The sequence below is a fragment of the Mesorhizobium sp. L103C119B0 genome (genome assembly GCF_000502235.1).
Lineage (GTDB): Bacteria > Pseudomonadota > Alphaproteobacteria > Rhizobiales > Rhizobiaceae > Mesorhizobium.
Map to the genome: position 1 here is coordinate 229059 of NZ_AYXE01000014.1, position 48076 is coordinate 277134.

Genomic DNA, 48076 nt, shown 5'->3' on the forward strand with positions numbered 1-48076 from the left:
CTTGTGCTGACCGGCACCGAGGTCAAGTCGTTGCGCCAGGGTCAGGCCAACATCCAGGACAGCTACGCCTCGGTCGAGGGCGGCGAGATCTGGCTGATCAACTCCTATCTGCCGGAATATCTGCAGGCCAACCGCTTCAACCACGAGCCCAGGCGGCGCCGCAAGCTGCTGCTCAACAAGCGCGAGATGGCAAAACTGGCGCAGAGCATCGACCGCGAAGGCATGACGCTGGTGCCGCTGAAAATCTACTTCAACGACCAGGGCCGTGCCAAGCTGCTGCTCGCCGTCGGCCGCGGCAAGAAACTGCACGACAAGCGCGAGAGCGAAAAGCAGCGCGACTGGTCGCGCGAAAAGGGCCGGCTCATGAAGGAACGGGGCTAAGAACCTCGAGCCACAGCCCCAGAAAAGCCACATCGGCTTTCAAGTTTCCAGCGACATACGATGGGGAAAGGCTTGAAGAACCGGATCATTCTCTGGGGTGCGGCCAGTCTGGTCTTCGCCGGCATCGTCGCCGCAGGTGGCATCTTCTATTTCCGGACGTTCTCGCCGGATCGTGACAGCTATCCGGTCAGGGGTATCGACGTTTCCCATCATCAGGGTGAGATCGACTGGCGGCGCGTTGCCGCCGATGACGTCGCCTTCGCCGTCATCAAGGCGACCGAGGGCGGCAACCATGTCGACGATGCCTTCGCCAAGAATCTGCGCGAGGCGCGCGCGGCCGGCCTCGCCGTCGGCGCCTATCACTTCTTCACCTTCTGCCGGCCGGGCGCCGACCAGGCGAAAAATTTCATCGCGGTGGTGCCGCACGACCAGCCGCTGCTGCCACCGGTCGTCGACATCGAATTCGGCGGCAACTGCCCGCAACGCCCGTCGCCGGAACAGCTGAGCGCGGAACTCCAGGCCTTCCTCGGACCGGTTGAAGCTGCGTTCGGCAAGCCGGCGATCATCTACCTGACCGACGAGGCTGAGGACGCCTATGCCGGACAGATGGCTGTGCGGCAGCGCTGGCTGCGCTCGCTGGCGTTCAAGCCGAGCGAGGACGGCTGGATTTACTGGCAGTACCACAATATGGGCCGTGTCGACGGGATCGAGGGCGATGTCGATCTCAACGTCCTGCAGGGTGGGCAGCAAACGCTGGCCGAGCTATTTGCTGCGCCCGCATCGCTCTCTTCGCAAAAGCCTCCATCGCCTTGAACGAATCATCTGGCCTTGAGTTTGGCATCCGCAGTCTTACGCAGGCTTGGGAACAGGCCTGGAAAGAGCCGAAAAAGCCATCCCCGCGGCCATGATCAGTACGGCGGCGAACTGGGCGCCGGTCGGCGTCTCGCCGAGCACCGTCATCGCGATCAGCACGGTTGCGATCGGCACGCATGGCATGAACAGCGATGCCGCCTGCGACCCCAGCTGCCGGACGATATAGGTGTACAGGAACATGGCGGCCGCACCTGCCAAAAACCCTTGAATGACGATCTGGCTGGCAATCTCGGCCACTGATGCCGCGCGGAGGCCGCTTGGGGCAAAGAAATAGAGCAACGGCAGCGGCACGCATGACAGCAGCACCACCGTTGCGGTCGCCGCAACCGGATCGACGCGCCAGCGCCGCACGAGAACGGCATAGGCGGCAAACATCGCGCCGGATCCGACGAACAGAAGATCGCCGAAGAGGACATCCTTCATGCCGCCGCCAGTGCGCACGGGTGCAATGAACAGGATCAGCCCGGCGATGATGGCTGCGACGCCGATGGTTCGCTGGCGCGAGGTTTTCTCCCTCGTGGCGATGCGCGACAGCACGAATGAGAAGAACACGATCGAGGCAGGGCAAAGTGCGGCACCATGCGCTGCCGGCGCATAGGTCAGTCCCCAATTGATGATGATAGGGTAGGGCAGTCCGGCCAGTGCCGCCAGCGTCAAGGCACGCCTCCAGCCCAATGCCTTGCCAGTCGCCCGGCCGTTTCTCCAGGCGACCAGCAGCATGACCATGCCGGCGCCGGCAAAGCGCAACGTTGCCAAATCGGTCGCGGTCAGATGTTCCCGCAGGCTGAAGCGGGCGGCGACGAACTGCACGGCGTAGATGCCGATCATGGCCAGGCCAGCAAGGATTGCCGGCTTCGTGTTTCGGTCCTCTGTCACGTGCATTCTTGTCCCGCTCGATCCTGCCAGCGGAAGGGTACTTCCTCCAGACGGCTTTCGTTGAAAACGCAGCCTATTGTCGAAAATGGTGCGTCAAAATATGCTGTTTTCGCAATATGGAAGTGAAAGTCACGCGATATGGGCGCTGCAAACGTGAATCATGAATCCGATCAGCTTGATGCCATCGACCGCAGCCTGCTTCGGTTGCTGCAGGAGGATGGGCGTCGCACCACGCTTGATCTCGCCGCCCGCGTCGGCCTGTCGCCGACCGGCACCAGCCAGCGCGTGAAGCGTCTTTTCCGTGACGGTTTCATCACTGCAGTGAGAGCCGTCCTCAATCCGCAAAAGATCGGCCGTGGCACGCTTGTCTTCATCGAAGTCAGGCTCGACCAGGCGGCGCCGCATGTTTTCGACCGTTTTGCCGAAGCGGTGGCGAAAGCTCCAGAAGTGCTGGAATGCCATATGGTCGTCGGCGGCTTCGACTATCTGGTGAAGGCGCGCATTTCGGAAATGGCTGCATACCAGGATTTTTTGAAGCGCGTGATCCTGCCGTTGCCGGGTGTCAGGGAAACGCACACCTATGCGTCGATATCGGACGTGAAGCCGGACGCGCTGCTGCCGGTGTGAGACGGGGGCCTGAGATCAGGCGGCCTGAGAAACCTCCGGCGCCAGCGTCACATTGGCATCGCCCCAGACTTTCAGGGCGGTGATCACCGGCTCCAGGCTTCGGCCGCGCGGCGTCAGGCTGTATTCCACCTTCGGCGGCACCTGCGCATAGACCTTGCGGGAGATGAGCCCGTCCGTCTCCATCTCGCGAAGCTGGTTGGTCAGCATGCGCTGTGTACAGTTTGGAATGCGCCGGCGGATCTCGTTGAAACGCATTGTGCCTTCCAACAGATGGTAGAGCACCACGCCTTTCCACTTTCCGTCGATATAGCGCAGCGTGCCCTCAACGGTGCAGCCGGGGCTGCAATCGAATCGCTCATGGCGAATGCGCGGCATGACGGTATCCTTTTCGACACTATGTGCTTTATATGCGCATTCTTGCGCTTTGCGAACATAAACCGCATCTCTGCCCTACACAACGCTCAACAGCAATTGCGGAGAAACCAGAATGCGCGCCGTCGGCTATCAAATCCCAGCCCCCATCACCGATGAGGCGTCCCTCGTCGATATCGACCTTCCCAAGCCGGAGCCGAAAGGCCGTCAATTGCTGGTCGAGGTGAAGGCGGTCTCGGTCAATCCGGTCGACACCAAGATTCGCAAAAGCGCTAAACCCGAAGCCGGAAGCTGGCGGGTGCTTGGTTGGGACGCTGCCGGCCGCGTCGTCTCCACGGGTTCGGACGCCAGCCTGTTCAAGGCCGGAGACGACGTCTTCCGGTGCGCTGGCACCGCAAGGCACCAATGCCGAGTTCCACCTTGTCGACGAGCGCCTTGTTGGCCGCAAGCCGAGCGCGCTCCACTATGCCGAGGCGGCGGCGCTGCCGCTGACGGCGATCACCGCCTCCGAGGCGCTGTTCGACCGCCTTGACGTGAAGAAGCCTGTCGCGGGCGCCACAAACGCCATCCTGATCATCGGCGGCGCCGGCGGCGTCGGCTCGATCGCGGTCCAGCTTGCGCGCCAGCTTACCGATATGACCGTGATTGCGACCGCATCGCGGCCCGAAACCCGCGACTGGGTGCTCGGCCTTGGCGCCCATCATGTCGTCGATCATTCCAGGCCGCTCGCCGCCCAGGTTGCAGCGCTCGGCATCGGCGCGCCGGCCTTTGTGTTCTCGACCACCAACACCGACAAACACCTGGCTGAGATCGTCGAACTGATCGCGCCGCAGGGCCGTTTCGGGTTGATCGACGATCCTCAGACACTCGATATCAATCCGTTCAAGCGCAAGAGCGTCTCGGTCCACTGGGAGCTGATGTTCACCCGCTCGCTGTATGAAACGCCTGATATGGCCGCGCAGGGCGAGCATCTCAACGAACTGGCGCGGCTTGTCGACGCCGGCATCATCCGCACCACGCTGGGCGAAACGTTGGGCACTATCAACGCCGCCAATCTGAAGCGCGCCCATGCGCTGATCGAGACCGGCAAGGCCAAGGGCAAGATCGTGCTGGAGGGGTTCTGAAAGGCGCGGCTATTTTTTCAGGAATTCCGCGATGTCGCTGAATACCCTAACGAACATCGCTTCCGTCAGCACACCGGTGTTGGTGTTATAGCGCGAGCAGTGGTAGCTGGAAAACAGCGTGACGCCGCCGGCCGGCAACTGACCGCCGTGCTTGAACGGATAGGCGGCGACACGCCCGCCCAGTGCCCGGACCGTCGACTGGTGCGCAATCGAACCGAGCGCCAGCACGGCGCGCAATTTTGGAAAGCGTGCAATCGTCGGCACCAGGAAGCTGCGGCAAGTGGCGATCTCGGCGCCGACCGGCTTGTTCTCCGGCGGCACGCAGCGCACCGCATTGGTGATCGCGGTGCCGACCAGCTGCAACCCGTCATCCGGCCGCGCCTTGAACTCGCCGCGGGCAAGACCGTGAGCGATCATCGTTGAGTAGAGCAGGTCGCCGGCATAGTCGCCGGTGAACGGTCGCCCGGTGCGGTTGGCGCCGCGCAGGCCGGGCGCCAGCCCGACGATCAGCAGCTCGACGGCGTCCTCGCCATCAGGCGGCAGGAAAGTCGGCACCGGCGCATTGAACCACGACGGCTCGCGCTGCCGCCAGTCTGCGATGAAATCATGCAGGCGCGGGCAGAGCGGGCAGTCGCGGTCGGGTTCGGGAGCGGCGTCCAAGGCCGCCGCCGTCAATAGTCTTCCTCTTCGACTTCGGCCGGCTCGGGCCTGCGCACCGGCCGTTCGGAGGGATCGCGGCCGACCTCGTTCTTCAGCGAGGTCAAATCGATGAAATGGTCGGCCTGGCGGCGCAGATCGTCCGAGATCATCGGTGGTTGCGAGGCCATGGTGGAGACGATCGAGACCTTGCGGCCGCGCCGCTGCAGCGCTTCGACCAGTGTGCGGAAGTCGCCGTCGCCGGAGAAGATGACATAGTGGTCGACAACATCGGCAAGTTCGAGCGCATCGACGGTCAGTTCGATGTCCATATTGCCCTTGATCTTGCGGCGGCCGGTCGAGTCGGTGAACTCCTTGGCCGGCTTGGTCACCACCTTGAAGCCATTATAGTCGAGCCAGTCGATCAGGGGACGGATCGAAGAGTATTCCTGATCCTCGACCAGAGCGGTGTAGTAATAGGCCCGCAGCAAATAGCCGCGCTTCTGGAAGCTGGACAGCAGTTTGCGGTAGTCTATGTCGAAGCCGAGTGCGCGCGAGGTGGCGTAGAGATTGGCGCCGTCTATGAAAAGAGCGATTTTTTCACGGGGGTCGAACATGGCAATATTCCTTTTTCGAAATAGGTGGCGGACTAATCGAAATGGGTCGTTTATATTATATCGCTCGGCTCGTAAATAAACCGGCTGACCTTTCGTCAACCGAGATAGCGCCAGTTTTACGGCAATCCAAGGGTGCCGGGGCGCACTGCAAGCAATTGTGATAGGAGCCGTGTCGTCGCCCGGTAGGCGGGCTTCGCCGGCAAGGCATTCAGCGGCGCCAGAAGCTGGCATTCGCCAGCCCATGGGGCCACAGAGCCATAATGCTTGTATTTTGGCGGCGTTCGGGTTATGGACCGCGCCTGTTTTCCATCAAATCCAGGCATGAAAGGGGCAATCAATGGCCCGCGTAACCGTTGAAGACTGCATCGACAAGGTCGACAACCGCTTCGAGCTCGTGCTGCTTGCCGGCCATCGCGCCCGCCAGATCAGCCAGGGCGCGCCGATCACCGTGCCGCGCGACAACGACAAGAACCCGGTCGTGGCGCTGCGCGAGATCGCCGACGAGACGCTGTCGCCCGACGACCTCAAGGAAGATCTGATCCACTCGCTGCAGAAGCATGTCGAGGTTGACGAGCCCGAGGCCGATGGCGAGGCGATCGCCGACCAGACCGGCAACGCAGTTGCAGCTACCGATGCCGACGACGCCGAAGAAAACGTCACCTTCGATCGCATGACCGAGGAAGACCTTTTGGCCGGCATCGAGGGCCTGGTTCCCCCGGAAAAGAGCGACGACTACTAATCGCTGCCCTGGACCTGCCGGGAATATGGTTCCGGCACTTCCGTCCCGTGAGTTTCGTGGCTATCTATGAGATGCGCCGTACATCAGTGCGGCGCATCAATCATTTCAGCACCGTGAGAACCCGCCCATGATGCGTCAGTATGAGCTTGTCGAGCGCGTTGCGCGCTACAAGCCTGACGTCAACGAGGCGTTGCTCAACAAGGCCTATGTCTACGCCATGCAGAAGCATGGCCACCAGAAGCGCGCTTCCGGCGATCCCTATTTCTCGCATCCGCTCGAAGTCGCCGCCATCCTCACCGAAATGCACATGGACGAGGCGACGATCGCCGTCGCCTTGCTGCATGACACGATCGAGGACACCACCGCGACGCGGGCCGAGATCGACGATCTGTTCGGCCCCGAAATGGGCAAGCTGGTCGAAGGCCTGACCAAGCTGAAGAAGCTCGATCTCGTCTCCAAGAAGGCCGAGCAGGCGGAAAACCTGCGCAAGCTGTTGCTGGCCATCTCGGAGGATGTCCGCGTTCTGCTGGTCAAGCTCGCCGACCGTCTGCACAACATGCGCACCCTCGACCACATGCCCGAGGCCAAGCGCCTGCGCATCGCCGAGGAGACGATGGACATCTATGCGCCGCTCGCCGGGCGCATGGGCATGCAAGGCATGCGCGAGGAACTGGAAGAGATCGCCTTCCGCTTCATCAATCCGGAAGCCTATCGCGCCGTCACCGCGCGGCTTGCCGAGATATTCGAGCGCAACAAGGGCGTGCTGACCGACATCGAAAAGGCGCTGTCGGCGCTGTTCGAAAAGCATGCCATCAACGCCGGCGTGAAGAGCCGGCAGAAGAAGCCTTGGTCGGTGTTCCGCAAAATGGAGGCCAAGGCGCTGTCCTTCGAGCAGCTCTCAGACATCTTCGGCTTCCGCGTCGTCGTCGACAGCGTCGAAGACTGTTACCGCGCGCTCGGCGCCATTCACACCACATGGTCGATGGTACCTGGCCGCTTCAAGGATTACATCTCGACGCCCAAGCAGAACGACTACCGTTCGATCCACACCACCATTGTCGGCCCATCGCGCCAGCGCGTCGAACTGCAGATCCGCACCCGCGAGATGAACAAGATCGCCGAATATGGCGTCGCCGCCCATTCGATCTACAAGGACACCGGCGGCAAGACGAACGGTGCCGCCCATGCGATCTCGAAGGAGACCAACGCCTATGCCTGGCTGCGGCGCACCATCGAGCAACTGGCAGAAGGCGACAACCCGGAAGACTTCCTCGAAAATACCAAGCTGGAGCTGTTCCAGGACCAGGTATTCTGCTTCACGCCGAAAGGCATGCTGATCGCGCTGCCGCGCGGCGCCACGCCCATCGACTTCGCCTATGCCGTGCACACCGATGTCGGCGATACCTGCGTCGGTGCCAAGGTCAACGGCCGCATCATGCCGCTGATGACGGAACTGAAGAACGGCGACGAGGTTGAGATCATCCGCTCCAAGGCGCAAGTGCCGCCAGCGGCCTGGGAGTCGGTGGTGGTCACCGGCAAGGCGCGTTCAGCCATCCGCCGCGCCACCAAGAACGCCATTCGCAAGCAATATTCAGGTCTTGGTGCCCGCATTCTCGAGCGCGCCTTCGAGCGCGCCGGCAAGACCTTCACCAAGGAAAGCCTGAAGCCGGTGCTGCACCGGCTGGCGCGCAAGGACATCGAAGATGTGCTGGCCTCGGTCGGGCGCGGCGAACTTGCCTCGACTGACGTCATGAAGGCGGTCTTCCCAGACTACAAGGACGAGCGCGTCACCGTCAGCGCCCCCAAGCAGCGCGAGGAGGGCTGGTCGAAGATCCGCAACGCCGCCGGCATGCTGTTCCAGATGCCCGGCACCCGAGCCGCGCGCAAGGACAAGGACCAGCCGCGCGATGGCGCGGTGCCGATCCGCGGCGTGCGCGGCGACCTGCCGGTGCGTTTCGCGCCGGAAGGGGCCGTGCCTGGCGACCGCATCGTCGGCATCGTCCAGCCGGGCACCGGCATCACCATCTATCCCATCCAGTCGCCGGCGCTGCAGGCCTTCGACGACCAGCCGGAGCGCTGGATCGACGTGCGCTGGGACATTGACGAGCAGACCAAGGAGCGCTTTCCGGCGCGCGTCTCGGTCACCGCCATCAACGCGCCGGGCTCGCTCGCCGACATCGCCCAGGTCGTTGCCTCCAACGACGCCAACATTCATACGCTGTCGATGGTGCGCACCGCGCCCGACTTCACCGAAATGCTGATCGATCTCGAAGTCTGGGATCTGAAGCACCTCAACCGGCTGCTGTCGCAGCTCAAGGATAATTCGAGCGTCAGCGATGCGCGGCGTGTGAATGGGTGAATAGTGAATAGTGAATAGTGAATAGTGAAAGAAGGCGTTCTCACTACCATTCACCATTCACCATTCACCATTCACCATGGACATGGGGCGAGTTATGAATACCGATGAAGTTCTGGGCATTTTCCGCGAGGCAGGCGCTGTTCTGGAGGGACATTTCATCCTGACGTCGGGTCTGCGCAGCCCGGTCTTCCTGCAGAAGGCGCGCGTCTTCATGCATGCCGACAAGACCGAGCGGCTTTGCAAGGCGCTGGCCGAAAAGATCCGCAAGGCGGTGCCGGGCAAGATCGACTACGTCGTCGGCCCGGCGATCGGCGGCCTGATCCCGGCCTATGAGACGTCGCGCCATCTCGGTGTGCCAGCAATCTGGGTGGAGCGCGAAGGCGGCGAGTTCAGGCTGCGCCGCTTCGAGATCGCGCCGGGATCGCGCGTCGTCATCGTCGAGGACATCGTCACCACTGGTCTCTCGATCCGCGAAACCATCGACTGCCTGCGCGCGATTGGCGCCGAGGTGGTGGCGGCGGCCTGCATCATCGACCGCTCGGCCGGCAAGACCAATGTCGGCGTGCCGCTGATCGCGCTTGCCGAATACGAGGTCCCGGCTTATCCCGCCGACCGCCTGCCGCCGGAACTTGCCGCCATTCCCGCCGTTAAGCCAGGAAGCCGCAACATCTAGGGGACATCACCATGATCGCCGGCATCGATCATTTCGTGCTGACGGTCCGCTCTGCGGAGGACAGCTGCGCCTTCTACCAGCGGGTGCTTGGCCTCAAGCGCCTCGACGAGCCGAACCGGCCGACGGCGTTGCTGTTCGGATCGCAGAAGATCAATCTGCATCAGGTGGGCCGCACCTTTGAGCCCAAGGCCAAGGTGCCGATGCCTGGGTCCGGCGATTTCTGCCTGGTCGCCGCAAGGCCGCTTGCCGAGATTTGCGCCCGTCTGGAAGCCAATGGCGTTGCCATCGAAGTCGGTCCGGTCGAGCGCACCGGCGCCCGCGGTAAGATGATCTCGGTCTATTTCCGCGATCCGGACAGCAATTTGGTCGAAGTCAGCGAATATCGGGAATAGTCTATCCGCCTCGGCGCCGTCTCGCGCGGGCCTTGCCGTCGTCGGGGAGCTTTCATCGATATTGTCCTCAGTTTCGCCCCAATGGCGCTCTTGTTACCCGCCTGCGGCAGACCATCGCGGCGGCGTTTCATTGTTCCGCCGCAAGGCAGTCGCTATATCAAAGTCGTTGTTGCCTTTCTGCGCCCTCGAAGCGCAAGATGGAGCGACCGCGCCCGGCCAGGGTGGTTGCAATTTGGGCGTGATGAACCGGGAACTGGAACAGAGTGCTTTTTCGACGCCGAAAGCCTGATGGCATTCTGGAGCGGGTGCGTACCTATCTGTGGCCGCGCCGCTCGTTTTCGCGCTCGTTGCAATATTTCTCCAAGCGCATCCTGCGGCTGAAGGCGACACCGCATGCAGTCGCGGCCGGCGTCGCGGCCGGCGTTTTCGCCTCCTTCTTTCCGCTCGGCTTCCATTTCGCCGTCGCCGCCGTGCTCTGCTGGGTGGTCGCCGGCAATCTGGTGGCCGCCGCCCTCGGCGCGGTATTCTTCGGCAATCCGCTGACTTTCCCGCTGCTGTGGGGAGCGTCCTGGGAAGTCGGCAAGCTGATCCTGCATGAGCGCCTGCCCAAGAACGGACCGCCTGCGCATCTTGGTGAGATGATGCACACGCTGTCGTTTGCAAAACTGTGGCATCCGGTGCTGGAGCCGATGCTGATCGGCGCTGTGCCGCTCGGCCTGATCTTCGGGCTGATCTTCTACGGCATCACCCGCTGGGGGATGACAGCCTTTCGCGAGCAGCGCAGGAAGCGCATGGCAGAGCGGGCGCATAAGGCCGGGCACCGCGGACGGGAAGTTCCGGCGGAATGATCATCGGCATCGGCAGCGACCTGATCGACATCAGACGCATCGAAAAGTCGCTGGAACGGCATGGTCAGCGCTTCATCCAGCGCATCTACACCGAGGTCGAACAGGTCCGCTCGGAAGGCCGCAAGGGCCGCGCCGCCTCCTATGCCAAGCGCTTCGCCGCCAAGGAGGCCTGCGCCAAGGCGCTTGGCACCGGCCTGGCGCAGGGCGTGTTCTGGCGCGACATGGGGGTCGCCAACCTGCCCAGCGGCGCGCCGACCATGGCGCTGACCGGGGGAGCGGCGGCACGGCTGGCCAAAATCCTGCCACAGGGGCACAGGGCGGCGATCCACCTCACAATCACCGATGATTTCCCGCTTGCTCAAGCCTTTGTGATCATCGAGGCGTTGCCCGCCGAACAAGCGCCACATTGATTGCATCAGACGACCGCTATCTAACGCCGACTTGACGTTGCCCAGCGCGCGCCGAGACTCTATACCATCCAACGCACAATCGAGGACGACATGAGCGTGGCTGAAAAATCCGAGAAGAAATCCGGCGGGCTTGGCGAAATCGTCAGCGTCATCATCCAGGCTTTGCTGCTGGCCATGGTCATCCGCACCTTGCTGTTCCAGCCCTTCTCGATTCCGTCCGGCTCTATGCGGCCGACCTTGCTCGAAGGCGACTATCTGTTCGTCACCAAATGGTCCTACGGCTTCTCGCGCTATTCGCTGCCATTCGGCCCCGACATCTTTTCCGGCCGCATCTGGGGTTCCGATCCGAAGCGCGGCGACGTGGTGGTCTTCAAGTTCCCGCCGGATCCGTCGCTCGACTACATTAAGCGCGTCGTCGGCCTGCCCGGCGACAAGATCCAGATGAAGGACGGCCAATTGTTCATCAACGGCCAGGGCGTGCCTCGTGTGAAAACCGGCCAGATCCAAAATCCTGATATCACGGAAGTGCCTGAGCCGGTCGACGTCTATCGCGAGACCCTGCCCAACGGCGTCAGCTACGACACGCTCGACCTGACACCGAATTCGATCACCGACAACACCCGCGAGTTCGTCGTGCCCCCCGGCAACTATTTCATGATGGGCGACAACCGCGACAACTCCTCCGACAGCCGCCTCAGCGTCGGCTACGTGCCGGCGGAGAACCTTGTCGGCCGCGCCAACATCGTCTTCTTCTCGATCGCCGGGAAGGCGAGCCCGCTCGAGATCTGGAAATGGCCGTCGCTGGTGCGCCTGTCGCGCCTGTTCCATTTCGTGAATTGATGGCTTTGAAGCGCCCGACGGGTGAAACTCTGGCCGATTTGGTGACAGCCAAAACCGGCCATTCCTTCCGGGATGTCCGTTTGCTCGAGACCGCGCTGACCCATTCCAGCGCGGTCAAGGCAAGCAGCAACAACCAGCGCCTCGAATTCCTTGGCGACCGCGTGCTCGGCCTGATCGTTGCCGACCTGCTTTTCGAAAAGTTTCCTGAAGCGCCGGAAGGTGAAATCGCCCCGCGCTTCAATGCCCTGGTCGATGCGCGGACATGCTCCGAGATCGGCATTGAAATGCAGCTCGAAGATCTGGTTCGGGCCGACGCTGCCTTGAAGGCGCGCTCGCGCGGCTCGGGCGGAAATTATCTGGCGGATGCGGTCGAAGCGCTGATCGCGGCGGTCTATATCGATGGCGGCCTCGATGCGGCAAGGCAATTCGTCCTGCGCTACTGGGAGCCGCGCTCGCAAAAGGTGGTGGCCAAGCCGCCCAATCCGAAATCCGACCTGCAGGAATGGATCGCCAAGACCAGCGATGTCAGGCCCGAATACGCGATCGAGAAACGCGAAGGACCTGAACATCAACCGGTTTTCACGGTGTCCGTGAAGGTCGGCGGTTTTGCGCCGGCAAGCGGCACGGGCGGCTCTCGTCGCGCAGCCGAAGAAGCGGCGGCATCGGCGTTTCTTATGCGCGAGGGCATCTGGGCCAACCAAGGGAGTGCGGCATGACCGGCAGCGAAGATCTCCCTCCGGCCGCGGAGGCCACGCATTCCGGTTTCGTTGCCCTGATCGGGGCGCCCAATGCCGGCAAGTCGACGCTGGTCAACCAGCTGGTCGGCGCCAAGGTGTCGATCGTCACCCACAAAGTGCAGACCACCCGCGCCATCGTGCGCGGCATCGCCACGCATGACAACGCGCAGATCGTCTTTGTCGACACGCCCGGCATCTTCAAGCCGAAGCGCCGGCTCGACACCGCCATGGTGACCACCGCCTGGGGTGGCGCCAAGGACGCCGATATCGTGTTGCTGCTGATCGATGCCGAGCGCGGCATCAGGGGTGACGCCGACGCCATCCTCGAGCGGCTGAAGGACGTCCGCCAACCGATGGTGCTGATCCTCAACAAGGTCGATCGGGTCAAGCACGAGGCACTGCTGGCCCTGGCCGCGGCAGCAAACGAAAAGGTGCCGTTCAAGCGCACCTTCATGGTCTCGGCGCTGACCGGCTCCGGCTGCAAGGATTTGCTCGACTATCTCGCGCAAGCGCTGCCGGTCGGCCCCTGGTACTATCCGGAAGACCAGATCTCCGACTTGCCGATGCGTCAGCTTGCGGCCGAGATCACTCGCGAAAAGCTGTATCTGCGGCTGCATCAGGAGTTGCCCTATTCCTCCCATATCGAGACCGAGAAATGGGAAGAGAAACCGGATGGCTCGGTACGCATCGACCAGACCATCTATGTCGAGCGCGACAGCCAGAAGAAGATCGTGCTCGGCCACAAGGGCGAGACGATCCGTGCCATCGGCCAGTCGGCGCGCATGGAAATAGCCGGCATTCTCGAGCAGAAAGTGCACCTGTTCTTGTTTGTCAAAGTGCGTGAAAACTGGGGCGACGACCCCGAGCGCTACCGCGACATGGGGCTTGAGTTTCCCCATTGAGCTTCATCGTCTAGAAGTGCCGCCCGGCAGTTTGAGACGATGACATGCCTGATCCAAAACCGACCATCGATACCGATCTCGTGCGCCGGCTGGTCAACGCGCAGTTTCCGCAATGGCGGCATCTGCCGGTGAGCCCGGTGACGTTTGGCGGTTGGGACAACCGAACCTTCCACCTCGGCAATGATATGACTCTGCGGCTGCCGAGTGCCGCACCATATGCCTTGCAGGTCGAAAAAGAGCACCGCTGGCTGCCCAGGCTGGCGCCGCTTCTGCCGCTGCCGATCCCGGTTCCACTGACGATGGGCGAGCCCGGGGAGGGCTACCCCTGGCATTGGTCCGTCTACCGCTGGATCGACGGCGAAACAGCCAAGACCGCCGAAATCGCCGATCGCCCACAGTTCGCGGTCGATCTGGCCAAGTTCCTCATTGCGCTCCGGCGGATCGATCCGGCGGGCGGGCCGCCCGCGGGCCAGCACAATTTCTTCCGCGGCGGATCGCCGAGCGTGTATGACAACCAGACAAGGGAAGCACTCCAGGCGCTGGAGGGGCAGATCGACACCCAGGCGGCCACCGCTGTCTGGGATGCGGCCCTTGCCGCCACCTGGCAAGGGTCGCCCGTCTGGTTTCACGGCGACGTCGCCTGGGGCAACCTTCTGGTCCAAAACGGCCGTTTGAGCGCCGTCATCGACTTCGGCACCTCCGGGATCGGCGATCCCTCTTGCGACCTGGCGATCGCCTGGACGTTCTTCCAGGGCGAGAGCCGGGAGGCGTTCCGTGCCGCCATCGACGTCGATGAAGCGACCTGGGCGCGCGGCCGCGGCTGGACGCTGTGGAAGGCGCTGATCACCGTTGCCGGACACGACGCCAACCAGGCCGAAGCCGAGCGATCGCGCCGCGTCATCGACGACGTCCTGGCCGATCACCGGAAATTCGCGTGATCGGAGCCTTTCGACGATGTGCGGAGATCCAATGTCAGCACAGATCGCACGCGGTGCGCCAAAATCTTGATTTCGCCATGCAACCGGTGACAAGCTCCTGCCATGGAATGGCGCGACGAGGGAATCATACTCGGCACCCGCAAGCATGGCGAAACCAGCGCCATTCTCGAGGTAATGACGCGTGCGCATGGCCGCCATCTCGGCCTGGTGCGCGGCGGGCGCTCGCGCAAGCAGCAGCCGGTGCTGCAGCCCGGCAACCGCGTCGACCTTTTGTGGCGGGCACGCCTCGACGAGCATCTCGGCACCTTCCAGGCCGAGGCGATCGAGATGAATGCCGCCCGGTTGATGGACAGCGCAGTCGCCGTCTACGGCCTGCAGACCATGGCCGCGCATCTCAGGCTCCTGCCGGAGCGCGACGCCCATGGCGGCCTGTATGAGACGCTTGCCGTGATGATCGCCCATCTGGACGATTCGGATGCCGCCGGGGAACTGGTGGCGCGCTTCGAACTGCTCATCCTCGACGAACTCGGCTTCGGCCTCGATCTCAGCCAGTGCGCGGCGACCGGCGCCAGGCAGGATCTGGCCTATGTCTCGCCGAAATCCGGCCGTGCGGTGTCGCGAGCCGCCGGTGCGCCGTGGCGCGACAAGATGCTGGCGCTGCCGGCCTTCCTGCAGCGCGGCTCCGGCTTGCGGGCGGACCACGCGGCACTCGAGGACGCCTTCCATCTGACCGGTTTCTTTTTCACCCGCCATGTCTACGAGCCGCGCGGCATTGAACAGCCCGATGCCCGTGCCGGCTTCCTCGCCGCCTTGCGCAAGCATCATTCGGGCGGCAATGCCGCCACTACGGCAGACGCTGCGCCAGAAAGGGGAGGGAGACTCGGTGGGTGCTGACCTCCGCAACCGTCCAGGTTCACAGCAAAAGCTGCATGCGGCAGCATTCCCTCCCCCTTGTGGGGAGGGTTAGGGTGGGGGTACTCGTAGGGCAAGAGCCTCAGCCGGCCTTGCGATGCTCCATGAAATCATCGAGGATGGCGCGCTGACCGCCGAGGATCTTGAGGCTGGCCTCCGCGAAGGAAAACCAGCCGGCCCTGTCGATTTCGGGAAATTCCCTCGTCACGCCTGACCTGGGCGGCCATTCCATCGTGAACATGTTGCTTTTAACGGCATCGGGATCGAAATCGGCTTCGACACTCCAGGCGATGACGATCTTGCCGCCGGCTTGCCGATAGCTGCCGACAGGCTCGAAATCACCCTCGATGCTGACTCCGAGTTCTTCCCCAGCCTCGCGCCGGGCGGCGGCCAACTCATCTTCATTGTCCTCGACGAGGCCCTTGGGGATCGACCAAGCGCCTTCATCCTTCCTTGCCCAGAATGGGCCGCCGGGATGGACGAGCAGAAATTCGAGAATGCCGGCCCTTGTCCGGTGGATCAGCAGCCCTGCACTTCGTTTCGGCATTCGATTTCCCCACAGTTCATCCGAGGATAGCATGGCTCCTGGGCAAGTGGCGGCGGCATGCCATTCCTGGCTATCTCAGATGATGGGTGAGGATAAAGACCGTAGGCCGCTGGAATTTGCCGACGAAACATGCTCGATAACTTCTTTTCGGCCACCATTGCGGTGGCGTGACTTGAATAGCCGTCTGGGGTGGCCGTGTGGCCGCCGCAATTGTCAGTGAAAACTGGCCTGGTTTGGGGGAACCGCCATGTTTGAAAGCCTGATTGGCGCCGTCGTCGTTATCGTGCTTTTTGTCCTCGTCTTGCGCCAGCAGGGCCGCGTCAGTCTGATCGAGCGCGAGCTCGGAGCGCTGCGCAGCCTGGTTCTGTCCGGAGTGCATGCGACACCGCCCGTTGCCAAACCGGCCGAGCAGGCTGCAAGCGCACCGGCGGATGCCGCTCACGCTAGCGCACCAGTTGCCGACATAGCTTCGCCAACAACAGCAGACGCGGCACATGCCCAGGCACCGGCCGCCGAAGCCGATGCGGCCACCAGCGAGGCCGTGCCAGAACTGTCGGCCGCGGCCAAGGCGGCATTCACCGGATCCGCGCCTGCCGCCACGTCGAAGGCAGCCCGCCAGTCAGAGGTCGAAACGGCGCTCGGCACCCGTTGGGCGGTCTGGGTCGGCGGCGTCGCGCTGGCCCTGGGCGGCCTGTTCCTGATCCGCTACACCATCGAGGCCGGCATTTTCGGCCCTGAAGTGCGGCTGTCCCTGGCGGCGCTGCTCGGCCTGGTGCTGATCGGCGGCGGCGAGTTCATCCGCCGCACCGGCTTCAAGGTGCCGGTGCAAGGGGCTGCAGGCGCCTATATTCCGGCGATCCTGACGGCTGCCGGCGCCTTCATCCTGTTCGGTACGGTCTATGCCGCGCATGCCATTTACGGTTTCGTCGGGCCGGCCTTCGCCTTCACCGTGCTCGGCGCCATCGGCGTGGCGACCATTGTCGCCGCCCTCGTCCACGGCCAGGCCCTGGCCGGCATCGGTCTCGTCGGCTCGATGGCGACGCCGGCGCTTGTGTCCTCGCAGGCGCCCAACCCATGGGCGCTGTTCGTCTACCTGGCGATCGTGCTTGCCGCTACAGCCGTGATCGCCCGCATTCGCGACTGGAAATTCCTGATTGCGGCGGCCTTCTTCGGCACCGGCGCCTGGACCATCGTCTACATGATGAGCACGCTAGTCGCCGACCTTGCCGTCATCCTGTTCATCGACGCGGTGACGCTGGCGGTGCTTGCCTTTGTCTGGCTGGGCACACGTGACAGCGAAGCGGAGACGGCGAAGACCGGCTTCGACTGGCCCTCGATCGTGCCAGGCGTTTTCGTTGCGTTTTCAGCGCTAGGCCTGTCCGTCGACACGACGCTGGTCGCCGCCGGTGGCGCCTTGCCGGGCGCCTTCGTCCTCGTCGCCCTTGTCGCCACCGCACTCTACCGGCCGCGCGCGCTGCCGCTGCTGCATGCCGCCGGCGTGGTGAGCGTGATGATCCATCTCGGCATCATTCCGCCCACCACCATCGGCTCCGACATAACCCAGGGGAATATCGGCTTTGACGGCATGCCGGTGGCGGCCGGAAATCCGTTGACGCTGCGCATCGGCATTGCCCTCGGCCTGGTTTTCATCGGCGCCGGCTTCTGGGCCGCACGCCGCTTCGCCGCCTCAGCACGGGTCCGCGCGGCATGCTGGGCGGCATGGGGCGTCGCTTCGCCGCTGCTTATTCTGCTGACGCTGTGGCTCGCCTACGGCAATCTCGACCGCGACCTTGTCTACGCAGCGATAGCTGCCCTTCTGGTCGTCGTCTTCGCCGCCGGCGGCGAATGGATTGCGCGCGCCGAACAGCCGCCGCTCAAGGGCGACGTCGCCGTCTCCTTCGCGCTTTGCGGCTCGGCTCTGGCCGGGCTCCTGATGCTGCACATGGCCTTCGGTTCCGGCTGGACCACGTTGCTTGCCGGCGTTGCCGCCATCGTGCCGGCGCTGGCGACGCGTTGGCGTTCTTATCCGGTGCTGGGCTGGATTTCGGTCGGCGCGGTCGTCGCCGTGCTCGGCCGCGTCGCCTTCGATCCGACCATCGTCGGCGCCGAGTTCCTGACGACGACGCGGGTGTTCAACTGGCTGCTGCCGGGATACGGCGTACCGGCGCTAGCCTTCGGCTTTGCCGCCTGGCAACTCGCGCGTACCACCCCCGCACTACCAACAGCTGGTAATGGCCGGCCGCGCCTTGCGATGGAGGCGGGTGCAGCCCTGTTTGCGCTGCTCACCGTCGCCATGCTGGTGCGCCACGCCATGCATGGCGGCGTCATCGACACCGGCCCGGTGACGCTCGCCGAACAGGCGATCTATACGCTGATCGCCATCGGCGCCGGCGCGATACTGGTGGCCATCGACATGCGCTCGCCAAGCTCTGTGCTGCGCTATGGCTCGATGGCTGCCGGCGTGCTCTCGGTCGCCTTCATCGTCCTCCAGCATTTCCTGGTGCTCAATCCGCTGTTCACCGACGAATCGACCGGCCAGATCCCGGTGTTCAACCTCTTGTTCCTGGCTTATCTCCTGCCGGCCATCGCTGCCGGCGGGCTGGCGCTCTATGCCAGGGACAAGCGGCCGCCATGGTATGCGCAGATGCTGGCGGTGGTGGCGGCATTGCTTGTCTTCGCCTACGCCACACTGTCGGTCAGGCGCGTGTTCAAGGGCGAGTTCATCGGCCTGTGGAGCGGCCTCGGCCAGCTCGAGACCTACACCTATTCGGCGCTCTGGCTGATCATCGGCGTCGTGCTGCTGACCGCCGGCGTCTGGCTGAAGTCGCAGGTGCTGCGCATTGCCTCGGCGGCGCTGATCGCGATTGCCGTGGTAAAAGTCTTCCTGTTCGACATGTCGGAACTGGAAGGCGTGCTCAGGGCGCTGTCGTTCATCGGTCTTGGCGCCGTGCTGATCGGCATCGGCCTGTTCTACCAGCGGCTGCTGACGCGGGCGGCGAGGGAGGCCAACGCTGCAACTTGAAGTGATATACGAGGTAGAATAAATGAATATCCAACGGAGGATATTCAATGCCGCTCTATATCCGCGACGACGAAGTGGATGCGCTGGCCAGCAGATTGCAACGCGAGACGAACGCTCCGAGCAAAACGGAGGCGGTGCGGGTCGCGCTCGTGCACGAACTTGAGCGCAATCGAGCGAAGGTGCCGCTGCGCGATCGGATCGCCAGTCTTCAGGACAGGGCCAGGAAGCTTGGCCTGCCCAATCCCGACTTCGATATGAAGAAGTTCACCGACGAGCTGTGGGAAGACTGATGTTTGTCGACGCGTCGGTGATCGTCGCCATTCTCAACCAGGAACCTGGGTGGGAGGAATTGCTGAAGCAGCTATCCGGTTTTTCCGGGCAGGTCTGGGTTTCTCCGTTGGTTCACTTCGAAGCAACACAGGCATTGGCAAGGGCCGGCGCCGGCCCGCGCAGACCCAGCGCTGAAGCCCTTCTCCATGCCCGCGATCTGATCGATGAGTTCATTGTTGAGATCATGGGAGAGAGTCTGGCCATTGACGACAACATCGGCTCTCGGGCCATTGACGCGAGCGCCCGTTACGGCAAAGCCGTTGGCCACAAGGCGGATCTGATTCTCGGGGACTGTTTTGCTTACGCCTGCGCGAAAAGCCGCGATCTTCCACTGCTGTACAAAGGCCATGATTTCGCACTGACCGATTTAGGATAATTCGGCCCTTTTGTTGATTGCGGGGAATAATTTAGCCGATCAACTCGTTATCTCACTGCTTGGGTGACCGGGGCGGCAGACCGCTTCGCGCTGGCCGCTTGCGCCGCGCCGGGAAGGCGCGTTCAATCGGGTTAAACAAGGGCGACCTCAGAACCAGCGGTCATGGACGAAAAGAAGGCAGCAATCCTTGGCGAAATACCGCGCCTGCGCCGCTACGCACGCTCGCTTCTGCGCGACCGCGAATCCGCTGACGATCTCGTCCAGGATTGCCTCGAACGAGCGCTCTTGCGGCTTGAAAGCTGGCAGACGGGAGAAAGCCCCCGGAGGTGGCTGTTTACGATCATGCATCATTTGTTCATCGATCAGATGCGCAAGGTGAACCGGCGCGGTGAGGCGACGATCCTACCGCTTGACGCAAACGAGGCGCAGGCAGTCCCCGCCGAGCAGGCGGAGAACGCCGCGTCGCGCGAGATCATCGACGCATTGCAGGCGATCAGCCCCGACCGCCGCGCCGCCCTCGTCATGGTCGCCATCGAAGGGTTTTCCTATGCCGAAGCCGCCAACATTCTCGGCGTGCCCGCCGGCACGCTGATGTCGCGCATAGCGCGCGGACGCGAGGAGCTGCGCAGCCTGCTCGATGACACGGCGCGCCGCCGCTCGATAAGGATCGTCGAGAAATGACCCGCCGCGATTTTTCCGAACGTGATATCCACATGGCTCTCGACGGCGAGCTGCCGGGCGACGAGCGCGCCGCCTACGACGCCTGGATCGACGCCAATCCCGAAATGAAGGCCAAAAGCGCCCGCTACACCGCCGACCGCACCGCGTTGCGCGCCGCCTTTGCCGGTGTGCTCGACGAGCCCGTGCCGGTGCTGTTCAAGCAGATCGTTAGCGGTGAAGGCGCGACCAAGGCGGCGGCGCGGCAGTCGCGCTGGTGGCTTGCGGCCGCGGCGGCCGCAGTGCTCGTCATCGGCGGTCTTGGCGGCTATTTTGCCGGCATCGACGGCATCGGCAGGGAAGATGGCGCCGATGACCAACTGGCCGAAGAGGCTATCGCCGCCCATGTCATCTATGCCGCCGAACAGCGCCATGCGGTGGAAGTGCCGGCAAGCGACAAGGATCACCTGCAGACCTGGCTGTCCAACCGCGTCGGCCTGAAACTGGTGGCGCCGGATCTGGTTGCGGATGGCTTCCAGCTGGTTGGCGGCCGGCTGCTGCCCGCCGGCCAGGGCAAGGCAGCGATGCTGCTTTACGAGGACGCCAAGGGTCAGCGCATCTCCTTGTTCGTTACCGCTGATTCCTCAGCCAAGTCCAAGGGCACCTACATGGCCGAGGCCGACGGCCCCGAGGCGGTCTACTGGCTGGACAAGGGCTATGCCTGCGCCGTCGTCGGCTCCCTGCCGCGAGAGCAACTGGCCGCGGTCGCCAAGCGCGCCTACGGTCAGCTTCTGGCCGGTATCGCCAGTTGAGCACATTCCGTTTTGGCGTCATGCGCCGAGGCGGCGCCGCACCTGGCGGTGCCGCCGTCACCGCCCGCCACTCGCGGTGGAACTGTCACAATTCGGCCCTATTCAAGGTGCGATAGCGCTTGGCTGATATCGGCGTTTCGGCTGATGTTTGCGACGTTTTTGACTGCGGTCTTTTCCTCCACCCAATCGAGGTTTTCCAAACCCGCATGCCTGCCGAGATTCGCAAGGCCCGCGCGTCCGACGTCGATGACCTCGCCGCCATCGAGAAGGCGGTCTTTTCCAGTGACCGCATTTCCCGGCGCTCCTTCCGCTTGTTGATCGAACGCGAGACAGCCGAGATGCTGGTCGCCGAAAGCGATGGTCGTGTCGCCGGCTACGCCATCGTGCTGTTTCGCAAGGGCAGCGGCGTCGCCCGGCTCTATTCGCTTGCCACCAGCCCGTTTTTCAGCGGCCGCGGCATTGGCCGCATGCTGCTTGCAGCGGCCGAAGAAGCTGCCTTCGAGCACGACCGCATGATGTTGCGTCTCGAAGTGCGCGAGGACAATCTTCGCGCCATTGGCATCTATGAGCAGAGCGGCTACCGCAAGATCGGTCGCGAGCCTCTCTATTACGAGGATGGCGCCACCGCGCTGCGCTACGAAAAGACCTTGCGCGGCGATATTCCGGTCGCCACCAAAGTCCCGTTCTACCAGCAGACCTGCGAGTTCACCTGCGGTCCATGCTGCCTGATGATGGCGATGGCCAATTTCGATTCCGGCTTCGTGCCCGATCCGGTCATGGAAATCCGCCTATGGCGCGAGGCAACGACCGTGTTCATGATGTCCGGCCCAGGCGGCTGCGAGCCCTTCGGCCTTGCGGTTTCCGGCTACGAAAGCGGGCTTGCGGCGGAAATCTTCGTGTCCTTCTATGGCGCGCTGTTCTTGCAATCAGTGCGCAGCGACGACAAGCGCCGGGTGATGGAACTTGCCCAGGTGGACTTTCGCCGCCGCGCGGAACTTTACGGCATCCCGGTGAATTACCGTCCATTCACCATCGACGATATCCGCGGCGCCCTGGCTCAGGGAAAACTGGTGCTGGTGCTGATCAGCGGCTTCCTGATGTTCGGCAAGAAGGTGCCGCATTGGGTGCTGGCTATCGGCGACGATGGCGACCACATCCTGATCCACGATCCCTGGGTCGAGGACGAAAGACAGGAGACCATCCTCGATGCCGCCAACATTCCCGTGCCGCACGGCATCTTCATGAACATGGCGCAATTTGGCCGCGACGGACTGCGTGCTGCCATCACTCTTGGGAAACGCTGATAACAATGACCTGGGTCATCCTCACCGGCCGTCAGAACGATCTCGACCCGGCGGCGACGCCGCACAAGATCATCACCAACCGTGACTATCTTGCGCATCCGGCGCTGTTTCGCGGCCAGCAGCCGAAGGTCATCAACCTATCGAACAATTACGCCTACCAGAGCCGCGGCTATTATGCCTCTCTGCTCGCCGGTTCGCGCGGCCACAAGGTCATCCCGACGGTCGAGACGATGATCGACCTGTCCGAGCGCAAGCTCTACGAGCACGCGCTGCCGGAACTGGAGCTGGCGCTCAACAAATGCCGCAAGGATCTCGGAGGCGTTTTCCCGCAAAAAATCTGCATCTTCTTCGGCATCGGACCGTCGAAGGTCTGGGACCGCTTCGCCAAGCTGTTGTTCGACTGGTTCCGCGCTCCGGCGCTTGAGGTTCACATCAAGGACAGCGCCGAATGGGCCTCGATCCGCAAGATCGGCTTCCTGCCGCTGGCCAGGATGGCCGAGGAGGAAGAAGCCCNCTCTTCGTGCAGGCGCTCGAGACATACACCAACCGCGAGTGGCGCGACACCAAGGGCCGCACGCCGGCACGCTACACCTTCGCCACGCTGGTCGATCCGCATGAAGAACTGCCGCCGTCGGAGATTTCCTCGCTGCGTTACTGGGCCAAGATCGCCGAAAAGATGGGCGTCGAAATCGAGCCGATCACCAGGAAGGACCTGGCCAAGCTCGCCAATTACGACGCGCTGTTCATCCGCGAGACCACCTCGATCTCAAACCACACCTACCGCTTCGCGCGCCGCGCCCAGCAGGAAGGCATGCCGGTGATCGACGACCCGCTGTCGATGATCCGCTGCACCAACAAGGTCTATCTCAACGAACTGATGGCCTACAACAAGGTGCCGGTGCCGCCGACGGTGATGATAGCCGGCACCTCGGACCTCGAACTGGCGGCGCAGACGCTGGGCTTTCCGCTGGTGCTGAAGATCCCGGATTCATCGTTCTCGCGCGGCGTCAAGAAATGCGGCAACTTCGAAGAACTGAAGACGCTCGCCACCGAGTGGCTGGAGGATTCCGATCTTCTGATCGCGCAGAAATTCATCCCGACCGAATATGACTGGCGCGTCGGCGTGCTCGGCGGGCAGCCGCTGTTTGCCGTGCATTATTTGATGGCGAAAAAACACTGGCAGATCGTCAACCACAAGGCCAGCGGCAAGCCCGACCAGGGCGGCATCAAGACCTTCACGCTGAAAGAGACGCCGCCGCATGTCGTCGACACCGCGGTGAAGGCGGCGCGCTGCATCGGCGACGGGCTTTACGGCGTCGATCTCAAGGAAACCAAGGATGGCGTCTTCGTCATCGAGGTCAACGACAACCCGAACCTCGACCATGGCTGGGAGGATTCCGGCGAAAAGGACGAAGTCTGGGTGCGGCTGACGCAATGGTTCCTGGAGCGGCTGGACCGTCCCGGGCGTTAGTTTGCCGCCCCGGGCGGTAATTCAACCGAGGGGGAAAAATGCAGTTCATCGTCATCGAGGATTTCGCCGGCTGCGACCGCAAGGAGATCTACCGCCGTTTCGGCGAGCGCGGCAGATTGAAGCCGGACGCGCTTGTCGTGTACCACTCCTGGATCGCGGCTGATATGAGCCGCTGCTTCCTTTTGGTCGAGGCCGATGACGTCACGCTGCTGCAGCGCTGGGTCATCGAATGGTCTGACCTGGTGGAGTTCGAGATCATTCCCGTGGCGACGAACAAGGACATGACAGCGGCGCTGGCTGCGCATCTCTGACGCTGCTGACCATCATAGGAGCACCGGCGAACCCACCGACCGCCGGCATTCCTCAATCAGCCAATTGCGAAACGCCGCCACCAGGTCGCGCCTTGCACTGCGTTCCGGGATCGTCAGGCAATATGGCTGACGCAGCGCGATCGATAGGGCATTAGCCCGGACCAAACGGCCCTCTTCCAGCGCCCCGGCGCAATAAATGCCTTGCGCCAGCGCCACGCCCAGCCCCGAAATGGCAAGGTCGAGCGCTGCCCGCGACGAGTTCGCCGACAGGCCGCGCTGCACTGTGCGGCCGGGCTCTATGCCCGCCGCCTCGAACCATGTGCGCCAAGACGGAAACGACGCGCCGGTCGGTCCCCAGTCGGTGTGAATCAGTGGCAGGCCGGCGAGGCTGTCGGTTTTGGCGGTGAGTTCTGGCGCGCAGACGGGGTAGACGGCGTCCCTGACGATCTCCTCGCTCGGGTGTTCACGATAGTGCGGGCCGAAGGACAGCCGGATGTCAATCAGTTCGCGGTCGAACGGCACCGGATCGTCATCGCCGCGCAGGGATATGTCGACGGCGCCGTGGCTGGCGACAAAGCCGGCGAGGCGTTCGGAAAGCCAGCCCATCGCCATGGACGGCGGCACCGATACGACAAGCCGCGGGCGGAAGGCATCGCTGCCACGCGCGATGCTGCCGATCTCCCGAAAAGCCAGGGTCAGCCGGGGCAGCATCTCGACGCCGGCTTCCGTCAGCACCACGCGGCGGTTGACGCGATGGAACAGTTTTCGACCCATCTGCTCCTCGACGGTGCGAATGAGCTGGCTGACCGCAGCCGCCGAGATCGAGAGCTCATCCGCCGCTGCGGCGAAACTCCCCGAGCGCGCCGCCGCCTCGAAGGCTTGAAGTCCTCTCAGGGAAGGAAGCGCGGTCATTGGGTGATCCGATAGGTAAGGTCAGCTTATCTGTGTCGCAGAAATCCTCGTCTTTCGAAAGCTTTCTTATTCGAGTAGCTTGGCGCCATGACCGTATCGGCCCAGTTTGAACCCAGAGACCATCTCGACGTCATCGCGTTCCTGACCAATGAGCAGCGCAGCCGCCTGACCGGCAAGTCGGACGGGCCGGGTCTGGTCCAACTCGCCTTCCATCTCGGCGCGATTGTGGCTATCGGCGGGCTGATTGCGGCCAAGGTGTCGTACTGGCCGCTGTTGATGTTGCCGCAAGGCATTCTTATCGTCTTCCTGTTCACGCTGCTGCATGAGACGGTGCACAGGACGGCGTTCGAGACGCAGTGGCTCAACGATGCCGCCGCAAGGGTCTGCAGCCTGGCGATCGCGCTGCCCGCCGACTGGTTTCGCTATTTCCACTTCGCCCATCACCGTTTCACCCAGGATCCAGAGACCGATCCGGAACTCGCCTTCCCGAAACCGGAGACGATGCGGCAATACATCGTCCACGTCTCGGGCCTGCCGGTGTGGTGGGGGCATTTGCAGACACTCTACACCAACGCGATTGGCGGCTGCCACGACAGCTACGTGCCGCCGAAAGGCCTGCCCAAGGTGCGCACTGAAGCCCGCGCCATGATCGCTTTCTATGTCGTGGTCGCCGCGCTAGCCCTGTGGTTCGAGGCAAGTGTACTGCTCTATGTCTGGATCGTGCCGGCGCTGCTCGGCCAGCCCTTCCTCAGGCTCTATCTGCTGGCCGAGCATGGCCGCTGCCCGCTTGTCGCCAACATGCTGGAAAACACCCGCACCACGCTGACCAACTGGCTGGTGCGCAAAGTCGCCTGGAACATGCCGTATCACGCCGAGCACCACGCCTATCCCGGCGTGCCCTTCCATCAGCTGCCGGCCTTCCACCAGCTGATCGAGCGCCATCTCAAAGTCGTCGAACCCGGCTATGTCAGCTTCCACGAGAAATACGTCGAGACCTTGCGCTGAGGCGCTCGGCCGTCAGCGTAGCGTCTGCTCAACGAGCGTGACGAAATAGCGGAGCACGGTGGGGACGATGGCGTCGTTGAAGACATAGCGATCGCCGTGCAGCCCTTCGCCCGGTCTGACAGCTCCTGCGCCGACCCAGGCATAGCAGCCGCCGGCTTCGCGGACCATGTAGGCAAAATCCTCGCAGCCGAGGCTCGGGTTGAATGCGGTCTCGACCTGCTCGCGGCCGACAACCGCGGTTGCCGCCTGGACGGCCCGGTCAGTGGCAGCCGACGTGTTGACCAGCGGCGGGTAGCCTTTCTTGTAGGCGAGCTTGGCGGTGAGTGCATGCGCCGAGGCAATGCCTTGCGCGATGTCGCCGATCAGCCTTTCGCAATGGCCCGACAAAGTGGGCTCGAAGAAGCGGCAGGTTCCCTGCAGCCAGACCTTGCCCGGCACGATGTTGCCGACATTGCCGCCATGGATCTGGGTGATCGAAACGACCAGCGCCATTTGCGGGTCGACCGAACGGCTGACGATGCGCTGCACGGCTTGAACGAAGGCGCCGGCCGCGAGCACGGGATCGTCGCCTAGCTGCGGCATGGCGGCATGCGCGCCGGTCCCCTCAAAGTTCAGTTCGAAAGTGTCGACGGCCGCCATCATCGACCCGGCACGGGCCGCGATCTTTCCGAGCGGCAGCCCCGGCCAGTTGTGGACGGCGTAGATGGCTTCCACGGGGAAGCGCTCGAACAGTCCGTCCTCTATCATCCGCATGGCGCCGCCTTCATTTTCTTCCGCCGGCTGGAAGATGAAACAGACGGTGCCGTCGAAGGCTCTGTTGTCGGCGAGCAGCTTGGCGGCGCCGAGCAGCATCGCGATGTGCCCGTCGTGGCCGCAGGCATGCATCACGCCGTCTTTCTTCGACGCATATGGCAATCCTGTCTTCTCCAGCACGGGCAAGGCATCGAGTTCGGCGCGAAGCCCGATGGCGCGCACGCCTGGTCGTCCTCTGAGGACGCCAACCACGCCGGTGCCGCCTTTGCCTTCATGAACCTCGTCGAGCCCGAAGGTGCGCAGCTTGTCGGCGACGAAGCGCGCGGTCTCATACTCTTGGAAACCGAGTTCGGGGTTGGCGTGGATGTGATGCCGCCATTCCACCACCTGCGGGGTGAGGGCGGCGATGGGGTCGTTGTGCAGCATTGCGCTCTCCTTGCCGGCTATCGTAAATTCGGCCTTGTCGATGCCAGCACGTAAAGGATTTGCGCCGGCAGCGTCTTGAACAGGATTGACCGTGTCTGGAATTCAACAGCCTCAGGAGACGACGCAGTTCTGGCGTCATCCGCGCTTTCGCGATCTTGGCATGCTCAAGGCGCGCTTCACGCGGCATCGCTACCAGCTGCACACGCACCCGACCTATGTCGTCGCCCTGATCACGCAAGGGTGCGAGCGGGTCCGCATCGGCAACGAGACTGTCCTCGCGCCGTCGGGCACGGTTCTGCTCGTCAATCCGGAGATATGGCATGACGGCGAGGCGGGTGCCGACCAGGGTTGGGCTTACCGCACCTTCTATCCGTCGGCCTGGCTCATGGGTGCGATCGCGGACGAACTCGGGCAGGATCGCCCGCCGTTGTTTTCGCAAGCGATCGTCGATGATGCCGATCTCGTCCAGGCAGTAGGCGTCGCGCACTTGGCTTCGACATCGGGTGATGCCACGAGCGCCGAAACATCCATGCTGATCGCCTTGCGCAAGCTCATCCTGCGCCACGGCGATTGGGGCGGCCGGCGGCGCGAGGCGGTCGAAAGCTTCGGATCGAAAAGCCGGCTCCGGGTCTATGAACAGGTCATCGAAGACCATCTGAACTCGGACCTCGATTTGCAGCGGCTCGCTGAAGCCGCAGGCGTGACGCGCTTTCAAGTTATCCGCGATTTCAGGAAAGTGCTGGGTCTCACCCCTGCTGCCTTCATCCGTGACCGCAGGCTGCGCCGTGCCGATCTGCTGATCCGGCAAGGTTCAGATCTCGCCGGTGCCGCCTTTGCGGCCGGCTTCTCCGACCAAAGCCATCTCTCGCGCACCTTCCGCGCCGCGCATGGAATGACGCCGGGGATGTTCAGGCGCGCCGGGACGCTGCCCTCGTCTTGAGAAGTCGAGCCATGTCGGCGGCCTTTGACGGCATGCCGATCAGAAAGCCCTGCGCCTCGACGCAGCCAGCCTTGCGCAATATGTCGAGCTGCGCTTCGGTCTCGACGCCTTCGGCGGTGACGGTGATGCCAAGTTCGGCACCAAGCCCGATGATCGTGCGCACGATCGCCGCCGTGTCCTTGTTGTCGATATCGTGGATGAAGGAGCGGTCGATCTTGATCTTGTCGACGGGAAAACGCCTGAGATAGCCGAGCGACGAATAGCCGGTGCCGAAATCGTCGAGCGCGATGCGGATACCGAGTTCGCGCAGCTGTCTCAGCGTCTTCAGCACCGTCTCGCTCTCATCCATCAGCACGGTCTCGGTGATTTCCAGTTCGAGCCGGCTGGCCGGCACGCCGGAAACGGCCAGCGCCGAAATCACGCTGCGGGCAAAGTCGGCGCTTCTGATCTGCACTGCCGAGACATTGACGGCGATGCGCATTCCAGGCGGCCAGCCGGCGGCCACGCTGCAGGCCTGTTTCAGCGCCCATTCGCCCAGCGGAACGATCAGCCCGCTGTCTTCGGCGGCTGCGATGAAATCGTCGGGCGCCACCAGGCCGCGCGTCGGTGAATTCCACCGCATCAACGCTTCGGCGCCGACGATCTTGCCCGACGCGATGTTGGTGATCGGCTGGAACTCCAGCACGAACTCCCGCCGCTTCAGTGCCGTCTCGAGATCGGTTTCGAGCGCCAGGCGCGCCCGCACCAAGGCATCCATGCCGGGCTCGAAAAAGCGGTAGACGTTGCGGCCTTCGCTCTTACCGCTGTAAAGCGCCATGTCGGCGTTCTTCAAAAGCGTGTCGGCGTCCTTGCCGTCACCGGGATACAGCGCGATGCCAAGGCTGATGCCGACATGCATGTCGCGGCCCTTGTCGCGAAACGGCTGGCTGACGACAGCGACGATGCGTTTTGCCAGTTGTTCCGCATCGGTGGCGCCTTTGGGATTGAACTGCAGGATGGCGAACTCGTCGCCACCGAGGCGGGCGACCACATCGGTGTCGCTGCGCAGGCTGTGCCGCAACCGCTCCGCCACGCATTTCAGCAGCCAGTCACCGGCCGGGTGTCCCCAGGTGTCGTTGACGGCCTTGAAGCGATCGAGGTCGAGCGAGAAGATCGCCAACGGTGTATCGCCGGCCATCGCCTGGTCGAGCCGTTCGCGAAACATCGATCGGTTGGGCAGGTCGGTCAGCGTGTCGTAATGGGCAAGGTGGCTCATGCGCTCTTCGGCGCGCCGGCGCTCGGTGATGTCTTCGAAGGTCGCCACCCAGCCGCCACCGGCAAGCGGCCGGCGCGCAACCAGCAGCGTTCGGCCATCGGCAAGGCTGCGGTCTGTCGAACGCTCCTCACCGGCCTGCAGGCTGGCTCTGGTGTTGGCGATCTCGCCGTCGATGTCCATCGACGGATAGATGCGCAGTCGCACCATCTGTTCGAGCAGGGCGCGCTGGCTCATGCCGAGCGGGAAGTCGTCAGGCGTGACCTTGTAGAGGTCGAGGAAGCGCTGGTTGCGCACGATCAGCGTGCCTTCGGCGTCGTACATCAACAGGCCTTGCGACATGTTGGCGAGCGCCGCATCGAAGCGGCGGTGCTGCTCCTTCAGTTCCTGCTCGGCCCGCCTTTGCTCCGTAATGTCCTCATAGATCGACACCCAGCCGCCTGAGGCCAGCGGCCGGTGCGTGATGGAAACGATGCGTCCGTCCGACAGTATTTCCTCGTAGGTCGAGGCTTGCGCGCGCTCGATATAGGGCTTGCGGATGGCATACAGGTCTTCGGCGCTCTGTGAGGCGACACCGATGTCGACGCTGTGCTTTAGAATGTCCAGGAACGCGATGCCGGGCCGCACGATCTTCGCGTCGAGGGAGAAGATGCTGATATAGTTGCCGTTGCAGATGATCATCCGCTCGTCGGCGTCGAACATGCACAGCCCATGCGACATATTCTCGACGGCCGCGGAAAAGCGCTCGTTCTGGTGGCGCAGTTCGTCGGCGATCTGCCGTGGCGCGGCGACGCCTCCGGCTCCCCGTCTGCGGACGGGCGAACCACCCTTGACGTGCGCAACGGACATGAGGCGTGCCTGCTGACCGTGATCGAAACCCGGTACTGTGGTTACCGCTGGTTAATTTAGCGTATGTTCACTGCGCCGAATGCACGGCAACCGTTGCCTGGCGTTGCTTTTCAAGCGTTGCGTAGCGTTTGAGGAAGGCAGCTTGCGCCGAGGTCACCGAGTGCGGCTTAAAGTCGAAGCGGTCGGCATTGAACCCGCGCGGCCGGCCGAAGAACTCGGTTGCTTCCGCGGTCGAGAAACCGGCAAGCAGCGTCGCCTCGTAATAGGCGGCGATCTGGTCGGCGCGCTTGATCTCCTTGCGCAAGCCGACGCCGAGTTCGGGCGGCAGCGAAAAGCGCTGATGGATGGCGCGCTGGAGACGCAGCTCACACTCCTTGTAGGAGCCGCCCATTACCGATTTGAACGGCGAGATCATGTCGCCGATGACATATTCCGGCGCGTCATGCAGCAGTGCTGCCAACTGAGCGTTGGCCGAGGCGTCCGGCTGCAACTCGCTGAACAGCGCCTCGACCAGCAGCGAATGCTGGGCAACCGAAAAGGCGTGATCGCCGCGGGTCTGGCCGTTCCAGCGGGCGACGCGGGCAAGCCCGTGGGCGATGTCGGAGATTTCGATGTCGAGCGGCGAGGGGTCGAGCAGGTCGAGCCGCCGTCCCGACAGCATGCGCTGCCACGCGCGCGGTGGCGCTCCGACGCGATCGGCAGCCATCAGGCATCCTCCGCGCCGATGGCTTCCCTGGGAAAGCTGAACTGCGCCCAGGCCGGGATGGCGAGCGAGACGGTGACATCACCGGCCAGTACCGGCTGGCCAGCGTCGAGCGCCGCCTTGACCCGGTCGATGCGGGCAATGGTGAGGCCGGCCGTGCCCGCGGTCGAGCCGAGCGTGCCGACCGGCCGCCCCGCAACCGTCAGCTCCGAGCCCGGCGCGGGCAAGGCATGGTCGGCCGAAACGATCAGCACGCGCCGCCTGGCGGTGCCGCGATGCTGCATGCGCGAGACCACTTCCTGGCCGACATAGCAGCCTTTCTTGAAGCCGACGCCGCCGGTCTCGTCGAGCAGCACGTCGTGAGGGAAGGCATCGCCGAGCTGATAATCGGGACCGCTTTCGGCAATGCCGTTGGCGATGCGGAGCGTCTGCCATGCAGCCGGATCGCCACCTAGGGATGCGCCGCCATAGGAACGGCTCACAACCACATCGCGGAAGCGGGCATCGGCAAGTGTCGTTGAATCAGAAGGTGAGGCGCTTGAATCATCGCCCCACGCAACCGTCACAAGCACTTGATCCTGCTTCGCGATCTCGGCCTTGGCGCGCAGCTTGTAAAGCATCAGCCGGCGCAGGAAGTCGTCTGCGACGTCGGCACGGCAATCCAGCCGGAATCCGTCCTCGCCGCTACGCGAGATCAGGAAATCAAACAGGATCTTGCCTTGCGGCGAAAGCAGCGCACCGGGTTTTGCCGCACCGGCGCCCAGCGTGTCGAGGTCGGTGGTGAGGATGTTCTGCAAAAAATGCTCGGCATCCGGGCCTGACACAGAAATGAGAGCGCGGTCTTTGAGCAGGGCAAAAGGCATGGGCGGCAAAGAACCTGATCTTGCAAAACGGTCGGCCTTTACGTAAGCCGACGATACTCCCCCCGCAAGAGACCGAACGCCCATGGCCACCACCTACGACCTCATCCTGACAGGCGGCACGGTGGTCAACCATGATGGCGAGGGCGCGCGCGATGTCGGCGTCAAGGGTGGTCGCATCGTCGCAATGGGCGATCTTCGCCAAGCTTCGGCCGGCGAAGCGATCGACTGTCGCGGGCTGCACGTCCTGCCAGGCGTCGTCGACAGTCAGGTGCATTTTCGCGAGCCGGGGCTGGAGCACAAGGAAGATCTGGAGACGGGCTCGCGCGCGGCTGTGCTGGGCGGGGTCACCGCCGTCTTCGAAATGCCCAACACCAATCCGCTGACCACCAGCGAGGCGGCGCTTGCCGACAAGGTGCGCCGCGCCACCAGCCGGATGCATTGCGACTTCGCCTTCTGGGTTGGCGGCACGCGCGAGAATGCCGATGATGTCGGTGAGCTCGAGCGGCTGCCGGGTGCTGCCGGGATAAAGGTGTTCATGGGCTCGTCCACCGGCGACCTGCTGGTCGAGGACGACGAGGGTGTCGCATCGATCCTGCGCAACACCCGCCGCCGTGCCGCCTTTCACTCGGAGGACGAGTTCCGGCTGCGCGAGCGCCTGGGCCTGCGCGTCGAGGGCGACCCGTCATCGCATCCCGTCTGGCGCGACGAGATCGCGGCGCTTCGCTGTACCGAGCGGCTGGTGCGCATCGCGCGAAACACCCGCGCCCGCATCCATGTGCTGCATATCTCCACTGCCGAGGAAATCATCTTCCTCCAACAGCACAAGGATGTCGCCACCTGCGAGGCGACGCCGCACCATTTGACACTCGCCGCCGACGACTATGCGCGGCTGGGCACGCTGATCCAGATGAATCCCCCGGTTCGCGCGGCCCGCCATCGCGACGGCGTCTGGCACGGCATTGCGCAAGGCATCATTGACGTGCTCGGCTCCGATCACGCCCCGCACACGCCGGCCGAGAAGGCAAAGCCCTATCCGGCCTCGCCGTCTGGCATGACCGGGGTGCAGACGCTGGTGCCGATCATGCTCGACCATGTCAATTCAGGCCTGCTGACCCTGCAGCGCTTCGTCGACCTCTCCAGCCACGGCCCGCAGCGCATCTTCGGCATGGCCAGGAAAGGCCGCATCGCCGCCGGCTACGATGCCGATTTCACCATTGTCGACCTCCAGCGGCGCGAGACCATCACCAATGCGCAAGCCGGCTCCAGGGCCGGCTGGACGCCCTATGACGGCAAGGAAGTCACCGGCTGGCCGATCGGCACCATCGTGCGCGGCCGTCGCGTGATGTGGGAAGGCGAGATCGTCACGCCCGGGCAGGGCAGGCCGGTAGAGTTTTCCGAGGCGCTGCCGGCTTAGCGGTTTCTTGCTGCGTTGGATTTTTTAAGCGCTATCCACTACGTTAAGGGCATTATGAACGCAGATATCGCGCCCATGATCGTCCCTGCGGAGTTTCCGGAGCTCCAGGCGCTCGCCTGGAACCGCGATGCGGCACGCCCGATTCCGGCCGAAGAGGCATTTGCGCTGTATGAGCGTAATTGGCGGTTTGTCGATCAAAAGCGTCTTACTGTGCGTGAGAAGATGCTTATCCAAAGTTTGGCAGACAAATTCGGTCACGGCGTGCTCTTGACCGCCGGCTGATTTCCCTCACCTGATCGTTCCTCGCAGCCGGAATATCAACAGGACACACCGCGAGCGTCATGATGGAATTCAAGAGGCCCGAGCACCAGATCATTGCCGAAGCGCTCGGGTTGATGGATCGCCATTTCCTGACCGCAAACCAGTGCTGGTTCGGCGGTGGCACTGCGATCGTTATGAAATTCGGGGAATATCGCCGCTCACTGGATGTGGACTTCCTGTGTGCCGACAGTGATGGCTATCGCGAATTGCGGACCTCCGCAGCCGAACGTGGCGTCAGAGCGTTCTTTCCTGAGCCGGTCGAGGCTGTTCGGGACTTCCAGATCGATCAATATGGCTTGCGGACGATCGTGCGGTTGAAAGGCCAAACGATCAAGTTTGAAGTCATCCGCGAAGGCCGCATAAAACTGCGAGGCCATTTCGACGACGATCTGAATGTATCCGCCCTGGTCCCGGCGGATATGTTTGCCGAGAAGTTGCTGGCGAACGCGGATCGATGTCAGGACCGTGCAATTGCATATCGCGATGCCATCGATCTTGGAGTGCTGGTTGGCATCTATAAGGAAATCCCGAGCGACGCTGTTGGCAAGGCGAAGGCGGCCTATGGCGTGGATATCGAGCGCAAGGTGGCTTGGGTGGTAAACAGGCTGCGGGACAAGGAAGAATTGCGGCATGCCGCCGAGGTGCTGCAAATGGATCCCAACGCGGCGGTCGAAGCGATTTCGGCCCTTCGAAATGAAGGTATCCGCATATGGCCTGACACAGGCCTCGAGCTTTCTAGCCCTAGCCAGTAGCCATCCCAGGGGGATCGCCGTTCAATCCCCGGCGACGAAAAACGTCCACTGCCCGGTGGGCGTAATGCCGACGCGGTAGAAGATGTAGGCTCCGAACTGCTTCATGTCGTCATAGTCGCCGGCGGTGACGATCTTGAACAGTTCGACCCGCTGCCTGGCGTTGAGCTTGTCCAGCGGCAGGGCGAAGAAATATGGCCAGACATAGAGTTCCTGCGGTGTGCCGACGTCTACATGGACATAGCCGGCATTGAGCACCTCTTCCAGGATAGCGAGGATTTCCTGACCTTCCTTGTCGCCCGATAGCCCTTTCAGGAAGGCGATCGGGTCGCCCTCGATTTCGCCCAGCGACAATTGGGTCATGGTGTCGCCCTTGCCGATCAGCGGCCGCAGCTTCTCGATGTCGCCGCTGACGCAGGCCTCGACCATCAGATCGCGCATGCGCCTGACGGGCTCCGGCAATTTGGAAAGGTCGTAGACGACTTCAGGCACCGGCCCTTCGGGATCGGCACTTGGGTTGGCCACGCCGCCATCGTTGGCGGGGGCTTCCGGGTGGCTTTGTCCGGGCTCTGACGGCGATTTCGGCTGGCTGGCCGCCGGCGGCGTCCTGCCGGGCAGGTCGGGCATTGGCACTGAATTTTCAGACGGCGCCGTCTCACCATTGGCGGGTGGCCCGGCAGGAGCTGGAAGCTCCTCGCGCTTGATCTCGCTCAGCGCGCAGGCAGGGTTGCTGGTCAGGACAAGCGCCAGCGGAACCGCGGCGCAGGAAGCGGCAAGCCAGATGCTGAGGACCACGCCGCGAGGCCGGCCTGACATCGAAAAATTCACCGCTTGCCTCTCCTCGGGCCTAGGCTCTTCAGGCATGATGCCCAAACGACTCGCCGTCGTCAAAGAACCGGTAAGCTGGCAGTGCACCCTCTGAGACGCGCGACGCCTAGTGCCGAAACCGCTCCGGCTCGAATGCGCCGGCGATCACCTTTTCACGCATGCGATCGAGCAGGGCAAGGGCCGAGGTTTCGCCATTGGCTCGCAGCATCTCGCCGAACGCGGTTTCAAGCGCTGCCTCGGCGATGATTTCAGGTTCTATGCCGGCCGACAGACCTTCCGCCCAGGCCTCGCTATGGCTTTCCACCGCGGTCAGGCGCTTTTCTTCCCTGACCAGCGCGTCGATGTCGTTGACGCCATGTTCCATTTGCGATGTCCACCTTTCAAGCGGCGGTCCGACGGGTCGGATCCGGCTTGGCTGCCCCTATCTCACGCAGGCTAAGTAAGTGTCTGTAAATACGACATTTTTTTGATCGTCTTTACAAACTTCGTCGCCTGCGTTCGGTCCGATTCAAACTTAGCCGATTAGCCCGGTGAGCGGGATGAAAACCTTCAGTTTGAGTTAATTCCGCATTCGCGCGCTAACGTTTCGTTAATACTGTTGCGCAAGTGCAACACCAAGATTGCATCAACGTGCCGTGGATACAAGGCGGGTGCTCGAAAAGGCGTGGCTAAACGCCGTCTGGCGCTCGTCAGTTGCCGTAACGCGAGGCGATGTCGCGCGACAGCGTCTCGCCTTCCTTCATGTAGCGGCTGATGGCTTCGGTCGCTGACGGCGTGCATTGGGTATAGGTGCCGCCGAAGGAACGGTAGCCGCGGTTGAAGCTGGCGATGAAGCGGGCGCGCCGCTCGGGATCGGGATTTTCTGAATCGATCAGCTTTTCCATCTCGGTGCGCCACTGGTCGCCCTTTTCGCCGCACAGATTGCGCAGGAAATGCAGCGATCCCAGCACCTCGGCCAGTCGCATCAGCCCGGGCTCGAACGGCGACTCGGCGGCCAGCGCCGGCTGCACGGCAAAAGCCGTGGCGGCGGCGATGCATGCGGCAAGGAACAGCGAGGTGCGGGTCATAAGTCTATCTGGCGAAACATTTTGTCGCCTGCAAGGCGATTCTCGGAGCGGCAGATACCGGTCTGTTTCAGGCCAAGAGTTCTTCAGCCACCTCCATGACGTCACCCGCGAGCGGCAGCGTCGCCATTTCATCAAGACTATAGAAGGCGGCGGTCTCGGCATCGTCGCTGGCCGTCGCTTCGCCGCCGGCATAAACGGCGCCGAACACGGTCAGCAGATAGTCGACCGGGTGGTTCTCGCCGCTGCCGTCGATGTGGATGTCGCGAAGCGGACGATAGTCCTGCGCCCGCAGCCCGGTTTCCTCCAGCAACTCGCGCACTGCCGCTTCTTGCAGCGTCTCGCCGGGCTCGACCTTGCCGCCGGGAAAGGCATAAAGCCCCTGCGACGGCGGCCGCGCCCGTTTGACCAGCAGCACCGTCCTGCCGCGCACGACGGCGACCGAGACTGCGGGAAGTGTCTTGCGCTGCTCGTTCATCGATCTCGTTTTCGCCTATGTGAGGCCAAACCCTTGTGGACCGGCCGACGGCGAGCAGCTTTAGCGGTTGCGCAGCGCCGGTTCCATCGCCACGTTCGCGATCGGATCAATTCATCGAGCTTTCCCATGTGCGGACGCTTTGCCCTGACGGCCACGCCGGACCAGACCGCCGCCTTGCTCGGCCTGTCGGAGCTGGAGGATTTTCCGGCCCGCTACAACATCGCGCCGACGCAGCCGGTGCTGATGGCGCTGTCGGGGCCGCCGCGCATGCCGGGCTCGAATTTCCCGGATCGCCAGGCGATGCTGGTGCGCTGGGGGCTGATCCCCACCTGGGTCAAGGACACCAGGGAATTTCCGCTGCTCATCAACGCGCGTTCGGAAGGCGCTATTGAAAAAGCCTCGTTCAAAGCCGCCATGCGCCATCGCCGTGCCTTGGTTCCGGCCTCCGGCTTCTATGAGTGGCAGCAATCCGGCAGCGGCAAGAAGGGCCAGCCCTACTGGATGCGGCCGAGGCATGGCGGGTTGATCGCCTTTGCCGGGCTGATCGAAACCTATGCCGAGCCGGGCGGTTCGGAAATGGACACCGGCGCCATTCTTACCGTCAACGCCAATGCCGGCATCGCCCATATCCATGACCGGATGCCGGTGGTGATCGCGCCGGAAGATTTTGCCCGCTGGCTGGACTGCCGCACGCTCGAACCGCGCGATGTGGCCGACCTGCTCAAGCCCGCGCTGCCCGATTTCTTCGAGGCAATTCCGGTCTCCGACCTCGTCAACAAGGTCGCCAACACCGGGCCGGAGATACAGGACATGGGCATCGTCGAGCCCGGCAAGGTCAGGCGCCAGAAGCCCGGCGCGGACGACAGTCAGATGACGCTGTTTTAGAGCGCGCTCCCAAGAAGCCAGGTCCGGTCTTCGGGAAGAACCTGCTCAATAGGAAGAGCTGTTGTTTTCAGGCGCGCTATGGGCGCCTCAGCCTTCCGTTCCGGCGCACGCCTTGTCGGCGGCCGGCACGATGCCTGTTCAGGCAGCGCGGGGCGAAGTGATTTTCGGCGCCGGCTTTTTATTCTTCGCGGTATGGAGAAGGGCGGCGACGATCGCGGCCGGGCCGATCGCACGGTAGTGGTTGGCGAGCGCCGGTTGCTTGGCGCGGCTCGATTCCTGCTTGGTTCGTGACATCGATCTCTTCCCTGGTAACATTTCCGTGTCTGCGTTTGCCGGCCGAATCTGACCGAATCGTGACCTATGGTGGACTAGCCGGCGAATGTTTCATGACTGTGCCGACATGTTTAATAAAATGTTTCAGCGGCTCCTGACCTATGATCCAGCGACGCTTTTGCCGGAAGTTGCGACTTGACGGCAACACCGGCCAAGGCGATAAAGCCGCCGATGAAAACGTTTTCCGCCATTTGTGGCATTTGCATTATTGGCTAGCTTCGCGCTGGTCCGGACGTTTTCGCCTCATCTTTCCCCAGAGTGGACAAACGCCCCGGCCAGCAGGCTGGAGCCGATTTGTGCCTTGGCACAGGTTAGACTCCATCCAGAACTTAACGGGCCGGAAGGGCACGCATGTCTGACGCATCGAAGGGTCTCAGCCTCTACAACACGCTAACGCGGACGAAGGACGTGTTCCTCCCGCTCGACCCGTCGAATGTGCGCATGTATGTCTGCGGTCCGACCGTCTACGACTTTGCCCATATCGGCAATGCGCGTCCGGCGATCGTCTTCGACGTGCTGTTCCGTTTGCTGCGTCACCTCTACGGCGAGGCTGGTGTCACGTATGTGCGCAACATCACAGATGTCGACGACAAGATTAACGCCCGCGCGCTGCGCGATTTCGGCGCCGAGATCGCGTCGGGAAACCTGACGCTCAACGAGGCGATCCGCCGCGTCACCGAAAAAACCGCCGACCAGTACCACAAGGATGTCGCCGCACTCGGCTGCTTGCCGCCGACGGTCGAGCCACGCGCCACCGAGTTCGTCGCGCGCCGCGCCGACGGCAAGGTTGACATGATCACCCTCATCGAACGTTTGATCGAACGCGGCCACGCCTATGTCGCCGCCGGCGAAGTGCTGTTCGACACCGCCTCGATGCCGGATTATGGCGAGCTGTCGAAGCGCAATCTCGACGAACAGCAGGCCGGAGCGCGAATTGCGGTCGACGCTCACAAGAAGAACCCGGGCGATTTCGTGCTGTGGAAATTGTCGTCACCGGAAGAGCCCGGCTGGGACAGCCCATGGGGCAGGGGCCGGCCGGGCTGGCACATCGAATGCTCGGCCATGTCGGCCGCCTATCTCGGCGATGTCTTCGACATCCATGGCGGCGGCCTCGATTTGATCTTCCCGCACCATGAGAACGAGATCGCCCAGTCGCGTTGCGCCCACGGCACCGACGTCATGGCCAATGTCTGGATGCACAATGGCTTCCTGCAGGTCGAGGGCCAGAAAATGTCGAAGAGCGTCGGCAATTTCTACGCGATCGCCGAACTGCTGGAGACCGAAACTTTCGGCGGCCGCAAATGGCCGGGCGAGGTGCTGCGTCTGGCGATGCTGATGACGCATTACCGCGAGCCGATCGATTTCTCCGTGCGCAAGCTGGAGGAAGCCGAGAACACGCTGCGCAAATGGAAACGCGCAGCTGACCTGGCGCCGTCGGCAGGGCAAGTCCCGGCGGAGATTGTGGCGGCACTGTCGGACGACCTCGCCACCTATGCCGCCTTCCAGCAACTCACGCAGCTTGCCGGTGAGGCCGCGGAGGGCAACGAAGCGGCCGCATCTCTGAAGGCATCGCTGTTGTTCCTCGGCTTCGATATTGGCGCGGCCAAGGTCGACGAGGTTGCGGTCGCCAAGGCGATCACCAAGCGCTTGGAACTGATCGCAGCGAAAAACTGGGCCGAAGCCGATCGCATCCGCGATGAGCTTCTGGCGCAGGGTGTGCAGCTGAAAGACGGCAAGGATCCTATCACTGGCGAACGCGTGACGACGTGGGAGGTAAAGCGGTGAGGGTGGCGCGAGACACCGTTGTAAGATTGGCGAAGGCCGGAGCGACAGCCAATCTCCCCCCTTGCGGGGGAGATCAGCCCTCGCCTCGGTTTTCGCTAATCGCCAGCGCGGAGTGGCCTGAGCATGGGTCACGACCTCGTTCCATCGCGTCAGCGCAAGAATGCAAAGTCCATGCGTCGCGTCATGACCGATGCCGAGCTGAAACTGTGGAATGAGTTGCGGGCTCACCGGCTGATGGGGATGAGCTTTCGCCGACAGGTACCGATTGGGCCCTACATTGTCGACTTCGCCTGTTCGGCCCACCACCTCGTAGTCGAGGTTGATGGCAGTCAGCATGCCGACGTAGAAGATGCAGAACGCGACAAGGCACGCAGCGCTCAATTGAGTGCCAGTGGCTGGACCATCCTGCGCTTCTGGAACGACGACGTCATCCGCGATATCGACAATGTCTGCCAGCACATCGTCATCGAGGCCGGCTTGGCCGGCGCCGACGTGCCGGCGCCAGCAAGGGAGGAGCTTGTTTCATGATCGACCATCTCGGCATCAATGTCGCCGACTTCGACGCGTCGAAAGCCTTTTATGACCAGGCGATGGCACCGCTTGGCGCCTCGCTGATCTACATGGTGCCACTGGAATATACCGGCGGCGCCAAGGTCGGCGGTTATGGCCGCGACCGGCCGGTGTTCTGGCTGCAGGCCAGCGATGACAAGCCGAGGACCCATCAGCACGTCGCCTTCACCGCGCGCAGCCGCGCCGAGGTCGACGCCTTCCATGCCGCGGCGCTCGCCGCCGGCGGCAAGGACAATGGCGGGCCGGGGCTGCGCCCGCATTATCACCCGGACTATTACGGCGCCTTCGTCTTGGATCCCGACGGCAACAATGTCGAGGCCGTCTGCCATGCGCCCGAATGACTATGAAACGGAGTGAAACGCCATGAGCCTCGACAACCGGCCGATCTACACCGGCGGCTGCCAGTGCGGCGCGGTGCGCTTTCGCGTCGAGGGTGCGCTGGGTGACGCCTCGATCTGCCATTGCCGCATGTGCCAGAAGGCGTTCGGCTCATTTTACGCGCCCCTGGTCTCGGTGCGTGGCGCCAAACTCGACTGGACGCGCGGCGAACCGAAATATTTCGCCTCGTCCAGCCACGTCGATCGTGGCTTTTGCGGCAATTGCGGCACGCCGCTGACCTTTACCGCGCCCGACGGCGTCGGCCTTGCCATTGGCGCCTTCGACAATCCGGCCGAAATCGTGCCGCTGATCCAGTGGGGCACCGAGGCAAAACTGCCTTATGTCGACACCCTTCCGCAATTGCCGGGCGAGGACACGATGGCCGACATGTCGTCGGCGCCTTATCTTGCCGAGCTTGTCTCCTACCAGCATCCCGATCATGACACCGAACAATGGCCGCCAGAGGAAAAGTTATGACCGATGAAGTTCGAACCGGCGGCTGTCAGTGTGGCGCCGTCCGTTTCCGCATCAAGGGCAAGCTTGGCCGGGCGTCCATCTGCCATTGCCGCATGTGCCAGAAACAGTTCGGGTCGTTTTTCGGCGCCCTGGTGACAGTGCCCAAGGATGGCGTCGAATGGGTGCGCGAGGAGCCGACCTACTTCCAGTCGTCGGTCAACATCGATCGCGGCTTCTGTGCCCGCTGCGGTACACCGCTGACCTATCGCCAACCTGGCGCACTGGAGATCGCCATCGGCGCCTTCGACGACCGCTCCGATCTGGCGCCGCAGATCCAGGTCAACTACGCGGTCCGATTGCCTTGGGTGGAAACGATCTTTGACCAGCCCGTGCATCAGGATCCGGATTTCTACTCCCGCCAGGAGCAGATCATCTCCTTCCAGCATCCCGACCACGAAACCACGGACTGGCCCGCGCACGGCCTGAAGATATGAGCAATGAAATGAACAGTGAACTTCGTACTCTTTATCCAGAGATCGAGGCGTTCGAGTCCGGCATGCTCGATGTCGGCGACGGCCATCATATCTACTGGGAGCGCTCCGGAACCAGGGGCGCCAAGCCGGCCGTTTTCCTGCATGGCGGTCCCGGCGGCGGCTTCTCGCCAAAACATCGGCAATTGTTCGACCCGAAGCTTTACGACGTCATCCTGTTCGACCAGCGCGGCTGCGGGAAATCGACACCCAACGCCTCGCTCGAGGCCAACACCACCTGGCACCTGGTTGCCGACATCGAGCGGCTGCGTGAGATGTGCGGCTTCGAAAAATGGCTGGTGTTCGGCGGCTCGTGGGGCTCGACGCTGGCGCTGGCCTATGCCGAGACGCATCCTAATTGCGTCAGCGAGCTTGTCGTGCGCGGCATCTACACGCTGACCCGCGCCGAACTCGAATGGTACTATCAGTTCGGCGTCTCCGAGATGTTCCCCGACAAATGGGAGCGTTTCCTGGCGCCAATTCCTGAAGCCGAGCGCGGCGACATGATGGCCGCTTACCGCAGGCGGTTGGTCGGCGCCGATGGCAAGGCGCAGCTGGAAGCCGCCCTTGCCTGGAGCCTGTGGGAAGGTGAGACGATCACGCTGCTACCGGAGCCGGAGACCAGCGACAAGTTCGGCGAGGACGACTTCGCCATCGCCTTTGCCCGCATCGAGAACCACTATTTCGTCCACGCCGGCTGGCTGGAGGAGGGGCAGCTTCTGCGCGATGCCCATAAGCTCGCGGATATTCCCGGCACAATCGTCCACGGCCGCTACGACATGCCGTGCCCGGCGCGCTATGCCTGGGCCCTGCACAAGGCCTGGCCGAAGGCGGATTTCCACCTCATCGAAGGCGCCGGCCATGCCTATTCGGAGCCGGGGATTCTGGATCGGCTGATACGCGCGACGGATGGGTTTGCGGGGAAATGACAGCGCGCGGCACCCCCCTCTGTCCTGCCGGACATCTCCCCCTCAAGGGGGGAGATTGCCTGTCATCGGGCCTTTCGCAAATCTCCGTCGCTGCGGGAAAAGATCCGACGCTAAAGCTGCCGATCTCCCCCCTTGAGGGGGAGATGGCCGGCAGGCCAGAGGGGGGTGCTCGCGCGCCAACAGAACAATGACAAAGCAACGCCTCTATCTCTTCGACACAACCCTCCGCGATGGCCAGCAGACGCCGGGCATCGACTTTTCCGTCGAGGACAAGATCGCGATTGCCAAGCTGCTCGATGAGTTCGGCATGGACTATGTCGAAGGCGGCTATCCCGGCGCCAATCCGACCGACACCGCCTTCTTCCAGCAGAAGCGCACGGCGAAGGCAAAGTTCGTCGCCTTCGGCATGACCAAGCGGGCAGGCGTGTCGGCGTCCAACGACCCGGGCCTGGCAGCGCTCGTGCAGTCCAAGTCCGACGCCATCTGCTTCGTCGCCAAGAGCTGGGACTATCATGTCCGCGTCGCGCTCGGCTGCACCAATGAGGAAAACCTCGACTCGATCAACGCGTCGGTCGAAGCAGCTGTTGCCGCCGGCAAGGAAGCGATGGTCGATTGCGAGCATTTCTTCGACGGCTTCAAGGCCAATCCGGACTACGCACTGGCCTGCGCCAGGACCGCCTATGATGCCGGCGCGCGCTGGGTGGTGTTGTGCGACACCAATGGTGGCACGCAGCCCTCGGAAGTGCGCGCCATCGTCGACAAGGTCATTGTTTCAGGCATTCCGGGCGGCCATCTCGGCATCCATGCCCATGACGACACCGGCCAGGCGGTGGCCAATTCGCTCGCCGCCGTCGAGGCCGGCGTGCGCCAGATCCAAGGCACGCTGAACGGCATCGGCGAGCGCTGCGGCAACGCCAATCTGGTCTCGATCGTACCGACGCTGGCGCTGAAGCCGGCCTTCGCCGATCGGTTTGAAACCGGCATCTCGGCCGAGGCGCTGACCGGGATATCCCGGCTTTCCCGCGCCTTCGACGAATTGCTGAACCGTGCTCCGGAAGCGCAGGCGCCCTATGTTGGCGCCTCGGCCTTCGCCACCAAGGCCGGCATCCATGCCTCCGCACTGGCCAAGGAGCCGGCGACCTATGAACATGTGCCGCCCGAGGCGGTAGGCAACCGCCGCCGCGTTATGGTTTCGGACCAGGGCGGCAAGGCCAATTTCCTCGCCGAGCTGAAGCGGCGCGGCATCGATGTGCCCAGAGACGACCATCGTCTCGATGCGCTGATCTCGGTGGTCAAGGAGCGCGAGGCCGAGGGCTACGCCTATGAGGGCGCCGATGCCTCCTTCGAGCTGTTGGCGCGCAAAATGCTGCACGGCCTGCCGGAGTTCTTCAACGTCACTTCGTTCCGCTGCATGGTCGAGCGCCGCTTCGATGCCAACGGCCAGTTGAAGACGGTCTCCGAAGCCATCGTCAAGGTGATGGTCGAGGGCGAGGAGAAGATGTCGGTGGCCGAAGGCCACGGCCCGGTCAACGCGCTCGACATCGCGTTGCGCAAGGACCTCGGCAAATTCCAGAGCGAGATCGCCGACATGGAGCTCGCCGATTTCAAGGTGCGTATCCTCAATGGCGGCACCGAGGCGATCACTCGCGTCCTGATCGAATCGCATGACGGCACCGGCGCACGCTGGTGGACGGTCGGCGTGTCGGAAAACATAATCGACGCCTCCTTCCAGGCGCTGATGGATTCGATCGTCTACAAGCTGATGAAGAACCGCGACATGGCGGGATTGGTGGCGGCGGAGTAGGGTTGCAAGACGTGGGTTTCCTCGCCCCCCCGAAGTGGGGCGAGGAACTGGCGCCGCCCCTTGAGCCATCAGCGGAAGTCCATTGATCCATCATAATTTTGCGATGGTTTTGGATGGCCCACTGGGCCATAGCGTTTGCCATGGCCAGCGACACGATCCAGCCCGACGCCGACTCCAAAGCCCGCAGCGGCTTTCTCCTCGCGCTCGGCGCTTATCTGCTATGGGGCCTGTTGCCCTTCTACATGAAGGCGGTTGCGCATCTGCCGCTGATCGAGGTGATCGCCCACCGCATCGTCTGGTCGGTGCCGATTGCTGCTGCAGTGCTGGTCTGGGCCGGCCGCACAGCCGATTTCAAGGCGGCGATCCGCTCGCCGCGCAGCATCGCCATGGCGGCGCTGACGGCGACCCTGATCTCCGTCAACTGGGCCATCTATGTCTGGGCGATCTCGGTCGACCGCACCGTCGAGACCGCGCTCGGATACTACATCAACCCATTAGTTAGCATCGTCGTCGGCGCGTTGTTGCTCGGCGAGAAGCTCGACCGGCTGCAGATCGCGGCCGTGTTGCTGGCGGCGGTCGCAGTTGCCGTTCTGACCGTCGATGCCGGCAAATTGCCTTGGGTGTCGTTGGCGCTGGCGTTTTCCTTCGCTGCCTATGGGTTCTTCCGCAAGACGCTGCCGATCGGCCCGAGCCAGGGCTTTCTGCTCGAAGTGCTTTTGCTGTCGGTGCCGGCGCTTGCCTACATCGTCTTCCTGGTCGTCAACGGCCAGGACCATTTCATCTCCAGCAACGGCACCGATATGGCTTTGCTCATCGGCTGCGGCCCAGTCACCTCGGTGCCGCTGCTTCTGTTCGCCTTCGGCGCCAAGCTTCTGCGCCTCTCCACCATCGGCATCATGCAGTACATCGCACCGACCATGGTGTTCCTGATCGCCGTGCTGATTTTCGACGAGCCGTTCGGCACCACGCAAGCAATTGCCTTCGCGCTGATCTGGGCGGCATTGGCGATGTATTCCTGGTCGATGTTTCGTGGCCGTGAAATCCGCCCGGTGGCGTTGGCCCCGAAGTAGGGAGCCTTTCGATGTACGTGCTGCATATCGCCAACAAGAACTATTCGTCATGGTCGCTGCGGCCATGGGTGCTGATGCGCACCCTCGACATTCCGTTCGAGGAGCAATTGACGCCGTTTCCGACCGGGCCCAGTTTCGATCTCTACCGGGCGTTCTCGCCCAGCGGGCGCGTGCCTTGCCTGGTGGATGACGGCTGGGCTGTCTGGGATTCGCTGGCTATTGCCGAGTATCTCGCCGAGCGCCACCATGGTGTGTGGCCTGCTGAGGCCAAGGCGCGAGCCTGGGCGCGCTCGGCCGCCGCCGAAATGCATTCTGGTTTCACGGCCTTGCGCGGCGCATGCCCGATGAATTGCGGCTTGCGGGTGAAACCGTTGCCGATGTCGGACGCGCTGAAGCAGGATCTGTTCCGTTTGGGCGATCTCTGGAACGATGGCCTTGCCCTGTTCGGCGGGCCGTTCCTTGCCGGCGGCCATTTTACCGCCGTCGACGCCTTCTTTGCTCCGGTGGCGTTCCGTGTGCTATCCTATGGGCTGTCTTTCGAAGGGGCAGCTGCAGCCTATCCCCCGCAATTGCTTGGCCTGCCGGCCATGCAGGACTGGTATGCCGCGGGTCTCGCCGAGACCTGGCGGGAGCCGGACCATGAGGCGGAGGTCGCTGCCGCCGGCACCATCGTCGAGGATCTTCGCGCTACGGCGTGATGGGCAGCGCGGCCTCTCTCACTATTCACTATCACATCTTATCAATCACCGACTGCACGCCTTCCGTCGGCGCATCGACCGACGACCCCGCCACCATGATGGCGGCGACGATGGCCTCGGGGTCTTCGACCACCAGCGGCTTGACCCGTTGCGCGGTGTGGATGAAGCCTTCGCTGGCCATATGGTCGAGCAGCGCCAGCATCGGATCCCAGAATCCTTGAACGTTGGCGAAGACGATCGGCTTGCGGTGATGGCCGAGCTGGCCCCAGGTCATGATCTCGACGATTTCCTCGACCGTGCCGATGCCGCCGGGCAGCGCCACAAAGGCGTCGGATTTCTCGAACATCTTGTGCTTGCGCTCGTGCATGTTGTCGGTGATCAGCAACTCGTCGAGCCGGTCAAGCGCGGTTTCGGTCGCCTCCTTGTTGATGAGGAAGCGCGGAATGATGCCCGTTACCTTGCCGCCGGCCTTGAGCGCGCCTTCGGCGACTGCGCCCATAATGCCTTTGGTGCCGCCGCCATAGACCAGCCGCAGGCCGGCTTTGGCGAGCGAGCGGCCAAGCAGGTGCCCGGCCTTGGCATAGATTTCATCGCGGCCCGGAGACGAGCCGCAATAGACGCAGACGGATCGAATCGTGTTCATTCGTGATTGGTGATTGGGTCTGAATGCGGGGTCAAGCCCCAAGGGCTGACAAGCCCGGGCTTTTTCTTGTCGGTGCCGGCAAAACACGCTAGACCGGCTTCAGGTGGCTAAGGGGTAGGGGAAATATGGCTGGTAATCCATTGAAGGCGTTTCTGTTCGCGGCCGGTGGGACCGTCGCGGTCGTCGGAACCGCCTATGTATCGGGCGCACTCGACCCGTATCTGAATCCCACGCCGCCTGCGGCGATTGCATCGCTGACGCCGCCGGCTGAAAAGCTGGCCGATCCGGGGACCGAGGGAAGGCTGCCGCCGNCCCGCCGCGCCCACCGATGCCAAGGCTCCCGCAGCACCCGCGCCTGCCGACGCAACGGCTCCCGCGACCGAAGCTGCGGCTCCGGCGGCACCTGCCGCGCCCGCTGCTGCCCCAACAACCCCAGCGCCGGCCGCGGCCGGCCCGGTTGCGCCGAGCTTCGACGTCGTGCGCGTCGAAAGCAACGGCTCGATCGTCGTTGCCGGCAATGCTGCGCCCAATTCGAAGATCGAGATCCTCAACGGCTCCTCGGTGCTTGGCTCGACTGTCGCCGGTCCGGACGGCGCCTTCGTCATCGTTCTCGACGATCCGCTGAAGCCCGGCGACTATACGATTGCGTTGCGCGCGACGGCCGGCGATGTGGTTACCCCTTCCGTGCAGACCGCCGTCGTTTCGGTTCCCAAGGACGCCGCCGGCCAGGTGCTGGCGATGGTCGAGGAACCCGGCAAGCCGGCCGAGCTGCTTAGCGTCCCGGCGCCTGAGACCAAGCCCGCGGCACCGGCCGCCGGCGATCAGGCCGCTGCCCCAGCCGCTGAGGCGCCTGCTACGGCTGCGCCTGCCGTGGCCGCTGAAACAGCACCTGCTGCTCCGGCTGTGGAAGCCGCAACTGCGCCAGCAGTACCTGCAGCGCCGCCGGCGGCAGGCGTGGCTGCACCCAAGATCGTCGTCGAGGCGGTCGAGATCGACGGCAACAAGATCTTCGTCGCCGGTCTGGCTGACGCCGGCCGCAAGGTGCGCGCCTATGCCAACGATATCCTGCTTGGTGATGCGGTGACCTCGCCCGACGGTCATTTCCTGGTCGAGGCGACGCGCGACATCCCGGTCGGCAGCTACACCATCCATGTCGACGGTCTCGACGCCGACGGCGTGAAGGTCGTGGCCCGCGCCGCCGTGCCGTTCGAGCGCGAACCCGGCGAAGCGATCGCCGCCGTGGCGCCCGCGGAGGCCAAGCCCACCGAGACCAAGCCCGCCGAAGCAAAGCCTGCTGAGCCGGCCGCACCGGCTGCTGCCGAAGCACCGGCCGCTCCGAAGCCTGCGGCGCC

Annotated in this window: 52 protein-coding genes and 3 pseudogenes (1 of these 55 running past the window's edge); 39 read left to right on the forward strand and 16 right to left on the reverse strand. The window is 63.3% G+C overall.

The window, feature by feature from the left end; all coding sequences use genetic code 11:
- A protein-coding gene (gene smpB / locus X728_RS144345; RefSeq protein WP_023687280.1) for an SsrA-binding protein SmpB crosses the window boundary here: on the forward strand, positions 1–381 show its 3' portion. Its footprint begins 99 nt before the window's first position; only the last 381 of its 480 coding nucleotides appear in the window; its start codon lies off the left edge, out of view; it ends in the stop codon at positions 379–381.
- A gap of 72 nt (positions 382–453) precedes the next feature.
- Positions 454–1194, forward strand: coding sequence for a GH25 family lysozyme (locus X728_RS144340; protein WP_023832472.1), 741 nt, complete (start codon positions 454–456; stop codon positions 1192–1194).
- Positions 1195–1230: 36 nt separating this feature from the next.
- On the opposite strand, the gene X728_RS144335 is transcribed toward X728_RS144340, so the two are convergent.
- Positions 1231–2130: a DMT family transporter gene (locus X728_RS144335; protein WP_245266202.1), complete on the reverse strand. Its 900-nt coding sequence runs from the start codon at positions 2128–2130 to the stop codon at positions 1231–1233.
- 138 nt (positions 2131–2268) lie between these two features.
- On the opposite strand from X728_RS144335, the gene X728_RS144330 reads away from it, so the two are divergent.
- On the forward strand, positions 2269–2757 hold the full coding sequence (locus X728_RS144330; protein WP_031195759.1) for an Lrp/AsnC ligand binding domain-containing protein: 489 nt from the start codon (positions 2269–2271) through the stop codon (positions 2755–2757).
- A 15-nt stretch (positions 2758–2772) separates the two neighbouring features.
- Here X728_RS144330 and X728_RS144325 read toward each other — a convergent pair whose 3' ends face one another.
- Positions 2773–3132: a winged helix-turn-helix transcriptional regulator gene (locus X728_RS144325; protein ID WP_023832474.1), complete on the reverse strand. Its 360-nt coding sequence runs from the start codon at positions 3130–3132 to the stop codon at positions 2773–2775.
- Between the two features lie 112 nt (positions 3133–3244).
- Here X728_RS144325 and X728_RS01000000167090 point away from each other — a divergent pair.
- Positions 3245–4253: pseudogene (locus X728_RS01000000167090) on the forward strand (zinc-binding alcohol dehydrogenase family protein).
- 9 nt (positions 4254–4262) lie between these two features.
- On the opposite strand, the gene X728_RS144320 reads toward X728_RS01000000167090, so the two are convergent.
- Together X728_RS144320 and X728_RS144315 are read right to left on the reverse strand one after the other, a co-directional pair.
- Positions 4263–4928 carry a uracil-DNA glycosylase gene (locus X728_RS144320; protein ID WP_023832475.1) on the reverse strand — a complete coding sequence of 222 codons (666 nt, stop codon included), beginning with the start codon at positions 4926–4928 and terminating at the stop codon, positions 4263–4265.
- Entirely contained in the window at positions 4925–5506 is a 582-nt protein-coding gene (locus X728_RS144315; RefSeq protein ID WP_023670234.1) for an NYN domain-containing protein, read from the reverse strand. The genes X728_RS144320 and X728_RS144315 overlap by 4 nt, the downstream gene beginning before the upstream one ends.
- Positions 5507–5843: 337 nt before the next feature.
- Between X728_RS144315 and rpoZ the strand changes: the two genes are divergently transcribed.
- The 11 genes from rpoZ (at position 5844) to recO (ending at position 15238) form a co-directional block, all read left to right on the forward strand.
- Positions 5844–6245 (forward strand): DNA-directed RNA polymerase subunit omega, encoded by a 402-nt coding sequence (gene rpoZ, locus X728_RS144310; RefSeq protein ID WP_023670235.1) that lies wholly within the window; start codon positions 5844–5846, stop codon positions 6243–6245.
- Between the two features lie 127 nt (positions 6246–6372).
- Positions 6373–8604, forward strand: coding sequence for a bifunctional (p)ppGpp synthetase/guanosine-3',5'-bis(diphosphate) 3'-pyrophosphohydrolase (locus X728_RS144305; RefSeq protein WP_023670236.1), 2232 nt, complete (start codon positions 6373–6375; stop codon positions 8602–8604).
- 94 nt (positions 8605–8698) lie between these two features.
- Positions 8699–9277 carry an orotate phosphoribosyltransferase gene (gene pyrE / locus X728_RS144300; protein ID WP_023687283.1) on the forward strand — a complete coding sequence of 193 codons (579 nt, stop codon included), beginning with the start codon at positions 8699–8701 and terminating at the stop codon, positions 9275–9277.
- Positions 9278–9288: 11 nt separating this feature from the next.
- Entirely contained in the window at positions 9289–9669 is a 381-nt protein-coding gene (locus X728_RS144295; RefSeq protein ID WP_023832476.1) for a VOC family protein, read from the forward strand.
- Positions 9670–9932: 263 nt separating this feature from the next.
- On the forward strand, positions 9933–10517 hold the full coding sequence (locus tag X728_RS144290; protein ID WP_023670239.1) for a DUF2062 domain-containing protein: 585 nt from the start codon (positions 9933–9935) through the stop codon (positions 10515–10517).
- Positions 10514–10927: a holo-ACP synthase gene (gene acpS / locus X728_RS144285; RefSeq protein WP_023670240.1), complete on the forward strand. Its 414-nt coding sequence runs from the start codon at positions 10514–10516 to the stop codon at positions 10925–10927. The genes X728_RS144290 and acpS overlap by 4 nt, the downstream gene beginning before the upstream one ends.
- A 90-nt stretch (positions 10928–11017) precedes the next feature.
- On the forward strand, positions 11018–11767 hold the full coding sequence (lepB, locus tag X728_RS144280) for a signal peptidase I (RefSeq protein ID WP_023670241.1): 750 nt from the start codon (positions 11018–11020) through the stop codon (positions 11765–11767).
- A complete protein-coding gene (gene rnc / locus X728_RS144275; protein WP_023692856.1) occupies positions 11767–12483 on the forward strand; it encodes a ribonuclease III in 717 nt (238 codons plus the stop codon). Before lepB ends, rnc begins: the two co-directional genes overlap by 1 nt.
- The gene (gene era / locus X728_RS144270; protein ID WP_023832477.1) at positions 12480–13406 is read left to right on the forward strand and encodes a GTPase Era; all 927 of its coding nucleotides are present in this window, start codon (positions 12480–12482) and stop codon (positions 13404–13406) included. The genes rnc and era overlap by 4 nt, the downstream gene beginning before the upstream one ends.
- A gap of 44 nt (positions 13407–13450) precedes the next feature.
- Positions 13451–14344, forward strand: a complete 894-nt coding sequence (locus X728_RS144265) for an aminoglycoside phosphotransferase family protein (RefSeq protein WP_023832478.1) — start codon at positions 13451–13453, stop codon at positions 14342–14344.
- 102 nt (positions 14345–14446) lie between these two features.
- Positions 14447–15238 (forward strand): DNA repair protein RecO, encoded by a 792-nt coding sequence (gene recO, locus X728_RS144260; protein WP_023692858.1) that lies wholly within the window; start codon positions 14447–14449, stop codon positions 15236–15238.
- Positions 15239–15338: 100 nt separating this feature from the next.
- On the opposite strand, the gene X728_RS144255 is transcribed toward recO, so the two are convergent.
- On the reverse strand, positions 15339–15803 hold the full coding sequence (locus X728_RS144255) for an NUDIX domain-containing protein (protein ID WP_023687287.1): 465 nt from the start codon (positions 15801–15803) through the stop codon (positions 15339–15341).
- Positions 15804–16050: 247 nt separating this feature from the next.
- On the opposite strand from X728_RS144255, the gene X728_RS144250 reads away from it, so the two are divergent.
- The 8 genes and pseudogenes from X728_RS144250 to X728_RS144220 all read left to right on the forward strand — a co-directional run bounded on the left by X728_RS144250 (position 16051) and on the right by X728_RS144220 (position 24086).
- Positions 16051–18825: a DUF2339 domain-containing protein gene (locus X728_RS144250; protein WP_023832479.1), complete on the forward strand. Its 2775-nt coding sequence runs from the start codon at positions 16051–16053 to the stop codon at positions 18823–18825.
- 47 nt (positions 18826–18872) lie between these two features.
- Complete coding sequence (locus X728_RS144245) at positions 18873–19115, forward strand: type II toxin-antitoxin system VapB family antitoxin (protein WP_023687289.1); 243 nt, start codon at positions 18873–18875, stop codon at positions 19113–19115.
- A complete protein-coding gene (locus tag X728_RS144240) occupies positions 19115–19531 on the forward strand; it encodes a type II toxin-antitoxin system VapC family toxin (RefSeq protein WP_023832480.1) in 417 nt (138 codons plus the stop codon). The genes X728_RS144245 and X728_RS144240 overlap by 1 nt, the downstream gene beginning before the upstream one ends.
- Before the next feature lie 162 nt (positions 19532–19693).
- Positions 19694–20212: an RNA polymerase sigma factor gene (locus X728_RS144235; protein WP_023702686.1), complete on the forward strand. Its 519-nt coding sequence runs from the start codon at positions 19694–19696 to the stop codon at positions 20210–20212.
- Positions 20209–21000 (forward strand): anti-sigma factor, encoded by a 792-nt coding sequence (locus X728_RS144230; protein ID WP_023702687.1) that lies wholly within the window; start codon positions 20209–20211, stop codon positions 20998–21000. Before X728_RS144235 ends, X728_RS144230 begins: the two co-directional genes overlap by 4 nt.
- A 206-nt stretch (positions 21001–21206) precedes the next feature.
- Positions 21207–22304, forward strand: coding sequence for a peptidase C39 family protein (locus tag X728_RS144225; RefSeq protein WP_023832481.1), 1098 nt, complete (start codon positions 21207–21209; stop codon positions 22302–22304).
- A gap of 5 nt (positions 22305–22309) precedes the next feature.
- Positions 22310–23775, forward strand: a pseudogene (locus X728_RS01000000167095) (RimK family protein).
- 38 nt (positions 23776–23813) lie between these two features.
- The gene (locus tag X728_RS144220; protein ID WP_023687293.1) at positions 23814–24086 is read left to right on the forward strand and encodes a DUF3303 family protein; all 273 of its coding nucleotides are present in this window, start codon (positions 23814–23816) and stop codon (positions 24084–24086) included.
- A 12-nt stretch (positions 24087–24098) separates the two neighbouring features.
- Here X728_RS144220 and X728_RS144215 read toward each other — a convergent pair whose 3' ends face one another.
- Entirely contained in the window at positions 24099–24998 is a 900-nt protein-coding gene (locus X728_RS144215; protein ID WP_023753089.1) for a LysR substrate-binding domain-containing protein, read from the reverse strand.
- A gap of 87 nt (positions 24999–25085) precedes the next feature.
- On the opposite strand from X728_RS144215, the gene X728_RS144210 reads away from it, so the two are divergent.
- Entirely contained in the window at positions 25086–26003 is a 918-nt protein-coding gene (locus X728_RS144210; RefSeq protein ID WP_031195761.1) for a fatty acid desaturase family protein, read from the forward strand.
- A gap of 12 nt (positions 26004–26015) precedes the next feature.
- Here X728_RS144210 and X728_RS144205 read toward each other — a convergent pair whose 3' ends face one another.
- Complete coding sequence (locus tag X728_RS144205; protein ID WP_023687295.1) at positions 26016–27182, reverse strand: amidohydrolase; 1167 nt, start codon at positions 27180–27182, stop codon at positions 26016–26018.
- A 91-nt stretch (positions 27183–27273) separates the two neighbouring features.
- Here X728_RS144205 and X728_RS144200 point away from each other — a divergent pair, with 91 nt between their 5' ends.
- A complete protein-coding gene (locus X728_RS144200) occupies positions 27274–28122 on the forward strand; it encodes an AraC family transcriptional regulator (protein WP_031195762.1) in 849 nt (282 codons plus the stop codon).
- Here X728_RS144200 and X728_RS144195 read toward each other — a convergent pair.
- From X728_RS144195 to X728_RS144185, 3 genes are all read right to left on the reverse strand, one after another.
- Positions 28091–30223, reverse strand: coding sequence for an EAL domain-containing protein (locus X728_RS144195; protein WP_023670259.1), 2133 nt, complete (start codon positions 30221–30223; stop codon positions 28091–28093). The genes X728_RS144200 and X728_RS144195 overlap by 32 nt on opposite strands.
- 67 nt (positions 30224–30290) lie before the next feature.
- On the reverse strand, positions 30291–30929 hold the full coding sequence (locus tag X728_RS144190) for an HD family hydrolase (protein ID WP_023670260.1): 639 nt from the start codon (positions 30927–30929) through the stop codon (positions 30291–30293).
- Positions 30929–31789 (reverse strand): folate-binding protein YgfZ, encoded by an 861-nt coding sequence (locus X728_RS144185; RefSeq protein ID WP_023832482.1) that lies wholly within the window; start codon positions 31787–31789, stop codon positions 30929–30931. The genes X728_RS144190 and X728_RS144185 overlap by 1 nt, the downstream gene beginning before the upstream one ends.
- Positions 31790–31871: 82 nt before the next feature.
- On the opposite strand from X728_RS144185, the gene X728_RS144180 reads away from it, so the two are divergent.
- The 3 genes from X728_RS144180 (at position 31872) to X728_RS144170 (ending at position 34276) form a co-directional block, all read left to right on the forward strand.
- Positions 31872–33203 carry a dihydroorotase gene (locus X728_RS144180; protein ID WP_023832483.1) on the forward strand — a complete coding sequence of 444 codons (1332 nt, stop codon included), beginning with the start codon at positions 31872–31874 and terminating at the stop codon, positions 33201–33203.
- A 54-nt stretch (positions 33204–33257) separates the two neighbouring features.
- Entirely contained in the window at positions 33258–33485 is a 228-nt protein-coding gene (locus X728_RS144175; RefSeq protein ID WP_027049982.1) for a hypothetical protein, read from the forward strand.
- A 62-nt stretch (positions 33486–33547) separates the two neighbouring features.
- Entirely contained in the window at positions 33548–34276 is a 729-nt protein-coding gene (locus X728_RS144170) for a nucleotidyl transferase AbiEii/AbiGii toxin family protein (RefSeq protein WP_023684480.1), read from the forward strand.
- Between the two features lie 21 nt (positions 34277–34297).
- On the opposite strand, the gene X728_RS144165 is transcribed toward X728_RS144170, so the two are convergent.
- The 4 genes from X728_RS144165 to X728_RS0135890 all read right to left on the reverse strand — a co-directional run bounded on the left by X728_RS144165 (position 34298) and on the right by X728_RS0135890 (position 36643).
- Positions 34298–35101 carry a hypothetical protein gene (locus tag X728_RS144165; RefSeq protein ID WP_023832484.1) on the reverse strand — a complete coding sequence of 268 codons (804 nt, stop codon included), beginning with the start codon at positions 35099–35101 and terminating at the stop codon, positions 34298–34300.
- Between the two features lie 106 nt (positions 35102–35207).
- Complete coding sequence (locus X728_RS144160; RefSeq protein ID WP_023673564.1) at positions 35208–35465, reverse strand: hypothetical protein; 258 nt, start codon at positions 35463–35465, stop codon at positions 35208–35210.
- Between the two features lie 325 nt (positions 35466–35790).
- Entirely contained in the window at positions 35791–36168 is a 378-nt protein-coding gene (locus tag X728_RS144155; RefSeq protein ID WP_023705383.1) for a TIGR02301 family protein, read from the reverse strand.
- 67 nt (positions 36169–36235) lie between these two features.
- Entirely contained in the window at positions 36236–36643 is a 408-nt protein-coding gene (locus tag X728_RS0135890) for an NUDIX hydrolase (RefSeq protein WP_023698665.1), read from the reverse strand.
- A 126-nt stretch (positions 36644–36769) separates the two neighbouring features.
- Between X728_RS0135890 and X728_RS144150 the strand changes: the two genes are divergently transcribed.
- Positions 36770–37528 (forward strand): SOS response-associated peptidase, encoded by a 759-nt coding sequence (locus X728_RS144150; RefSeq protein ID WP_023832485.1) that lies wholly within the window; start codon positions 36770–36772, stop codon positions 37526–37528.
- Between the two features lie 138 nt (positions 37529–37666).
- On the opposite strand, the gene X728_RS1000000169345 is transcribed toward X728_RS144150, so the two are convergent.
- Positions 37667–37822 (reverse strand): hypothetical protein, encoded by a 156-nt coding sequence (locus tag X728_RS1000000169345; RefSeq protein WP_023673568.1) that lies wholly within the window; start codon positions 37820–37822, stop codon positions 37667–37669.
- Between the two features lie 390 nt (positions 37823–38212).
- Between X728_RS1000000169345 and cysS the strand changes: the two genes are divergently transcribed.
- The 9 genes from cysS to X728_RS144105 all read left to right on the forward strand — a co-directional run bounded on the left by cysS (position 38213) and on the right by X728_RS144105 (position 46081).
- The gene (gene cysS / locus X728_RS144145; RefSeq protein ID WP_023832486.1) at positions 38213–39646 is read left to right on the forward strand and encodes a cysteine--tRNA ligase; all 1434 of its coding nucleotides are present in this window, start codon (positions 38213–38215) and stop codon (positions 39644–39646) included.
- 123 nt (positions 39647–39769) lie between these two features.
- Positions 39770–40174, forward strand: coding sequence for an endonuclease domain-containing protein (locus X728_RS144140; RefSeq protein ID WP_023832487.1), 405 nt, complete (start codon positions 39770–39772; stop codon positions 40172–40174).
- Positions 40171–40557, forward strand: a complete 387-nt coding sequence (locus X728_RS144135) for a VOC family protein (RefSeq protein WP_023692879.1) — start codon at positions 40171–40173, stop codon at positions 40555–40557. Before X728_RS144140 ends, X728_RS144135 begins: the two co-directional genes overlap by 4 nt.
- Before the next feature lie 22 nt (positions 40558–40579).
- Entirely contained in the window at positions 40580–41071 is a 492-nt protein-coding gene (locus X728_RS144130) for a GFA family protein (protein WP_023727579.1), read from the forward strand.
- Positions 41068–41544, forward strand: a complete 477-nt coding sequence (locus tag X728_RS144125) for a GFA family protein (protein WP_023684470.1) — start codon at positions 41068–41070, stop codon at positions 41542–41544. The genes X728_RS144130 and X728_RS144125 overlap by 4 nt, the downstream gene beginning before the upstream one ends.
- Before the next feature lie 8 nt (positions 41545–41552).
- A complete protein-coding gene (gene pip / locus X728_RS144120) occupies positions 41553–42509 on the forward strand; it encodes a prolyl aminopeptidase (protein WP_023832488.1) in 957 nt (318 codons plus the stop codon).
- A 187-nt stretch (positions 42510–42696) separates the two neighbouring features.
- On the forward strand, positions 42697–44313 hold the full coding sequence (gene cimA, locus X728_RS144115; protein WP_023684468.1) for a citramalate synthase: 1617 nt from the start codon (positions 42697–42699) through the stop codon (positions 44311–44313).
- 140 nt (positions 44314–44453) lie between these two features.
- The gene (gene rarD / locus X728_RS144110; RefSeq protein WP_023673577.1) at positions 44454–45383 is read left to right on the forward strand and encodes an EamA family transporter RarD; all 930 of its coding nucleotides are present in this window, start codon (positions 44454–44456) and stop codon (positions 45381–45383) included.
- A gap of 11 nt (positions 45384–45394) precedes the next feature.
- Positions 45395–46081, forward strand: a complete 687-nt coding sequence (locus X728_RS144105) for a glutathione S-transferase family protein (RefSeq protein WP_023832489.1) — start codon at positions 45395–45397, stop codon at positions 46079–46081.
- Positions 46082–46112: 31 nt separating this feature from the next.
- Here X728_RS144105 and X728_RS144100 read toward each other — a convergent pair whose 3' ends face one another.
- Entirely contained in the window at positions 46113–46724 is a 612-nt protein-coding gene (locus X728_RS144100) for a TIGR00730 family Rossman fold protein (RefSeq protein WP_023673582.1), read from the reverse strand.
- Between the two features lie 125 nt (positions 46725–46849).
- Here X728_RS144100 and X728_RS01000000167100 point away from each other — a divergent pair.
- A pseudogene (locus X728_RS01000000167100) lies at positions 46850–48076 on the forward strand (peptigoglycan-binding protein LysM); the annotation flags it as partial.

Bases quoted from the DNA above. Each gene is read 5' to 3' on its own strand.
- X728_RS144330 (WP_031195759.1), top strand. From the start codon at position 2,269: ATGGGCGCTGCAAACGTGAATCATGAATCCGATCAGCTTGATGCCATC.
- X728_RS144325 (WP_023832474.1), bottom strand. From the start codon at position 3,132: ATGCCGCGCATTCGCCATGAGCGATTCGATTGCAGCCCCGGCTGCACC.
- X728_RS144315 (WP_023670234.1), bottom strand. From the start codon at position 5,506: ATGTTCGACCCCCGTGAAAAAATCGCTCTTTTCATAGACGGCGCCAAT.
- rpoZ (WP_023670235.1), top strand. From the start codon at position 5,844: ATGGCCCGCGTAACCGTTGAAGACTGCATCGACAAGGTCGACAACCGC.
- X728_RS144305 (WP_023670236.1), top strand. From the start codon at position 6,373: ATGATGCGTCAGTATGAGCTTGTCGAGCGCGTTGCGCGCTACAAGCCT.
- pyrE (WP_023687283.1), top strand. From the start codon at position 8,699: ATGAATACCGATGAAGTTCTGGGCATTTTCCGCGAGGCAGGCGCTGTT.
- X728_RS144295 (WP_023832476.1), top strand. From the start codon at position 9,289: ATGATCGCCGGCATCGATCATTTCGTGCTGACGGTCCGCTCTGCGGAG.
- acpS (WP_023670240.1), top strand. From the start codon at position 10,514: ATGATCATCGGCATCGGCAGCGACCTGATCGACATCAGACGCATCGAA.
- lepB (WP_023670241.1), top strand. From the start codon at position 11,018: ATGAGCGTGGCTGAAAAATCCGAGAAGAAATCCGGCGGGCTTGGCGAA.
- rnc (WP_023692856.1), top strand. From the start codon at position 11,767: ATGGCTTTGAAGCGCCCGACGGGTGAAACTCTGGCCGATTTGGTGACA.
- era (WP_023832477.1), top strand. From the start codon at position 12,480: ATGACCGGCAGCGAAGATCTCCCTCCGGCCGCGGAGGCCACGCATTCC.
- X728_RS144265 (WP_023832478.1), top strand. From the start codon at position 13,451: ATGCCTGATCCAAAACCGACCATCGATACCGATCTCGTGCGCCGGCTG.
- recO (WP_023692858.1), top strand. From the start codon at position 14,447: ATGGAATGGCGCGACGAGGGAATCATACTCGGCACCCGCAAGCATGGC.
- X728_RS144255 (WP_023687287.1), bottom strand. From the start codon at position 15,803: ATGCCGAAACGAAGTGCAGGGCTGCTGATCCACCGGACAAGGGCCGGC.
- X728_RS144250 (WP_023832479.1), top strand. From the start codon at position 16,051: ATGTTTGAAAGCCTGATTGGCGCCGTCGTCGTTATCGTGCTTTTTGTC.
- X728_RS144245 (WP_023687289.1), top strand. From the start codon at position 18,873: ATGCCGCTCTATATCCGCGACGACGAAGTGGATGCGCTGGCCAGCAGA.
- X728_RS144240 (WP_023832480.1), top strand. From the start codon at position 19,115: ATGTTTGTCGACGCGTCGGTGATCGTCGCCATTCTCAACCAGGAACCT.
- X728_RS144235 (WP_023702686.1), top strand. From the start codon at position 19,694: ATGGACGAAAAGAAGGCAGCAATCCTTGGCGAAATACCGCGCCTGCGC.
- X728_RS144230 (WP_023702687.1), top strand. From the start codon at position 20,209: ATGACCCGCCGCGATTTTTCCGAACGTGATATCCACATGGCTCTCGAC.
- X728_RS144225 (WP_023832481.1), top strand. From the start codon at position 21,207: ATGCCTGCCGAGATTCGCAAGGCCCGCGCGTCCGACGTCGATGACCTC.
- X728_RS144220 (WP_023687293.1), top strand. From the start codon at position 23,814: ATGCAGTTCATCGTCATCGAGGATTTCGCCGGCTGCGACCGCAAGGAG.
- X728_RS144215 (WP_023753089.1), bottom strand. From the start codon at position 24,998: ATGACCGCGCTTCCTTCCCTGAGAGGACTTCAAGCCTTCGAGGCGGCG.
- X728_RS144210 (WP_031195761.1), top strand. From the start codon at position 25,086: ATGACCGTATCGGCCCAGTTTGAACCCAGAGACCATCTCGACGTCATC.
- X728_RS144205 (WP_023687295.1), bottom strand. From the start codon at position 27,182: ATGCTGCACAACGACCCCATCGCCGCCCTCACCCCGCAGGTGGTGGAA.
- X728_RS144195 (WP_023670259.1), bottom strand. From the start codon at position 30,223: ATGTCCGTTGCGCACGTCAAGGGTGGTTCGCCCGTCCGCAGACGGGGA.
- X728_RS144190 (WP_023670260.1), bottom strand. From the start codon at position 30,929: ATGGCTGCCGATCGCGTCGGAGCGCCACCGCGCGCGTGGCAGCGCATG.
- X728_RS144185 (WP_023832482.1), bottom strand. From the start codon at position 31,789: ATGCCTTTTGCCCTGCTCAAAGACCGCGCTCTCATTTCTGTGTCAGGC.
- X728_RS144180 (WP_023832483.1), top strand. From the start codon at position 31,872: ATGGCCACCACCTACGACCTCATCCTGACAGGCGGCACGGTGGTCAAC.
- X728_RS144175 (WP_027049982.1), top strand. From the start codon at position 33,258: ATGAACGCAGATATCGCGCCCATGATCGTCCCTGCGGAGTTTCCGGAG.
- X728_RS144170 (WP_023684480.1), top strand. From the start codon at position 33,548: ATGGAATTCAAGAGGCCCGAGCACCAGATCATTGCCGAAGCGCTCGGG.
- X728_RS144160 (WP_023673564.1), bottom strand. From the start codon at position 35,465: ATGGAACATGGCGTCAACGACATCGACGCGCTGGTCAGGGAAGAAAAG.
- X728_RS144155 (WP_023705383.1), bottom strand. From the start codon at position 36,168: ATGACCCGCACCTCGCTGTTCCTTGCCGCATGCATCGCCGCCGCCACG.
- X728_RS0135890 (WP_023698665.1), bottom strand. From the start codon at position 36,643: ATGAACGAGCAGCGCAAGACACTTCCCGCAGTCTCGGTCGCCGTCGTG.
- X728_RS144150 (WP_023832485.1), top strand. From the start codon at position 36,770: ATGTGCGGACGCTTTGCCCTGACGGCCACGCCGGACCAGACCGCCGCC.
- X728_RS1000000169345 (WP_023673568.1), bottom strand. From the start codon at position 37,822: ATGTCACGAACCAAGCAGGAATCGAGCCGCGCCAAGCAACCGGCGCTC.
- cysS (WP_023832486.1), top strand. From the start codon at position 38,213: ATGTCTGACGCATCGAAGGGTCTCAGCCTCTACAACACGCTAACGCGG.
- X728_RS144140 (WP_023832487.1), top strand. From the start codon at position 39,770: ATGGGTCACGACCTCGTTCCATCGCGTCAGCGCAAGAATGCAAAGTCC.
- X728_RS144135 (WP_023692879.1), top strand. From the start codon at position 40,171: ATGATCGACCATCTCGGCATCAATGTCGCCGACTTCGACGCGTCGAAA.
- X728_RS144130 (WP_023727579.1), top strand. From the start codon at position 40,580: ATGAGCCTCGACAACCGGCCGATCTACACCGGCGGCTGCCAGTGCGGC.
- X728_RS144125 (WP_023684470.1), top strand. From the start codon at position 41,068: ATGACCGATGAAGTTCGAACCGGCGGCTGTCAGTGTGGCGCCGTCCGT.
- pip (WP_023832488.1), top strand. From the start codon at position 41,553: ATGAACAGTGAACTTCGTACTCTTTATCCAGAGATCGAGGCGTTCGAG.
- cimA (WP_023684468.1), top strand. From the start codon at position 42,697: ATGACAAAGCAACGCCTCTATCTCTTCGACACAACCCTCCGCGATGGC.
- rarD (WP_023673577.1), top strand. From the start codon at position 44,454: ATGGCCAGCGACACGATCCAGCCCGACGCCGACTCCAAAGCCCGCAGC.
- X728_RS144105 (WP_023832489.1), top strand. From the start codon at position 45,395: ATGTACGTGCTGCATATCGCCAACAAGAACTATTCGTCATGGTCGCTG.
- X728_RS144100 (WP_023673582.1), bottom strand. From the start codon at position 46,724: ATGAACACGATTCGATCCGTCTGCGTCTATTGCGGCTCGTCTCCGGGC.